Origin of the sequence: Pseudoxanthomonas sacheonensis (genome assembly GCF_010093305.1) — a bacterium.
GTDB lineage: Bacteria > Pseudomonadota > Gammaproteobacteria > Xanthomonadales > Xanthomonadaceae > Pseudoxanthomonas_A > Pseudoxanthomonas_A sacheonensis.
In genome coordinates, this window is record NZ_PDWS01000012.1 from 1 (window position 1) to 57,185 (window position 57,185).

50 protein-coding genes (1 of these 50 running past the window's edge) are annotated in these 57,185 nt (G+C 65.6%); 30 read left to right on the forward strand and 20 right to left on the reverse strand.

Going from position 1 to position 57,185, the window contains the following annotated elements; genetic code table 11:
• Positions 1–196: 196 nt before the first annotated feature.
• From asnB to map, 6 genes are all read right to left on the reverse strand, one after another.
• Positions 197–1,885: an asparagine synthase B gene (gene asnB / locus CSC73_RS11215; protein ID WP_163840522.1), complete on the reverse strand. Its 1,689-nt coding sequence runs from the start codon at positions 1,883–1,885 to the stop codon at positions 197–199.
• A gap of 458 nt (positions 1,886–2,343) precedes the next feature.
• Complete coding sequence (dapE, locus tag CSC73_RS11220) at positions 2,344–3,474, reverse strand: succinyl-diaminopimelate desuccinylase (protein ID WP_163840523.1); 1,131 nt, start codon at positions 3,472–3,474, stop codon at positions 2,344–2,346.
• Positions 3,471–3,830 (reverse strand): Spx/MgsR family RNA polymerase-binding regulatory protein, encoded by a 360-nt coding sequence (locus CSC73_RS11225; RefSeq protein ID WP_163840524.1) that lies wholly within the window; start codon positions 3,828–3,830, stop codon positions 3,471–3,473. Before CSC73_RS11225 ends, dapE begins: the two co-directional genes overlap by 4 nt.
• 150 nt (positions 3,831–3,980) lie before the next feature.
• A complete protein-coding gene (gene dapD / locus CSC73_RS11230; RefSeq protein WP_163840525.1) occupies positions 3,981–4,832 on the reverse strand; it encodes a 2,3,4,5-tetrahydropyridine-2,6-dicarboxylate N-succinyltransferase in 852 nt (283 codons plus the stop codon).
• A gap of 20 nt (positions 4,833–4,852) precedes the next feature.
• On the reverse strand, positions 4,853–7,477 hold the full coding sequence (gene glnD, locus CSC73_RS11235; RefSeq protein WP_163840526.1) for a [protein-PII] uridylyltransferase: 2,625 nt from the start codon (positions 7,475–7,477) through the stop codon (positions 4,853–4,855).
• The gene (gene map, locus CSC73_RS11240) at positions 7,474–8,268 is read right to left on the reverse strand and encodes a type I methionyl aminopeptidase (RefSeq protein WP_163840527.1); all 795 of its coding nucleotides are present in this window, start codon (positions 8,266–8,268) and stop codon (positions 7,474–7,476) included. Before map ends, glnD begins: the two co-directional genes overlap by 4 nt.
• A gap of 444 nt (positions 8,269–8,712) precedes the next feature.
• Here map and CSC73_RS11245 point away from each other — a divergent pair, with 444 nt between their 5' ends.
• From CSC73_RS11245 to tsf, 7 genes are all read left to right on the forward strand, one after another.
• Positions 8,713–9,336 carry a hypothetical protein gene (locus tag CSC73_RS11245; protein ID WP_163840528.1) on the forward strand — a complete coding sequence of 208 codons (624 nt, stop codon included), beginning with the start codon at positions 8,713–8,715 and terminating at the stop codon, positions 9,334–9,336.
• 74 nt (positions 9,337–9,410) lie between these two features.
• Positions 9,411–10,046: a hypothetical protein gene (locus tag CSC73_RS11250; protein ID WP_163840529.1), complete on the forward strand. Its 636-nt coding sequence runs from the start codon at positions 9,411–9,413 to the stop codon at positions 10,044–10,046.
• A complete protein-coding gene (locus tag CSC73_RS11255; protein ID WP_163840530.1) occupies positions 10,043–10,522 on the forward strand; it encodes a hypothetical protein in 480 nt (159 codons plus the stop codon). Before CSC73_RS11250 ends, CSC73_RS11255 begins: the two co-directional genes overlap by 4 nt.
• A complete protein-coding gene (locus tag CSC73_RS11260; RefSeq protein WP_163840531.1) occupies positions 10,522–11,322 on the forward strand; it encodes a COG1470 family protein in 801 nt (266 codons plus the stop codon). The genes CSC73_RS11255 and CSC73_RS11260 overlap by 1 nt, the downstream gene beginning before the upstream one ends.
• Positions 11,319–13,301: a carboxypeptidase-like regulatory domain-containing protein gene (locus CSC73_RS11265; protein ID WP_163840532.1), complete on the forward strand. Its 1,983-nt coding sequence runs from the start codon at positions 11,319–11,321 to the stop codon at positions 13,299–13,301. The genes CSC73_RS11260 and CSC73_RS11265 overlap by 4 nt, the downstream gene beginning before the upstream one ends.
• A gap of 304 nt (positions 13,302–13,605) precedes the next feature.
• Positions 13,606–14,433, forward strand: a complete 828-nt coding sequence (gene rpsB / locus CSC73_RS11270) for a 30S ribosomal protein S2 (protein ID WP_163840533.1) — start codon at positions 13,606–13,608, stop codon at positions 14,431–14,433.
• Positions 14,434–14,593: 160 nt separating this feature from the next.
• Positions 14,594–15,472, forward strand: coding sequence for a translation elongation factor Ts (gene tsf, locus CSC73_RS11275; protein ID WP_163840534.1), 879 nt, complete (start codon positions 14,594–14,596; stop codon positions 15,470–15,472).
• 162 nt (positions 15,473–15,634) lie between these two features.
• Here tsf and CSC73_RS11280 read toward each other — a convergent pair whose 3' ends face one another.
• Positions 15,635–16,330 (reverse strand): AIM24 family protein, encoded by a 696-nt coding sequence (locus CSC73_RS11280; RefSeq protein WP_163840535.1) that lies wholly within the window; start codon positions 16,328–16,330, stop codon positions 15,635–15,637.
• Positions 16,331–16,408: 78 nt separating this feature from the next.
• On the opposite strand from CSC73_RS11280, the gene CSC73_RS11285 reads away from it, so the two are divergent.
• From CSC73_RS11285 to CSC73_RS11380, 20 genes are all read left to right on the forward strand, one after another.
• Positions 16,409–16,765: a cupin domain-containing protein gene (locus CSC73_RS11285; RefSeq protein ID WP_163840536.1), complete on the forward strand. Its 357-nt coding sequence runs from the start codon at positions 16,409–16,411 to the stop codon at positions 16,763–16,765.
• Positions 16,766–16,821: 56 nt separating this feature from the next.
• Complete coding sequence (gene pyrH / locus CSC73_RS11290) at positions 16,822–17,547, forward strand: UMP kinase (protein ID WP_163840537.1); 726 nt, start codon at positions 16,822–16,824, stop codon at positions 17,545–17,547.
• A 223-nt stretch (positions 17,548–17,770) separates the two neighbouring features.
• Complete coding sequence (locus CSC73_RS11295; protein WP_163840538.1) at positions 17,771–18,673, forward strand: cation diffusion facilitator family transporter; 903 nt, start codon at positions 17,771–17,773, stop codon at positions 18,671–18,673.
• Positions 18,674–18,766: 93 nt separating this feature from the next.
• On the forward strand, positions 18,767–19,324 hold the full coding sequence (gene frr / locus CSC73_RS11300) for a ribosome recycling factor (RefSeq protein WP_163840539.1): 558 nt from the start codon (positions 18,767–18,769) through the stop codon (positions 19,322–19,324).
• A gap of 25 nt (positions 19,325–19,349) precedes the next feature.
• On the forward strand, positions 19,350–20,117 hold the full coding sequence (gene uppS, locus CSC73_RS11305) for a polyprenyl diphosphate synthase (protein ID WP_163840624.1): 768 nt from the start codon (positions 19,350–19,352) through the stop codon (positions 20,115–20,117).
• Complete coding sequence (locus tag CSC73_RS11310; protein ID WP_163840540.1) at positions 20,114–20,998, forward strand: phosphatidate cytidylyltransferase; 885 nt, start codon at positions 20,114–20,116, stop codon at positions 20,996–20,998. The genes uppS and CSC73_RS11310 overlap by 4 nt, the downstream gene beginning before the upstream one ends.
• A gap of 1 nt (position 20,999) precedes the next feature.
• Positions 21,000–22,217 (forward strand): 1-deoxy-D-xylulose-5-phosphate reductoisomerase, encoded by a 1,218-nt coding sequence (gene dxr, locus CSC73_RS11315; RefSeq protein WP_163840541.1) that lies wholly within the window; start codon positions 21,000–21,002, stop codon positions 22,215–22,217.
• Positions 22,214–23,575 carry an RIP metalloprotease RseP gene (gene rseP, locus CSC73_RS11320; RefSeq protein WP_163840542.1) on the forward strand — a complete coding sequence of 454 codons (1,362 nt, stop codon included), beginning with the start codon at positions 22,214–22,216 and terminating at the stop codon, positions 23,573–23,575. The genes dxr and rseP overlap by 4 nt, the downstream gene beginning before the upstream one ends.
• A 119-nt stretch (positions 23,576–23,694) precedes the next feature.
• Positions 23,695–26,136 carry an outer membrane protein assembly factor BamA gene (gene bamA, locus CSC73_RS11325; RefSeq protein ID WP_163840543.1) on the forward strand — a complete coding sequence of 814 codons (2,442 nt, stop codon included), beginning with the start codon at positions 23,695–23,697 and terminating at the stop codon, positions 26,134–26,136.
• 107 nt (positions 26,137–26,243) lie between these two features.
• The gene (gene lpxD / locus CSC73_RS11330) at positions 26,244–27,260 is read left to right on the forward strand and encodes a UDP-3-O-(3-hydroxymyristoyl)glucosamine N-acyltransferase (protein ID WP_163840544.1); all 1,017 of its coding nucleotides are present in this window, start codon (positions 26,244–26,246) and stop codon (positions 27,258–27,260) included.
• 2 nt (positions 27,261–27,262) lie between these two features.
• Positions 27,263–27,718 carry a 3-hydroxyacyl-ACP dehydratase FabZ gene (gene fabZ / locus CSC73_RS11335; protein ID WP_163840545.1) on the forward strand — a complete coding sequence of 152 codons (456 nt, stop codon included), beginning with the start codon at positions 27,263–27,265 and terminating at the stop codon, positions 27,716–27,718.
• Between the two features lie 2 nt (positions 27,719–27,720).
• Positions 27,721–28,512 carry an acyl-ACP--UDP-N-acetylglucosamine O-acyltransferase gene (gene lpxA / locus CSC73_RS11340; protein ID WP_163840625.1) on the forward strand — a complete coding sequence of 264 codons (792 nt, stop codon included), beginning with the start codon at positions 27,721–27,723 and terminating at the stop codon, positions 28,510–28,512.
• A complete protein-coding gene (gene lpxB, locus CSC73_RS11345; protein WP_163840546.1) occupies positions 28,509–29,768 on the forward strand; it encodes a lipid-A-disaccharide synthase in 1,260 nt (419 codons plus the stop codon). Before lpxA ends, lpxB begins: the two co-directional genes overlap by 4 nt.
• A complete protein-coding gene (locus tag CSC73_RS11350; RefSeq protein ID WP_163840547.1) occupies positions 29,765–30,415 on the forward strand; it encodes a ribonuclease HII in 651 nt (216 codons plus the stop codon). The genes lpxB and CSC73_RS11350 overlap by 4 nt, the downstream gene beginning before the upstream one ends.
• A gap of 82 nt (positions 30,416–30,497) precedes the next feature.
• A complete protein-coding gene (dnaE, locus tag CSC73_RS11355) occupies positions 30,498–34,133 on the forward strand; it encodes a DNA polymerase III subunit alpha (RefSeq protein WP_163840548.1) in 3,636 nt (1,211 codons plus the stop codon).
• Between the two features lie 257 nt (positions 34,134–34,390).
• A complete protein-coding gene (locus CSC73_RS11360; RefSeq protein WP_163840549.1) occupies positions 34,391–35,350 on the forward strand; it encodes an acetyl-CoA carboxylase carboxyltransferase subunit alpha in 960 nt (319 codons plus the stop codon).
• Between the two features lie 120 nt (positions 35,351–35,470).
• Entirely contained in the window at positions 35,471–36,217 is a 747-nt protein-coding gene (locus tag CSC73_RS11365; RefSeq protein ID WP_163840550.1) for a tetratricopeptide repeat protein, read from the forward strand.
• A gap of 169 nt (positions 36,218–36,386) precedes the next feature.
• Positions 36,387–37,697, forward strand: a complete 1,311-nt coding sequence (gene tilS / locus CSC73_RS11370) for a tRNA lysidine(34) synthetase TilS (RefSeq protein WP_163840551.1) — start codon at positions 36,387–36,389, stop codon at positions 37,695–37,697.
• Between the two features lie 45 nt (positions 37,698–37,742).
• A complete protein-coding gene (locus CSC73_RS11375; protein ID WP_093281312.1) occupies positions 37,743–38,003 on the forward strand; it encodes an exodeoxyribonuclease VII small subunit in 261 nt (86 codons plus the stop codon).
• Positions 37,993–38,871 (forward strand): polyprenyl synthetase family protein, encoded by an 879-nt coding sequence (locus CSC73_RS11380; RefSeq protein WP_163840552.1) that lies wholly within the window; start codon positions 37,993–37,995, stop codon positions 38,869–38,871. Before CSC73_RS11375 ends, CSC73_RS11380 begins: the two co-directional genes overlap by 11 nt.
• 78 nt (positions 38,872–38,949) lie before the next feature.
• Here CSC73_RS11380 and CSC73_RS11385 read toward each other — a convergent pair whose 3' ends face one another.
• The 4 genes from CSC73_RS11385 to pmbA all read right to left on the reverse strand — a co-directional run bounded on the left by CSC73_RS11385 (position 38,950) and on the right by pmbA (position 43,466).
• Positions 38,950–40,080: a DUF1501 domain-containing protein gene (locus CSC73_RS11385; RefSeq protein ID WP_163840553.1), complete on the reverse strand. Its 1,131-nt coding sequence runs from the start codon at positions 40,078–40,080 to the stop codon at positions 38,950–38,952.
• Position 40,081: 1 nt separating this feature from the next.
• Complete coding sequence (locus tag CSC73_RS11390) at positions 40,082–41,497, reverse strand: DUF1800 domain-containing protein (protein ID WP_163840554.1); 1,416 nt, start codon at positions 41,495–41,497, stop codon at positions 40,082–40,084.
• A gap of 139 nt (positions 41,498–41,636) precedes the next feature.
• Complete coding sequence (locus tag CSC73_RS11395) at positions 41,637–42,014, reverse strand: DUF4870 domain-containing protein (RefSeq protein ID WP_163840555.1); 378 nt, start codon at positions 42,012–42,014, stop codon at positions 41,637–41,639.
• Positions 42,015–42,104: 90 nt separating this feature from the next.
• Entirely contained in the window at positions 42,105–43,466 is a 1,362-nt protein-coding gene (pmbA, locus tag CSC73_RS11400) for a metalloprotease PmbA (RefSeq protein ID WP_163840556.1), read from the reverse strand.
• Between the two features lie 35 nt (positions 43,467–43,501).
• On the opposite strand from pmbA, the gene yjgA reads away from it, so the two are divergent.
• The gene (yjgA, locus tag CSC73_RS11405; RefSeq protein ID WP_163840557.1) at positions 43,502–44,050 is read left to right on the forward strand and encodes a ribosome biogenesis factor YjgA; all 549 of its coding nucleotides are present in this window, start codon (positions 43,502–43,504) and stop codon (positions 44,048–44,050) included.
• 197 nt (positions 44,051–44,247) lie between these two features.
• On the opposite strand, the gene tldD is transcribed toward yjgA, so the two are convergent.
• From tldD to CSC73_RS11425, 4 genes are all read right to left on the reverse strand, one after another.
• Positions 44,248–45,693, reverse strand: a complete 1,446-nt coding sequence (tldD, locus tag CSC73_RS11410) for a metalloprotease TldD (RefSeq protein ID WP_163840558.1) — start codon at positions 45,691–45,693, stop codon at positions 44,248–44,250.
• Positions 45,694–45,881: 188 nt separating this feature from the next.
• On the reverse strand, positions 45,882–49,715 hold the full coding sequence (locus CSC73_RS11415) for a YhdP family protein (RefSeq protein ID WP_163840559.1): 3,834 nt from the start codon (positions 49,713–49,715) through the stop codon (positions 45,882–45,884).
• A 93-nt stretch (positions 49,716–49,808) separates the two neighbouring features.
• Positions 49,809–51,296 carry a ribonuclease G gene (rng, locus tag CSC73_RS11420; protein ID WP_093281347.1) on the reverse strand — a complete coding sequence of 496 codons (1,488 nt, stop codon included), beginning with the start codon at positions 51,294–51,296 and terminating at the stop codon, positions 49,809–49,811.
• On the reverse strand, positions 51,296–51,862 hold the full coding sequence (locus CSC73_RS11425; protein ID WP_163840560.1) for a Maf family protein: 567 nt from the start codon (positions 51,860–51,862) through the stop codon (positions 51,296–51,298). The genes rng and CSC73_RS11425 overlap by 1 nt, the downstream gene beginning before the upstream one ends.
• A gap of 160 nt (positions 51,863–52,022) precedes the next feature.
• On the opposite strand from CSC73_RS11425, the gene CSC73_RS11430 reads away from it, so the two are divergent.
• Positions 52,023–52,760, forward strand: coding sequence for an SIMPL domain-containing protein (locus tag CSC73_RS11430; protein WP_163840561.1), 738 nt, complete (start codon positions 52,023–52,025; stop codon positions 52,758–52,760).
• Positions 52,761–53,044: 284 nt separating this feature from the next.
• The gene (locus CSC73_RS11435; protein ID WP_163840562.1) at positions 53,045–53,701 is read left to right on the forward strand and encodes an energy transducer TonB; all 657 of its coding nucleotides are present in this window, start codon (positions 53,045–53,047) and stop codon (positions 53,699–53,701) included.
• A 204-nt stretch (positions 53,702–53,905) separates the two neighbouring features.
• On the opposite strand, the gene rlmH is transcribed toward CSC73_RS11435, so the two are convergent.
• The 5 genes from rlmH to CSC73_RS11460 all read right to left on the reverse strand — a co-directional run.
• The gene (gene rlmH / locus CSC73_RS11440; RefSeq protein ID WP_163840563.1) at positions 53,906–54,376 is read right to left on the reverse strand and encodes a 23S rRNA (pseudouridine(1915)-N(3))-methyltransferase RlmH; all 471 of its coding nucleotides are present in this window, start codon (positions 54,374–54,376) and stop codon (positions 53,906–53,908) included.
• A 21-nt stretch (positions 54,377–54,397) separates the two neighbouring features.
• Positions 54,398–54,814 carry a ribosome silencing factor gene (gene rsfS / locus CSC73_RS11445; protein ID WP_163840564.1) on the reverse strand — a complete coding sequence of 139 codons (417 nt, stop codon included), beginning with the start codon at positions 54,812–54,814 and terminating at the stop codon, positions 54,398–54,400.
• Between the two features lie 30 nt (positions 54,815–54,844).
• Complete coding sequence (gene nadD / locus CSC73_RS11450) at positions 54,845–55,507, reverse strand: nicotinate-nucleotide adenylyltransferase (RefSeq protein ID WP_163840565.1); 663 nt, start codon at positions 55,505–55,507, stop codon at positions 54,845–54,847.
• Between the two features lie 199 nt (positions 55,508–55,706).
• Positions 55,707–56,741, reverse strand: coding sequence for a DNA polymerase III subunit delta (gene holA, locus CSC73_RS11455; RefSeq protein WP_163840566.1), 1,035 nt, complete (start codon positions 56,739–56,741; stop codon positions 55,707–55,709).
• A 5-nt stretch (positions 56,742–56,746) separates the two neighbouring features.
• Positions 56,747–57,185, reverse strand: partial view of an LPS-assembly lipoprotein LptE gene (locus CSC73_RS11460; protein ID WP_093281386.1) — the 3' portion only. 104 nt of this gene lie beyond the right edge of the window; the window shows 439 of its 543 coding nt (coding positions 105–543); the start codon falls outside the window, past its right edge; it ends in the stop codon at positions 56,747–56,749.

Here is a 57,185-nt window from a genome sequence, read left to right on the forward strand (position 1 = left end):
TCGGGAGAGGGGTTGGGGTGAGGGTACGGCGGAGTGGAATTGCTGCAACCGAACGCGGAACTAGAATAGTTCTTCACCACTCTCACTTCGCCCTACCCTCACACCCCAAGGGTGCTTGCTGCGCAGCGTCCGCCGTTCGGGCACCCCGTATCAAGTACGGGGCAGGCTCTTCTCCCGAGAGGAGAAGGAAAGCAAATCACAACGCCGCGTTATGCACCCCCGCAATCGCCCGGCCAGACGGATCGGCCGCGCTAGCGAAACTCGCATCCCACGCGATCGCAGCAGGCGACGAACAGGCGATCGACTTGCCGCCCGGCACGGTTTCCGCGGCTGCCGGACTGGGATAAAACTCCTCGAACAGACTGCGGTAGTAATAAGCCTCCTTGGTCAACGGCGAATTGATCGGGAACCGTTTCGCCGCCGCCGCCAGTTCGCGATCGCTGACTTGCGCTTCGGCATGCGCTTTCAACCCATCGATCCAGCCATAGCCCACGCCGTCGCTGAACTGCTCTTTCTGCCGCCAGAGGATGGAATCGGGTAGATAGCCTTCGAACGCCGCCCGCAGGATTCCTTTCTCCATGCGCTCCGGACCCTTCGAGCTCTTGTCGATCATTTTGTACTTGGCGTCCATCTTCATCGCCACTTCCATGAACTCGACGTCCAGGAACGGCACGCGCGGCTCCACGCCCCAGGCCATCATCGACTTGTTGGCGCGCAGGCAGTCGTAGTTGTAGAGCGCATCGAGTTTGCGCACCAGTTCTTCATGGAACTCGCGCCCGTTCGGCGCCTTGTGGAAATAGAGATAGCCGCCGAAAATTTCGTCCGATCCTTCGCCCGACAGCACCATCTTCACCCCCATCGCCTTGATCCGCCGCGCCAGCAGGTACATGGGCGTGGAAGCGCGAATGGTGGTGACGTCGTAGGTTTCGATATGGCGGATCACCTCCGGCAGCGCATCCAGGCCTTCTTCGAAGGTGTATTCGAAACCATGGTGCACGGTATCCAGCGCCTTGGCGGCGACCTCGGCCGCCGCCAGGTCGGGAGAACCCTTCAAGCCGATGGCGAAAGAATGCAACCGCGGCCACCAGGCTTCCGATTTGTCGTCCTCCTCGATGCGATGGCGCGCGTAGCGCGCAGCCACCGCGGTGACCAGCGACGAATCGAGGCCGCCGGACAGCAGCACGCCGTAGGGCACGTCGGTCATCAGCTGGCGATGCACGGCGCGTTCGAACGCTTCACGCAGTTCCTGCTTGTCCACTTGCACGCCGGCGACCGCGTCGTAGTCCCGCCAGGGGCGTTGGTAGTACTTGACCAGTTCGCCGCTCACGTTGTCGTAATAGTGTCCCGGCGGGAACTGGGCCACATCGGCGCAAAGGCCGCTGATGGCCTTCATTTCCGAAGCCACGCACAGCCGTCCTTCGCGGTCATGGCCCCAGTACAGCGGACAGACCCCCATCGGATCCCGTGCGATCAGTGCGCGCTTGCGCAGCTTGTCCCACAACGCGAAGGCGAAGATGCCGTTGAGCCGGTTGAGGAAGGACACGGGTTCGTCTTCGCGGTACAGCGCATTGATGACTTCGCAGTCCGAACCGGTCAGGAACTCATACGGCTGCTTCAATTCCTTCTTCAGCTCGCGGTGGTTGTAGATCTCGCCGTTCACCGCCAGCGCCAGTTCGCCATCGGCCGAACGCAACGGTTGCGAGCCGCCGGCCGGGTCGACGATGGCCAGGCGCTCGTGCACCAGGATCGCTCCCTCATCGGTATAGACGCCGCTCCAGTCGGGACCGCGATGGCGCTGCCGTTGCGAGAGTTCCAGGGCCTGCCGTCGCAGGCCCTGCAGGTCGTCGCCCGGTTGCAGGCCGAAAATACCGAAGATGGAACACATGGGGAAACTCCTGGGATGAAATTCTAAAGGGGCAAAACGAAAAAACCCGCATCTCGCGATGCGGGTTTCCTGTCGGTTCGGCTTGTTCCTGTTCGCCTAGTCGCAGACCCGCATCGGCCGCGCACGATTATTCGTCCGCGCATTATTGCGGCGGTTGGAATTGGAGCGGGCGGAGGCGGAAGCGCTGGGCATGGATTGAAACTAACCGGTTGAAGAGCGGCTGGCAAGCCCTGATTAGCCCCTCTCCCCTCGGGAGAGGGGTTGGGGTGAGGGTACGGCGGAGTGGAATTGCTGCAACCGAACGCGGAACTAGAATAGTTCTTCACCACTCTCACTTCGCCCTACCCTCACACCCCAAGGGTGCTTGCTGCGCAGCGTCCGCCGTTCGGGCACCCCGTATCAAGTACGGGGCAGGCTCTTCTCCCGACGGGAGAAGGGTTAGAAGCAGCAAAAAAAGGTTACGGCAGCAACAATCTCTCGATCAGTCGCCGGTAAAGCGCAGGCAACGCCTCCAGATCCGCAACCGATACGTTCTCGTCCACCTTGTGGATGCTGGCGTTGACCGGGCCAACCTCGATGCATTGAGCGCCCAGCGGCGCTATGAAGCGCGCGTCCGAGGTGCCTCCCGCGGTGCTTTCTTCGGGAGCGGCACCGGCGAACCCGCCCAATACCTCGCGTGCGACGGCACGCAGTCGGCCTTCTGGCGTATAGAAAGGTTCGCCGCCACGGTGCCAGTGCAACTCGTACTCAAGGCCGTGACGGTCGAGCACAGTGCCGATCTCGGTTTCCAGCTGCGCCGCATTCCAGTGCGGGTTGTAGCGCAGGTTGAACAGCACCTTCGCTTCGCCCGGTATCACGTTGTTGGCGCCGGTGCCGGCATTGAAGTTGGAGATCTGCAGGCTGGTAGGCGGAAAGGTTTCGTATCCTTCGTCCCAACGCCGCGCACCGAGTTCGGCCAGTGCCGGCAGGGCCTGGTGGATCGGATTGCGCGCCTTGTCCGGGTAAGCGACGTGACCCTGGATGCCCTTCACGGTGAGCGTAGCCGACAGCGTGCCGCGCCGGCCGACGCGCAGAAGGTCGCCGAGCTTGCGGGTCGAGGACGGCTCGCCGGTAATGCACCAGTCGATGGACTGGCCGCGCGCGCGGAAGGTGTCGGCTACGCGGCGAACTCCGTCGATCGCATCGCCTTCCTCGTCGGAAGTGACCAGCAGCGCGACCGTGCCCGCGTGTTCCGGATGCGCTGCGACGAACTGCTCCAGCGCGACCACGAACGCGGCCACGCTGCCTTTCATGTCGGCGGCGCCGCGCCCGTACAACACGCCATCGCGGACCGTCGGCTGGAACGGATCGCTGGCCCAATCTTCGACCGGCCCGGACGGCACCACATCCGTGTGGCCAAGCATCACGAGCACCGGCGATCCACTGCCATGCGTGGCCCACAGGTTGTCCACTTCGCCGAAGCGCAGGCGCTCGCAGGCGAAGCCGGCGCGCTGCAGACGCACGGCGATCAGTTCCTGGCAACCTTCATCGCGCGGCGTTACCGAACGGCGGCCGATCAACTCGCTGGTCAGCGCGAGGACATCGCTCATTTCCCGATCCCGAAGCGCTGCTTGAAGCCGTTGTCGCTGAAGCCCTGCGTCATCGTTCCATCGTCCGTCACCACCACGGGGCGGCGGATCAACTGCGGGTATTCCCTCAGCAGCAGCTTCCATTCGGCGTCGGAACCTGGCGTCTTGCGGTTCTCAGGCAATTGCCGCCAGGTGGTCGAGGATTTGTTGATCAACGCGTCCCAGCCGCCGGCCTGCTTAGACCACTCCAGCAAGGTTTCCGGGGTGCGTTTGTCGTCGCGGTAGTCGACGAACGAATACGTCACGCCGAAGCGGTCCAGCCATTTGGTGGCTTTCTTGCAGGTGTCGCAGTTTTTCAGTCCGAATAAGGTAGTCATGAAGCTCCTGCGATTTAGAGCCCCTCTCCCAGTGGGAGAGGGGTTGGGGTGAGGGTGCGGCGAAGTCCATATGGTCCGGATATCACGGGCTCCGCCGCACCCTCATCCGGCGCTCCGCGCCACCTTCTCCCAATGGGAGAAGGGAGGAACCTAGTCCGCCAATCCCCGCAACAACTCATTGATCGAAGTCTTGGACCGCGTCTTCTCATCCACCTGCTTCACGATCACCGCGCAATACAGCGAATGCGACCCGTCCGCCGCTGGCAGCGAACCGGACACCACCACGCTCCCCGGCGGCACATACCCGTAGGAAACTTCACGAGTAGCGCGGTTGTAGATCCGCGTGGACTGGCCCAGGAATACGCCCATGCCGATCACGCTGTGATGGCCGACCACCACGCCCTCCACCACCTCCGAGCGCGCGCCGACGAAGCAATGGTCCTCGATGATGGTGGGCGACGCCTGCAAGGGTTCCAGCACCCCGCCGATGCCGACGCCACCGGACAGATGGCAATGCTTGCCGATCTGCGCGCAGGAGCCCACGGTGGCCCAGGTATCGACCATGGTGCCCTCGCCCACGTTGGCGCCGATGTTGACGAAACTGGGCATCAGCACCACGTCCTTGCCGAAGTACGTGCCGCGGCGCGCTACCGCGCCCGGCACCACGCGCACCCCGGCTTCGCGGAAGCGCGCTTGGTCGTAGCCTGCGAAACGCGATTCGACCTTGTCCCAGAACGGCGCTGGCTGCGAATCGATCACCGCCATGTCGTTGACGCGGAAATACAGCAGCACCGCTTTCTTGAGCCATTCGTTGACTTTCCACTTGCCTCCGTCGCCCGGCTCGGCGACACGGAAACCGCCCGATTCCAAACCGGCGATCGCGCGCTCCACCGCAGGCTTCACGGAAGCTTCTATCTCGCCAGCGGCCAGGTCGGCGCGCCGCTCGAACGCGTCTTCGATGAGGGTTCTCAGTGCTGCGTCATCGTGGATCTGGCTGGTCATCTGGTTCCTGTCTTTGCGATCTAAGGGATGTTTTCGAAACTGGTCCGCAGGGCATCGCGCAAGGCCTGCTGGGTCCGTTCGTCGAGCGGCCGGCCGTTGGCGTCGGTGATCTGGAACAAGTCTTCGGCGCGCTCGCCGAAAGTGGCGATGCGCGCGTCGTGCACGTTGAGCCCCTGCGCGCGCAACACCTGCGCCACATCGGACAGCAGGCCGGGGCGGTCGGGCGCCACCAGACTCAACAAAGTGCGGCGCCCATCGGGTGTGCCGCCGAATTCTATTTTCGGTGCGAAGCGGAAGTGCTTGAGCTGCCGGGGTACCGCGCGGCGGGAGGTGCGCACTTTCTCCAGCGGGCCATCCAGCGCGTCGCCCAGGCCGGCTTCGACTTCGGCGGGATCGGAACTGGCGTAGCTGTCGGCGGGCAGGACTTCGAAGGTATCGAAGATGGTGCCGTGCGGGCCATCGAGCACGCGCGCCTGGTGGATGCCGAAACCCATGCGGTCCAGCGTCGCCAGAATGGCGGCGAACAGGCCGCTGCGGTCGGGCGAATGCACGAAGACTTCCAGCGCATTGCCGTCGTCGGCGATGCGGCGCACGCGCACCCGGGTTTCGCCGGGGGCCACGTTGCGCAACGCGCTGGCCTGCCAGGCGATCTGTTCGGGGCGGAAACGAAGGAAACCCTCTTCCGGCATGATCGCGAACAGCGCGTCGGCGGTAGCCGCGTCGAAGCCCTGCACCGCCATCAGCGCGCGCGCCGATTCGCGCGCCTCTTCCATCCGCGCGTCGGCCGCGATCGGCCGTTCCAGGCCCTCGCGCAATACCCGACGCGCAGCGAAGTACAAATCGGCGAGCAAGCGGTCCTTCCACGCGTTCCACAACTTCGGGCTGGTGCCGGCGATATCCGCGCAGGTCAGCAGATACAGATAATCCAGACGCTCGCGGTCGCCCACCAGCGTGGCGAAACGATGGATCACTTCCGCATCGGAGATATCCTGCTTCTGCGCGGTGATCGACATGCGCAGATGCTGCTCGACCAGCCAGACGACCAGCGCAGTGTCGCCCTCGTTGAGTCGGTGCGCCGCGCAGAATTCGCGCGCGTCCACCGCACCCAGTTCGGAATGATCGCCGCCGCGACCCTTGGCGATATCGTGGAAAAGGCCGGCAATCAGCAGCAGCTCCGGCTTGCGCAAGCGCGGCCACACTTCGTGGGCGATGGAAAAACGTTCGTCGGCCCGGCCCGACGAAAACGCGGCGATGTTGCGCAACACCATCAGCGTGTGCTGATCCACGGTGTAGACATGGAAAAGGTCGAACTGCATCCGCCCCGACACCCGGGAAAATGCCGGAATCCACTGCCCCAGCACGCCGAGCCGGGCCATGCGGGTGAGCGTTTCCACGGCCCGCGGCGCGCGCAGCAAGGCCATGAAACCGGCGCGCTGGGCCGCGGTGGCGACTTCGAACGACGGCAGCCGCGTCAGCGATTCGGCCAGCGCGCGCGCGGTGCGCGAGTGCAGCCCCCTCACTTCCGGATGCGCCGCCCACATGGCGAAAAGCGCGAAGACCTGGGAGATATCGGCCTGCGGCCAGGCCGTGTCGCGCGCAGCCAGGTAACCGCGGCGCAGGGCGAAGGAATCGTCCAAAGGTTCGGGCAGCGCCTCGCCATCGAACTGCTCTTCGAACCGCTGCAGCAGACGGTCGCTGACCCGGCGCACGATGGCCGCGCTGCGGTAGAAGCCCTGCATCATCTTCTCGACGCCCAGGGTTTCCTCGTCGTCGGCGAAGCCCAGGCGTTCGGCCAGGGTCTTCTGGTAATCGAAACGCAGACGCTCTTCCGGACGCCCGGCGACCAGGTGCAGCCCGTAGCGCAGGCGGCCGAGCGCACGGCGCTCGCGCGCGAGCGCGGCCGCTTCGTCGGGACCGACATGGCTCAGGCCGATCAACGGCTCCAGTTCGCGCACGCCGAAAGTGCGCAGCGCCATCCAGCCCAGCGTATGCAGATCGCGCAGGCCGCCGGGCCCATCCTTGAGGTTGGGCTCCAGGTTCTCCGAGGTATCGCCGAAACGCGCATGGCGCAGGCGCAACTCCTCGCGCTTGGCCACGAAGAAATCGCGCGGTGGCCAGACCTGCTGCGGAGAGATCGCCGCCGCCAGCGTCGCCTGCGCCGCTTCGTCGGCGCATAGCGCGCGCCATTCGATCAAGGCGGTGAGCACTGTCTGGTCGGACGCGGCCTCGGTACACTGGCCGGGCGAACGCACCGCATGGCTGACCGGCAAACCGGCGTCCCACAGCATCGCGAAAAAACGCGAAAGCGCAGCGTGCTGCGCTTGCTGGGCGTCGCTGTCGGCCAGTACCAGCAGATCGATATCGGACTGCGGGAAGAGCTCTCCGCGCCCGTAGCCGCCGACCGCGAACAAGGCCAGCGGCGCCTCGGCGGGGATGCAGCGCGACCAGGCGTCCTTCAGAAGATGGTCGGCCGCGCGCGCGCGCAGCGCGACCAGGCGGTCCACTTCTTCGCCTTGGTCGAAACGTTTCGCCAGTTTGGCGTCGGAGCCGTTCAGCGCGGCGCGCGCCTGCGCCGACCAGGCCACATCGCTTTCGCTACCCGGCGGCCGCGCTCCAGTTTCTTTTGCGGCTGCCGTGGTGCTCACAGATCGTTGTCGTCGCCCGGTACCCGGGTCAGGATCTCCACGCCGTCCTCGGTCACCGCTACGGTGTGTTCCCACTGCGCGGAAAGCTTGCGGTCCTTGGTGACCACGGTCCAGCCGTCGGGCAGCAGGCGCGTGTAGCGCGTGCCTTCGTTGATCATCGGCTCGATGGTGAAGGTCATGCCGGGCTTGAGCACCACGCCGTCGCCAGACCGGCCGTAGTGCAGCACCTGCGGCTCGTCGTGATAGACCTTGCCGATGCCATGGCCGCAGTATTCGCGCACCACGCTGAAACGCTGCGACTCGGCGTATTCCTGGATGGCATGGCCGACATCGCCCAGCGTGGCGCCCGGCTTGACCGCGCGTATGCCGCGGAACATCGCCTCACGGGTGGTTTCCACCAGACGCTTGGCCATGACCGAAGGCGTGCCCACGTAGTACATGCGGCTGGTGTCGCCGTGCCAGCCGTCCTTGATCACGGTGACATCGATATTGACGGTGTCGCCGTCCTTCAGCACCTTGCCCTCGCTGGGCATGCCATGGCAGATCACGTTGTTGACCGAGGTGCAGACCGTGAACGGGAACGGGATGCGCCCATGGCCGCCACCGTAGCCGACATTGGCGGGGATGGCGTGCTGCACGTTGACGATATGGTCGTGGCAGACCCGGTCCAGTTCGGCCGTGGTCACGCCCGGTTTCACGTAGGGGGCGACGACCTGGAGCACTTCGGCGGCCAGACGGCCGGCAACGCGCATGTGCTCTAGGTCTTCAGGGGTTTTAAGGGTGATGGCCATAAGTGGATTATCGCCGATTTCGCTTTGCTCCTGAACAAAGCCCCCGCCAGGCAAGGCTCACGGGCCTTCGGGCCCATTGAGCGACGGTCGGCACCGATCTTTCCCGCTACACGCGCTGTAGCGACGGCGTGCGCTCACAAAACCGGGCCGCGAAACGCATTTAAATGACGAACAGCGTCACATTTTGAAAAAATGTGAGACATGGTTCTCGTATCTGTGTGTAAATAATTCACACTAGTTTCCTGCCGGGACGCTGGTCACGGGGGCTGCTGGGGTGATTCAGGGGAGTTGGCATGAGTTCTGCTTACACCCCTCCCGAAGCCGGCATCAGCCTGATTCTAAAGGGATTTAAACCGACGATTGCCTTTCGGGCATCGCCAAGCACTTGTTGAACCTGGCAACCGATTTCAGTTCTTCCCAACTCCCTTTAAGGATCAATCGAACATGCGTATTTCCACCAAGACCCTCTTGGCCGCTGCCGCTCTGGCTGTCATGCCGATGATGGCCAACGCCGAATCCACCTACACCACCGGCACCGGCACTCCGATCACCGCCTCCGCCCGTCTGGACTTCCAGATCACCGTTCCCAAAATCCTGTTCCTGCGCGTCGGTACCGGTGCCGATTTCACTACCAACGCCGCCATCAACCTGATCACCTTCAACGTTCCGGCCGCCAACCTCGGCGATGGCACCCCTGTGGCCGCTACCGCCGGTTCGGGCGACGTCGGCAACGGTACCGTGACCGCCAAGGTAGTGGGCAACAACGGCAACGTCACCTTCACCTCCACCACTCTGGGTGCGCTGGGCAATGGCGCGGGCGACACGATCTCTTATGGGCAGATCGGCACCGCGGTAGCGGCCCTGACCTCGCCGACGGCGCTGCCGCACCCGGCCCTGGTCGACGGCGCCACCAGCACCCTGACCCTGACCCCGGTCACCGGCAAAGTGGTGAATCGCGATGCGCGCTGGACCTACACCTACGCCAACAGCGCCGTCGCGGCGCCGGGCACTTACGGTGGCGTGGGCGTCAACAACGGTCGCGTCACCTACACCGCTTCGATGCCGTAACTGCTGCGTCCGCCAGGTCTGGGGGGAGCCGGCTGTTGGTAACCGGCTCCCTTTTTTTGCTTCCCGAGTCCCGCATGAAACGACGAACTTCAATCTCTGCGGCGCTCTGCTCCCTGGTTCTCGCCGGGGCCGCGCCGACAGCGCATGGCTTCACCGTCAACATCTCCAATGGGCTTACTCCGTCGATCTATCTGCGGGTCGGCAACGGCGTCTATACCGGCACTTTCACCAGCAACGGCACGCCCGGCAACGGCGGCGGCATCAATCTGGTGTCGGTCGCCGTGCCTGCGGCCCAGCTGGGCAACGGCACCGCGTTGGCGATGACCGGCAACGGCACCCAGCCGAACAGCAATTACGACGGTTTCGCGTTCTGCAATGTTCCGGCGGAAATCTACGTGGGCGGCTTCAATCGCGGCGGCTTGCTTGCGGGCGGCACCGGCACTTTGAGCGTGACCGCGCCCGCCAGCCTCACCAACGCCGCTGGCGACAGCATTCCCTTCTCGCAGATCACCTGGACCAGCAGTGGCAACGGCGACACCGGCGCGCAACCGTTCCCGTCAGGCGCATTCACCGGCGGCACCCAGACCCTGGCGAGCTTCCCGGTCAATACCTGGCGCGAAAGCTGCCACTCCTTTTCCTATCGCAACAACAACGTGGTGGCCTCTGGCGTCTACAACGGGCGCGTGACCTACACGCTGACCGTGCCATGAGCCGTCACGCACCGTTCTTCGCAGCCATTGCGGCCGCTGCCGTTGCCGCGGCCTGCATCGCTCCGGCCATGGCGCAGACCTACCGGGTGGACGACAGCGCCAGCCAGGTGCTGGGCGGCACCTTGCGCCTCAAACCGCAGCCTCCGGCAGGGCGAGGCCAATTGGATTCGAACGTCACCGGCGAAATCGCCGTGGCCGTACGCCTGGATGTGTCGCCCTGGAAGGGCCGCCAGGCGCGCATCTATCTGACCGTTCCGCCGCGGCCGGGCGCTGCGATCGCCACCCGCTGGAGCACCCAAGGGCGTCTTCTGCCCGGAGAGCTGCACAGCGGGGAGCGCACTCTGGTCTACACCGGTCCGATTCAGACCGACACCCTGGAAGACACCCTGCGCCTGGCGATCCAGGCCGATGGACGCAAACTCCGCCGCGACGAGCAACTGGCGTTCGCGTTCGAAATCGATTTGGGAACGCCCTGATGCCTACGCAAAGCCGCCTCCGACGGATCTTCATCGCCTTTTGCTGCATGGCGCCCGGTCTGGCCTGGGGACAAGGATTCTCCGCCCTGGTTTCGCCGCCGCGAATCGAAGACAGCGCCAAGCCCGGCGAGACCTACCGCAACGTCATCGAAATCACCAATGTTTCCGACAACCCCGCGCACTACACGGTGAAGACCGCCGACTGGACGCTGCAAGCGGACGACACCGTGCAATTCTCCGAGGCGCTGGCGCCGGGAAGCTGCCGCCCGTGGGTGGGATTGGAAGCGGACGGACTGAACATGGCCGCCAACGGCAAGAAGCGCTACCGCTTCGAAGTGGCGGTGCCGGCCGATGCGCCCAGCGGCGAATGCCGCTTCGCGATCATGATCGAAGGCGACCCGGAAAGCGTGGATGGCGGCGTCGCCATTCCGGTGTCCGGACGCATCGGCGTCATCGTCTATCTCACCCTTGGCGATGCCGCCGCGCAGTTGGCGATCGCCGACCAGAAATTGCAGACGGTCGATGGACGACTGCTGCCGGTGCTGTCGGTACGCAATAACGGCAACGCGCACGCGCGCCTGCAGGGTTTCGTCGACGGCAAGGACCGCAGCGGCAAGACCTACGCCTTCGCCCCCTCCACCCTGCCCATCCTCCCCGGCGAAACCCGCGAAATTCCGCTCACGCCGCAAGGCGACAGCGAGGACGCGCCCGCTCCGACGCTGACCTACCCCGTGCAGCTGAAGGGCCGCCTGGACTGGGGCGGGCAGCATCTGGATATCGAGACGACCCTGTCGCGATGAATCCGCGCAATGGACATCCGCGCCTGGCGCTTGCTCTGTGCATCGCCGGCATTCTGGCGATGCGCACCGCATATGCGCAGGCCGGGGACGCTCCGGCGTACCGCGACCGGATCATCGCGCCGGACAACCTGCAGGAATTGCCGCCGGACGAAGAAGCCGGGCAAGACAGCGGCGGATTGCCGCGGTCTTTTCGCATCGAACTGCTCGCCAGCCGCAATGAGCGTGGCGGCGACCGCTACGACGAGTATGGAATTTCCGCGGGCGGCCATTGGGAAACCGCGGACTGGGGCGCGTTCTCGCTGGACGCCACCTTGTTCGACAGCGACCGCAAGCGTTTCGACGGACTGCAGGGCAGTCAAGGCGGACTGGGAGGCGCGGCCACGCTGTGGCAACGCGATCTGTATTTGAATGGCAGCTGGCGCGTGAACAACGGACTCGGCGTGCTGAACACCCCATCGACCCCGCTGCAACGCAGCCAGTACCGTTTCTACCTGCCCACCGTGGCCTTCGCAGGCGTCAGCAGCGAATGGCAGGACGACCGGCGCGGACTATTGGTGCAAGGCTCCTTCGGCCGAGCCGGCCTGTACAACGGCACCCGCATGGTGGGCTTCGAACTGGCCGACGGCGAGGCGGCTTCGCTGGGCGCGCAATGGCAATGGTCGCCGCAGTGGAGCGGTACCGCATCGTTCCTTGGCACCCATGGCCGTATCGTGCCGGACGACCGCGGCGAAGCGGTGCTCGAACAGGGCGACACCCAGGCCTTGTACGCCGCTACCGCCTGGCAGGGCGAACGCGACAGCGTGCAGCTGAATCTGCTGGCCAGCGACAGCGACATCGGCGACGCTGCGGGTGTATGGATAGACGCCAGCGCGCGGCGCGGACGCTACACGCACAACTACGGCGGATACCGCTTGCAGCCCGACCTGGCCTGGGGCGCGCTGCCGATCAACAACGATATCCAGGGCGGTTATTACCGCATCGCCTATCAGTACGCGCGCTGGATCTGGAACGCCAGCGTGGACCGCATCGAATCCATCTCCGGCGCCGGCTTCGACGGCACTTACGCCACCGGATATGCGCGTTACCAGGCCGACAGCACGCTCGGGTACGGCGCCAGCCTCAATCTGCGCCGTTCCGGCGACACCGCCCATAGCGCGCAGCTGTTCCTGGACAAGAGCACCGCCTGGGGCCAGACCCGCGTGCAAATCGACCAGGCCGGCGCCGACGGCGGCCAGGAAAGCTGGCAGGTCAGCGTGGATCAAGCGCTGCCGTTGCAGCAGGGCACCCGCCTTTCGGCCTCCCTGGCCTACGGCGAACTGCACTACGAAAACCAGGACGAAGCGACCCGCGCCGCCACGCTTTCGCTGTATGGCGGGCGCGACATAAGCGAGCGCCTGTCGATCGACGGCAGCGCGCGCTGGACCCATGGCGACGGCGATGGCGCGGTGCGCGGTACCGATTTCAACCTGGGCGTGAACTGGCGCATGACTCCGCGCTGGTCGGTGAATGCGGCGCTTTACCAGAGCACCGGGTCCCAGCGGTCTCCCTTCATCCTCGATCCGCTGGTCACCGAAACCCCTTTCATCTCGCTGCCCCGCGACCGTTCGGTATTCCTGACTCTGCGTTACGAACGCAGCGCCGGGCGGCCGCAGGCGATGCTGGGCGGCGGCTCCAGCGGGCCCGCCGGCTCGGTGGCCGGCAGCTTGTATCTGGACGAAAACGGCGATGGCGTCCGCGCCGCCTCGGAGCAACCCGCCGCCAACGTCACCGTGCTGCTGGACGGCCGCTACGCGGCGCGCACAGACAGTCTGGGCAACTTCGAATTCCCGCGGGTCGCCGCCGGTGCGCATCGCCTGACCGTGGTACCTGACAACCTGCCGCTGCCCTGGTACATCGACGACGCGGCGACCCAGCGAGTAGTGCAGGTGGTGGTCCGGCAGGCGGCACGGGTGGAGATAGGCGCGCGCAGGCAGCGCTGACCCCAGCGCTGCGCTATTTACCCCGCATGCGGTCTGGTTTGCGCCTGGCGGCTACGGACGGCTATAATTCCGCGGCTTTGTCGGGCCAAACCCGCAAGACCGCCCACGCCGGGCGACACCGGTGAATTCACACCTGCTGCCACAGCCCGTGCCGGGGTGCCTCGCGATTCCTTCGGAATCAAGGGGTTCGGACACGGAAGCCGCAGGGAGGCCCAACCCCGGAACCATCGCCTGTCCGCCTACTGCGGCCGGGCGACCGCCTTTACCAAAGCTGGCGGCCGGTTCCCTATCAGGAGTTACTGCAATGCCCCAAGTCACCATGCGCCAGATGCTGGAAGCCGGCGTCCATTTCGGCCACCAGACCCGTTATTGGAACCCCAAGATGGCGCCGTACATCTTCGGCGCCCGCGGCAAGATCCATATCATCAACCTCGAGAAGACCGTGCCGCTGTTCAGCGACGCGATGAACTTCATCTCCGGCATCGCCCAGAAGCGCGGCACCGTGCTGTTCCTGGGTACCAAGCGCAGCGCGCGCGAGCCGATGAAGGAAGAAGCGCAGCGTTGCGGCCAGCCGTACATGACCCAGCGCTGGCTGGGCGGCACCCTGACCAACTTCGCCACGGTGAAGAAGTCGGTGGCGCGCCTGAAGGAACTGGAAGCCGGCGAAACCGACGGCACCTTCGACAAGCTGGTCAAGCACGAAGTGCTGGGCCTGCGCCGCGAGCGCGAGAAGCTGGAAGCCTCGCTGGGCGGCATCAAGGAAATGAACCGCCTGCCCGACGCGCTGTTCGTGATCGACATCGGCCATGAAGACATCGCCATCAAGGAAGCCAAGAAGCTCGGCATTCCGGTGATCGCCGTGGTCGACAGCAACTACGACCCGGCCCTGGTCGACTACCCGATCCCGGGCAACGACGACGCCATCCGTGCCGTGCAGCTGTACGCACGCGCCGCCGCCGACGCCGTGCTGGAAGGCAAGGCCGCCGCTCCCAATTCGGCCTCCGTGCGCGAGGAAGAGTTCGTGGAGCTGGGCGCCGACGGCAAGCCCGCCAACAAGGCGCCGCGCGGCCGCGCACCGGCCAAGAAGGCCGGCACCAAGGCCGAGTCCGAGAACGGCCAAGCCGCCGAGTAATCGCATTGCCATGCCGCCACGCCATGATGCGTGGTGGCTGCGCCATCCATAAAGGCGGGTTCCGGCCCGCCGCGGTTTCACAACAATGGCCGGCTCCGAACCGGCCGGTTAATTCATAACGGCGGGCCTGGGCCCGCCCTACGCATATCGAGGTAATTCCGTGGAAATCACAGCTTCCCTGGTCAAGGAACTGCGCGAGCGCACCGGCGCCGGCATGATGGAGTGCAAGAAGGCGCTCACCGAAAACGGCGGCGACATCGACGTCTCCGCCGAGTGGCTGCGCAAGCAGGGCCTGGCCAAGGCCGACAAGAAGGCCGACCGCGTCGCCGCCGAAGGCCGCATCGCCGTGGCCCAGACCGACGGCAAGGCCGTGCTGGTCGAAATCAATTCCGAAACCGACTTCGTCGCCAAGGACACCAACTTCCTGTCGTTCGCCGATTCGGTGGCCCAGGCCGCCCTGTCCTCCGGCGCAGCCGATGCCGACGCGTTGAAGGCGGCCAAGGTCGCTTCCGGCGAGACCGTCGAGGAAGCCCGCGCTGCCGCCATCGCCAAGCTGGGCGAGAACATCCTGATCCGCCGTCTGGCCCGTGTGGGCAGCGCCAATAACGTCGCGGCCTATGTGCATGGCGGCAGGATCGGCGTGCTGGTCGAACTGAAAGGCGGAGACGCCGAACTGGCGCGCGGCCTGGCCATGCATGTGGCGGCGATGAATCCGCCTTACGTGAAGGCCAGCGATGTGCCGGCCGACTTCGTGGCCAAGGAAAAGGAAATCGAGCTTGCCAAGATGACCGACAAGGACAAGGCCAAGCCGGCCGACATCCTGGAGAAGATCATCGGCGGCAAGATCGCCAAGATCGTCAACGAAGTCACCCTGTACGGCCAGCCCTACGTGCTGGACACCAACCAGAACGTGGAAGCCGTGCTGAAGGCCGCCGGCGCCGAAGTGGTGGGTTTCCAGCGCCTGGCCGTCGGCGAAGGCATCGAGAAGGTGGTGGAAGACTACGCCGCCGAAGTGATGAAGCAGGCGGGTTTGGCGTAAGCGCCGGCTTCCCGCAGCAAGCAAAAAAGCCGCGGATTCCGCGGCTTTTTGTTGGTGTAGGTCGGGGCTACGCCCCCGACACGATGTTTGCCATAAGTCCATACCGGCCCTGATTTTCGGTTGCGCGCATGACCCTTGTCGGGGACGTAGCCCCGACCTACTTCATTCCTTGGCCTGGAACACCACTTCCTCGTAAGGCTGCACCACCACCCAGCCCTCGCCGGCGAACCTCAGCTGCACGCTTTCGCCCGAGCCGCGGCCCAGCAGCGTGCCCAGGGAAATATCGGTGACGATTTCCGGGGTCAGGCCGCCGGACCAGGCGACGGTGGCGTTGGGATCGGTGAACACCGGGCCGGTCTGGGCGTTGACCGGCAAGGTCAGCGGTTCGTAGTGCGAAGTGATGGCGACGATACCGCTGCCGCTCAGGCGCACGTTGAACAGGCCGCCGGAGAGCATGCCGGCCACCTTGCGCATCATGGTGATCTTGCTTTCGATGCCCGACTCGACCGCCAGCACGTCGTTGCCGTTGACGAAGATCGCTTCGCCGGCCAGGCGCAGCAGGGTGATCTTCTTGCCGGCGTCGGCCAGGTACACGCGGCCCTCGCCTTCCACCTTCATCAGCTGCATGCCTTCGCCACTGACCATTTTCTTCAACAGGTTGCCCAGACCCTGCTCCATGATGCCCTGGCGGGTGAACTTCACGCTGCCCTTGCGCGCCACCATGGACCCGGCCTTGGCCCAGACCATGCCGTTCAGGCGCACCTCGAGCATGTGCGCGCTTTCCAGTTCGAAAGCGTCGCTGCCTACGTCTTTTTCCTTCGACGCGGCCAGGAATTCCTGCAGGGTACGTACACTCATATCCGCTCCTTGATGATGGACGGGCGACGATTCGCCACGATCGACATAATAAGTCCTCCTTGCCCTGGAACCTCGGCCATGTCCGGCATCGTCCGCATTCCGCATCACACCGCCGGCAGCACGCCGGAAGCCGTAGCCGGCGAGCGTCTGGTCGCGGGCGCGCCGATGCAGACGATCGCCAATGCTTACTCCGACGTGGGCAATGCTTTCCATTGCGGCATCTGGGAAGGCGGAGTGGGCGCATGGCGGGTCAGCTACTCCGAGCACGAGTTCTGCCACCTGCTCGACGGCTGCGTGCGACTGCTCGGCGACGACGGCAGCGACGTAATGCTGCGGCCCGGCGACAGCTTCGTGATACCTGCCGGTTTCGAAGGCGTGTGGGAAGTCCTGGAACCAGCACGCAAGCTCTACGCGGTCTACGAACCCCGGGCCTGACGGCTGTTGCGGCCTCGGCTAGAATGTGTGCGTTTACCCCCACGCCAGAGATGCCCATGACCGCTCCGCTCGCCTATCGCCGCATCCTGCTCAAACTTTCCGGCGAGGCGTTGATGGGCGCCGAAGATTACGGCATCGATCCGGCCGTGATCGGGCGCATCGCCCGCGAGATCATCGAGGCGCGCGAAGCCGGCGCCGAAATCGGCCTGGTGATCGGCGGCGGCAACATCTTCCGCGGCGCCGGTCTGGCCGCCAGCGGCATGGACCGGGTCACCGGCGACCAGATGGGCATGCTGGCCACGGTGATCAACGCGCTGGCCATGCAGGACGCGCTGGAAAAGCTTGGCGCGCGCGTGCGCGTCATGAGCGCGCTGAAGATCAACGACGTATGCGAGGACTACATCCGCCGCCGCGCCGTGCGCCATCTGGAGAAGGGCCGCATCGCCATCTTCGCCGCCGGTACCGGCAATCCTTTCTTCACCACCGATTCGGGCGCGGCCTTGCGCGCGATCGAGATCGGCGCGGACCTCCTGCTGAAAGCGACCAAGGTGGACGGCGTGTACGACCGCGACCCGGGCAAGTTCCCCGATGCCGTGCGTTTCGACCAGCTGACCTACGACGAAGTCCTGAGCCGCGACCTGCAGGTCATGGATACCGCCGCCTTCGCCCTGTGCCGCGACAGCGACGTGCCGCTGCGCATTTACGACCTGTCGGTGCCGGGCAACCTGATGCGCATACTGCGTGGCGAGAACATCGGCACGCTGGTGAAAGGACGCAGCTGAGGCTGCGAGCTAGCGAGATTTTGCTTCGCCCCCTTTGAAGCGCTTTTCAACAGCCGAATGGCTGGTCAAAAGGGGGCTACGGGGGATTTGCTCTTGATCTTGCTCTAAGGCGAGCAACAGCAAAAGCAAATCCCCCTCGATCCCCCTTTTTCAAAGGAGGAAGGCACCGGCCGATTCCTGATGTAATTGTGTCCGCCAAGCTGCATTAGCCAGGCTATCGCACATGGCACACACCCACTCCCATGGTTCCGCTACGCACGCCTTCGGCTGGGCCATCGTGGTCAATCTGGCCTATACGGCCCTGGAAGCCGGCTATGGTTTCCATACCAACTCGCTGGCCCTGCTCTCCGATGCCCTGCACAACCTGGGCGACGTGCTGGGGCTGGGTCTGGCCTGGGCGGCCGCCAAACTGGCGCAACGTCCGCCCACCCAAAGCCACACCTATGGATGGCGTCGCGCCACGCTGTTGTCGCCGCTGGCCAATTCCATCCTACTGATGGGGTTTGCCGGGGCCCTGGGCTGGGAAGCCATCCGGCGTTTCAGCGCACCGCCCTCCATCCCGGCCATGCCGGTGATGGTGGTCGCAGGGATAGGGATCTTCGTGAATCTGGGCGCGGCGTGGCTGCTGCGCGGCGGGCATGGGCACGACTTGAACAAGCGCGGCGCATTCCTGCATCTGTTAGCCGACGCTGCGGTCTCGCTGGCGGCGGTATTGGCGGGCGCGGGCATGCTGGCGTTTGGGTGGGCTTGGCTGGACCCCGCCATTGCCCTGCTGGTGGGCGTGGTGATCGCGGTCGGTACCTTCGGCCTGCTGCGCGACAGCTTCAACGCGGCCATGGATGCGGTACCCGCCCACATCGATCAGTCGGAAGTGCAAGCCTTCCTTTCGTCCCAACCCGGGGTGGAAGCGGTCCATCACTTGCACATCTGGCCGCTGGGCGCCAACGAGATCGCCCTCACCGCGCACCTGGTGCGTCCGGAAGACCAGGACCACGATGCTTTCATCGACGCCACCACGCATGCGCTGGACCACCGCTTCGGCATCAACCACGCCACCTTGCAGATCGAACGCGGCATGGCCTGCGGGCACGACCTGCACGATGCCGCGCCGCATCATTCGCATTGATCGCGGCAGGCCGGCCGTCCTGGAACCCCAACCGGTCCAGCAGGCAAACCCCGTATAATCAGGGGTTCGTAGAAACTGCTATGGAATCCGGCGATGCTCAACGAAATCAAGAAAGACGCCCAGGCGCGCATGGCCAAGAGCATCGAGGCGCTGCGTCACGACCTGACCAAGCTGCGTACCGGCCGCGCCACCACCGCGCTGGTCGATCATCTGAAGGTCAACTACTACGGCTCGGACATGCCGCTGACCCAGGTCGCCAGCGTGACGGTGACCGATGCGCGTTCGCTCACGATCAGCCCGTGGGAAAAGCAGATGGTCTCGGCGGTGGAAAAAGCGATCCTGGCTTCGGACCTGGGCCTGACCCCCAATACCGCCGGCACGGTGATCCGCATCAATATTCCCGCGCTGACCGAAGAACGCCGCCGCGAGCTGTCCAAGCACGTGCATGGCGAAGGCGAAAACTCCAAGATCGCCATCCGCAACATCCGTCGCGACGCCAACCAGCAGGTCAAGGACCTGTTGAAGGAAAAGGAAATCACCGAGGACGAGGAACGTCAGACCCAGGACGAGATCCAGAAACTCACCGACAAGGCGATCAAGGACGTCGATGACGTGGTGAAGGCGAAAGAGCAGGAACTGATGTCCGTCTGACGCAGTCGCATACCCGATGACTGCCATGCCGCCCGCATCCACCCCCGTCCCTGCCGCCGTGCCGCGACACCTCGCCGTCATCATGGACGGCAACGGGCGCTGGGCCGAGCGCCGCCGGCGTCCGCGCATCATCGGCCATCGCGCCGGCGCGCGCGCAGTCAACGTGTGCATCGATTTCTGCCTCGAGCGAGGCATACGCGCGCTGACCCTGTTCGCCTTCTCCAGCGAGAACTGGGGGCGTCCGCAGGAAGAAGTAGGCGCGCTGATGAAGCTTTTCATGAATGCGCTGGACCGCGAAGTGGAGGAGCTGGACCGCCGCGGCGTGCGCGTGCGTTTCATCGGCGAGCGCGAGCGCTTTTCGCCGGGCATCCGCGAACGCATGGACGCCGCCGAAAACCAGACCCGCGGAAACCAGCGACTCGACCTGGTCATCGCCGCCAGCTACGGCGGACGCCAGGACATAGCCGCCGCCGCGCGCGCGCTGGCCGCCGACGTCTCCGCAGGCCTGCTGCGCGTGGAGGACATCGACGAAGCGGCGGTCGCATCGAGAATGGCGCTGGCCGACCTGCCGCCGCCCGATCTTTTCATCCGTACCGGCGGCGATCACCGCATCAGCAATTTCCTGCTGTGGCAGCTGGCCTATACGGAACTGTGGTTCACCGAACTTCTCTGGCCGGAACTGGACGCCGCCACCCTGCAATCGGCCATCGACGATTACGCGCGCCGCGAGCGCCGTTTCGGACTGACCAGCGCACAGGTGGCCGACGCCACCACGGAGCAATCACCCGCATGACCAGAACCCGAATCATCGCCGCGCTGGTCATGGCGCCCGTCGCGATCGCCGCGATCCTGCTCCTGCCCACGCAATGGTTGTCCGCAGCCGTGGCGCTGGTGTTTTTGATCGGGCTGTGGGAATGGTTCAAGCTGGCGGAAATCGACGATACGTTGTCGCGCACGCTGCTGCTGATAGCGAACCTGATGCTGATGGTGCTGCTGCTGTGGGCTTCGCGCACCGGTTCCGGGCTTTCGCCTGCGCTTTTCCAGATCGTCGTCCTGGCCGGCGTCGTCTGGTGGTTCCTGTCGCTGCTGTGGCTGCGGTTCTTCAACTTCGCCTCCGACCATGAGACCTACGCCCGGGTCTTCAAGCTGGCCGCCGGCACGCTTGCCGTGATTCCCGCCTGGTGCGCGCTTTGCCTGATCCACTCCGACAACTTCCAGACGCCCGCCGCCGACAGCGTAGACAACCTGATGGGCCATCTCTGGCTTCTTGCGGCGCTGGTCATCGTGTGGGCCGCCGATAGCGGCGCCTATTTCGCCGGCCGCCATTTCGGCGGCAGGCTGTTCGGAAACCGCAAACTCGCGCCGCGCATCAGCCCCAACAAGACCATCGAAGGCCTGTTGGGAGGATTGCTGGCGGGCGTCGCGGCGGGGCTTCTGTTCGCGGCATTCGCCGGGCTGACCCCGCCCCAGGTTCCGGCCTTTATCGTGGTGGCCGTCGTCACGGTATTGTTCTCGGTAGTGGGCGACCTGTTCGAAAGCCTGCTCAAGCGCCACGTCGGCGCGAAGGATTCGGGCACTCTGATTCCCGGTCACGGCGGCTTCCTGGATCGCCTGGACGGCGTGCTGGCGGCTTTGCCGATCTTCGCGCTGGGTAAAGAACTGTTCGGCTTCTGACATGACCTCTGCGCGCGCCATCGCGGTACTCGGAGCCACCGGCTCGATCGGCGCCTCGGCGCTGGACGTGATCGCGCGCCATCCCGACCGGTTGCGGGCTTCGGTGCTCAGCGCCGGTACGCAGGTAGATGCACTGATTGCGCTTTGCGTGTCCCATCGCCCCGCCCACGCGGTGATCGCCGACCCATCGCGTTTCGCTGCGCTGCGCGACGGCTTGCGCGAGGCCGGGCTGGACACTCAGGCGCATGCCGGGGACGCAGCGCTGGAGGCCCTGGTTTCGGGCGATGCATGCGACACGGTCATCGCCGCGATCGTGGGTGCCGCCGGCCTGGGCTCCACCCTGGCCGCCGCACGCGCCGGCAAGCGCCTGCTGCTGGCCAACAAGGAATCGCTGGTGCTGGCCGGGGAGCTGCTCATGGCCGCGGCGAACAGCGCAAATGCCGAGATCATCCCGATAGACAGCGAGCACAACGCCGTCTTCCAGTGCCTGCGTTCACGCCAGACTCAGGGCGATGTGCGGCGCATTGTGCTCACCGCTTCGGGTGGGCCGTTCCGGGGCCGCAGCCGGGATTCGCTGGCCTCGGTCACGCGCGAGCAGGCCATCGCCCACCCCAAATGGTCGATGGGCCCCAAGATCTCGGTCGATTCGGCCACGCTGATGAACAAGGGCCTGGAACTGATCGAAGCCCACCATCTGTTCGACATGCCCGGCGAAAAGCTGGGCGTACTGGTGCATCCGCAAAGCCTGGTGCATTCGCTGGTGGAATTCGTCGATGGCTCGACACTGGCTCAACTGGGACTACCCGACATGCGCACCTCGCTGGCGGTAGGCCTGGGCTGGCCGCAGCGGATCGAATCGGGCGTGGCCGGATTGGATCTGCTGGCCCAGGGCCGGCTCGATTTCGAAGCGCCCGACACCGACGCCTTCCCCTGCCTGCGCCTGGCCTGGCAGGCGCTGGAAGCCGGCGGCAGCGCGCCCGCGGTGCTGAACGCCGCCAACGAGGTCGCTGTTTCAGCCTTTCTTCAGGGCCGAATCGGTTTCCTAGCCATTCCCGCGCTGGTCGAGGAGACTCTCGCCCGATTGCCCGCAGCCCCGGCCGAGTCGCTGGAAGCGCTGCTGGCGACCGACGCGCAGGCGCGACGCCTCGCCGAACACGCCCTCACGCAGCATGCCGTCTCACAACTAGCGCAATCACAAGGCCACAAGCTCCCCGCATGAGTGACATCGTTGGCTCAATCTGGTGGATGGTCGTGGCCTTGGGCGTCCTGGTGACGTTCCACGAATTCGGCCATTACTGGGTAGCCAAGCGCTGCGGCGTGAAGGTGCTGCGCTTTTCGGTGGGTTTCGGCAAGCCGCTGTGGTCGCGCCGCGACCGCCATGGGACCGAGTTCGCCATAGCCGCCATCCCATTGGGCGGCTACGTGAAGATGCTGGACGAGGCCGAGGGCGACGTCCCCGCCGCCGACCTGCCGCAGGCCTTCAACCGCAAGCCTGTGCTGCAACGCATCGCCATCGTCGCGGCGGGGCCCATCGCCAACCTGGTGCTGTGCGTGGCGCTGCTGTGGGCCATGTTCGTGATCGGGCGGCAGGATTACAGCGCCACGGTAGGTCAGGCGCGCGGTCTGGCCGCCAAGGCCGGTTTCGTGGCCGGCGACAGGATCCAGGCGGTCGATGGCCAGACCATCAACACCTGGGGCGACGCCCTGCAGGCCATGACCACGGCGGCGATGGACCGCCATGACCCGCAGATCGTGGTTTCCGACCGGATGGGAGTCGAGCACACCCGCAGCCTTTCGCTTACGGATTTGCCGCCCGGCTTCGACCAGGAGAATGTGGCCGGGCTTGCCGGCTTCGCCTGGCAGCACCAATTGGCCCCGGCCCTGGTCGAAAAGACCCAGCCCGGCTCGCCTGCCTCCAAGGTGCTGGTCGCCGGCGACCGGATCACTGCTGTCGATGGCGATCCGGTCCGCAGCTTCGGAGATATCTCGCCGCTGGTGCAGAAGCTGGGAGCACGGGGCGGCGCCGCCATGATCGAGGTCGAGCGGAACGGCGAACGCCTGGCGCTCGACATCCAGCCGGTCTGGTGGCGCGACCCGGACTCGGGCAAGGAATATTGGACCCTGGGCATCGCGCCCCCGGCCCAGCTACAGCCCGCAGCCTACGACGCCAAACAGCAATTCGGCCCGCTGGCTGCGATCCCGGCGGCGTTCAGGGAAACCGGCAAGCTGGCTTCCGGTTCGCTGGGCATGATTCGCCGCATGCTGACTGGGCAGGCCTCGATCAAGAACATTTCCGGCCCCATCACCATCGCCCAGGTAGCCAATGCGACGGCCAAGCGCGGCGTCGACTGGTTCCTGTATTTCCTGGCTTTGCTGTCGCTCAGCCTGGCCATCATCAACCTGATGCCGATCCCGGTCTTGGACGGCGGGCACCTGCTGTATTACCTTATAGAGTTGGTCAAAGGCAGTCCGCTTAGCGAGCGCGCCATGGCCACCGGGCAATACGTGGGTCTGGCCATGCTGGCCAGCCTGATGGGTCTGGCGTTCTACAACGACATTTTCCGTCTGGTGACCTGATGGCCCTGCTTTCCCGGATATTCCCGGCTCGCTCCCACCCAATTTCCCCGCCGGCCCAATTTCGGCAAACCCCTGCGCTCTTGCAGGCAACAGCAGCACCCACCCAATCGGATGTGATGATGACGCGACTCCCCACCCGCCGCCTGCTCGCCCTCGCCCTGGCCTCGGCCATCGCATTGCCGGCCTGGGCGCAGACGACGGAATTCGGCCTGCCGGCGACCGCCAGTGCGGACGCCTTCACCGCCAGCGACATCCGCATCGACGGCCTGCAGCGCATTTCGGCCGGCACCGTGCTGACCTATCTGCCGATCGAACGCGGCGACACGGTCGATTCCACCAAGATCGGCGAAGCGATCCGCGCGCTGTACCGCACCGGCTTCTTCGAAGACGTCAAACTCGATCGCCAGGGCGACATCCTGGTGATCACCGTGGCTGAGCGCCCGGCGATCAACAAGCTGACCCTGAGCGGCAACAAGGACATCAAGACCGAAGACCTGACCAAGGGCCTGCAGGACATCGGTCTGGCCGAAGGCGAAACCTTCGACCGCCTGGCCCTGGACCGCGTCACCCAGGAGCTGACCAAGCAGTACAACAACCGCGGCAAGTACAACGTCGAAATCAATCCGACGGTGACCAAGCTTGACCGCAACCGCGTGGACATCACCATCAACGTCAAGGAAGGCAAGGCCGCCAAGATCCGCCACGTCAACCTGGTGGGCACCGAGAAGTTCGAGAACAAGGACATCCTGGACGGCTGGGAATCCAAGGAAAGCAACTGGCTGTCCTGGTACCGCCGCGACGACCAGTACTCGCGGGAAAAGCTCTCCGGCGACATCGAGAAGCTGAACTCCTACTACCTGGACCGCGGCTACGTGGACTTCTCGCTGGACTCCACCCAGGTGGCGATCAGTCCCGACAAGCAGAACATGTACATCACCGCCGGGATCACCGAAGGCGAGCAGTATAAGGTGTCCGACGTGAAGGTCACCGGCGACACCATCCTGCCGGTGGAGGACATCGAGCGGCTGGTGCTGGTGAAGAAGGACCAGGTGTTCTCGCGCGCGGTCCTGGAATACACCTCCGACGCCATCACCTCCACCCTGGGCAACATCGGCTACGCCTTCTCGCAGGTCAACCCGATCCCCACCGTGGACCGCGAGAACCGCACCGTGGCCATCAACCTGCAGGTCGTGCCCGGCCCGCGGGTGAACGTGCGCCGCATCGTGTTCAAGGGCAATAGCCGTTCGGCCGACGAAGTGCTGCGCCGCGAGATGCGCCAGTTCGAAGGCAGCTGGTATTCGCAGGCGGCCATCGACCGTTCCAAGATCCGCCTGCAGCGCCTTGGCTATTTCGAAACCGTGGACGTGGAAACCCCGCCGGTGCCCGGCAGCAACGATGAAGTGGACGTGGTCTTCAACGTCAAGGAAACCACTTCGGGCAGCTTCGTGTTCGGCCTGGGCTACTCGCAGCTGTCCGGCCTCACCACCTCGATCCAGCTGTCGCAGAACAACTTCCTCGGCGGCGGCAACCGGGTCTCGGTGGAAGCGCAACGCAGCGACTACCTGCAGCGTTATTCGTTCTCGTTCGTCAACCCGTTCTTCACCGACGAAGGCATGTCGCTGGGCTACAACCTGTGGTGGCGCGAGTTCGATTACTCCAGCTTCAATACCGCGCAGTACTCGACCACCAGCGCCGCCGCACAAGGCGTGCTGGGCCTGCCGATCACCGAAAACGACACCGTCTCGCTGCTGTTCGGCATCGACACCAACGAAATCCTGACCTTCCGCGGCTCCACGCCCGAATCGATCATCGACTACATCGATGCCGTCGGAACGCGCACGTTCCACGCCTGGCGTACCGAACTGGGCTGGGCGCGCGACACGCGCAACGACTACTTCATGCCGACCCGCGGCACCTACCAGCGCGTCTCCACCGAGATCACCCTGCCCGGCTCCACGGTCGAGTACTTCAAGCTCAACTACGAGTTCTCCAAGTACTGGCCGCTCAGCCAATCGCTGGTGCTCAATACGCGTGCCGAAGTGGGATACGGCGACAGCTACGGCAACGATTTTTCGCGGCGCCTATGCCGGGTCAATCCCAGCGATCCACAAACCAAGGCTGCGTCGGAGTGCGCGCCTGGCACTGTCGAGGCTGGCGTGCTTACCGCCACGGGCCTGCCCTTCTTCGAGAACTTCTACGCCGGCGGCGTACGCTCGGTGCGCGGCTTCCGCGACAACACCCTGGGCCCCCGCTCGGAGGAGATCGGCGGCGTCCGCGGACAGCCGCTGGGCGGGTCGCTGAAGACCACCGGTTCGCTGGAAATGTATTTTCCGAAACTGTTCGATTCCAAGGCCGCGCGCGTTTCGGCGTTCGTGGATTTCGGCAACGTCTACGCCGATACCGACAGCTTCGACGCGGGCGAACTGCGCGCCTCCACCGGCATCTCGCTGCTGTGGCGCGCGCCGGTCGGGCCGATCTCGATCAGCTACGCGTTCCCGCTGCGCAAGGAAGACGAAGACGAGGTCGAACGCCTGCAGTTCACCTTCGGCGGCGCGTTCTGAGGATCGCCGCGCAGGCGCCATGCTCCCTCAATGATGTCCCCTCAAGGCCCGGGCAACCCCGGGCCTTTCTTCTACGCGGCAGCGCCCAAGACGTTAAACTGCGCCCAGTGGACACTTTCAGCATCACCGCCGACGAGATCGCCGAACGCTACGCCCTGGTGCTGCGCGGCGACGGAAGCCTGCGCATAAGCGGCGTGGGCACCCTTTCCGGCGCGGGCGAAGGCCAACTGACCTTCCTGGCCAATCCGCGTTACCGCAATCAATTGCCGGCCAGCGGCGCCTCCGTCGTGGTGCTGCGCGAGCAAGACGCCGCGGAAGCCCCCGGCACCGTGCTGATCGCCCGCGATCCGTACACCACCTTCGCCAAGATCGCCGCTCTGTTCGACCGGCAACCTGTTCGCGATCCCGGTATCCATCCTTCGGCGGTGATCGACCCTGCTGCGCGCATCGCCGACGGCGTGCATATCGGTCCTTTCGTCACGATCGGGGCCAACAGCCTCGTCGGCGAGGGTTGCGTGATCGGGCCGGGCTGCGTGATCGGCGAAGATTGCGAGATCGGCGCAGGCAGCGAGCTGATCGCGCGGGTGACCCTGGTGACCCGGGTGCGCCTGGGACGGCGGGTGCGCATCCACCCCGGCGCGGTGCTGGGCGCGGACGGTTTCGGCCTGGCCATGGACGCCGGCCACTGGATCAAAGTACCGCAGCTGGGCGGCGTGACGGTCGGCGACGACTGCGAGATCGGCGCCAATACCTGCATCGACCGCGGCGCGCTGGGCGACACCGTGCTGGAAGAGGACGTGCGCCTGGACAACCAGATCCAGATCGGACACAACGTGCACATCGGTGCGCATACGGCGATGGCCGGCTGCAGCGCGGCGGCCGGCAGCGCCAGGATCGGCCGCTACTGCCTGATCGGCGGCGGCGCGGGCGTTCTTGGCCATCTGGAAATATGCGACAAGGTGACCATCACCGCGATGTCGCTGGTGACCCATTCGATCCGCGAACCCGGCGAGTATTCCTCGGGCACGCCGCTGACCGACAACCGCAGCTGGCGGAAGAACGCCGCACGCTTCAAGCAACTCGACGCCCTGGCACGCCGCCTGCCGGCTACCGACAAGGAGTAACCATGAGCCAACATTTTCCGCTGCCCCTCGATGCCGCAGGCATCCAGAAACTGCTGCCGCATCGCTATCCATTCCTGCTGGTGGACCGGGTGGTGGAGATGGAGCGCGACAAGCGCATCCTGGCCTACAAGAACGTGACCCAGAACGAGCCTTTCTTCACCGGCCACTTTCCGGGCAAGCCGATCATGCCCGGCGTGCTCATCATCGAGGCGCTGGCCCAGGCCGGCGGACTGCTTACCCAGCTTTCGCACGACGGGCAGACCGCGGGCCGCATGTTCTACATGGTCAAGGTGGACAACGCGCGCTTCAAGAGAATGGTGGTGCCTGGCGATCGCCTGGATCTGGACGTCACCCTCAAGCGCCTGATCAAGAACATGGCGCTGTACGAAGGCATCGCCCGGGTGGATGGCCAGGAAGTTGCCTCGGCCGAAGTGCTGTGCGCCGAGGACCGGGGCTGACCATGGCCGCCGGCGAGACGCTCATCCACCCCAGCGCATCGGTCGATCCGGCCGCCAGGCTGGGCGCGAACGTGCGCGTGGGCCCGTTCACCAGCATCGGCGCGGACGTCGAGATCGGCGAAGGCTGTGTGATCGGCGGGCATTGCAGCATCACCGGCCCTACCCGGATCGGCCGCGACAACCGCATCATCGGCCATGCCGCGATCGGCGGCGACCCGCAGGACAAGAAATTCAAGGGCGAGCGCACCGAGCTGGTCATCGGCGACCGCAACATCATCCGCGAATTCGTCACCATCAACCGCGGCACCGGCGACGGCGGCGGCCTCACCCGCGTCGGCGACGACAATTGGCTGCTCGCTTATACGCATGTCGCGCACGACTGCCGCATCGGCGACTTCTGCGTGTTCTCCAACAACTCCACCCTGGCCGGCCATGTGCAGATCGGCGACTGGGTGATCATGAGCGGCTTCGCCGGCGTGCATCAGTTCTGCCGCATCGGCGCGCATGCGTTCCTCGGCATGGGCGTGCTGGTCAGCGGCGACGTGCCCCCCTACACCATGGTGGCGACCGAGGCCCAGGGCCGCCCGCGCGGCATCAACAGCGAAGGCCTCAAACGCCGGGGTTTCGATGCCGACCGCATCAGCGCCATCAAACGCGCTTACCGCACCCTGTACGTCGCCGGCCTGCCGTTGGCCGAAGCAAAGCAGCAACTGGCCGAACAGGCGCGCGACAGCGCCGACGTGCGCGCGTTGTTGGATTTCATCGAAAGCGGCGAACGGCCACTGTTGCGATGAGCGGCTGGCGGCACGGCGCGGCAACCGGCAGCGACGAAGCGGCGCCGACGCTGTCGGACTTGGCCGCACACCCGGGAATGCTGCAGGCCGGCGAGCGCACAAAACGCATTGCGCTGGTCGCTGGCGAGGCTTCGGGCGATGCATTGGGTGCGGGCCTGACCGCAGAGCTGCGCAAGCGCTTCCCCGAAGCGGAATTCGCCGGCATCGGCGGCAAGGCGATGCGCCAGAGCGGCTGCGAAACCTGGTACGACTCGGGCGAGCTGGCGGTGATGGGCCTGTCCGAAGTCCTCGGCCATCTGCCACGCCTGCTGAAGCTGCGCCGCGAATTCCGCGAGCGCGTGCTCGCATGGAAGCCGGACGTCTTCATCGGCATCGATGCCCCCGACTTCAACCTGGGCGTGGAGCGCTGGCTCAAGCGTCGCGACGTTCGCACCGTGCATTACGTGAGCCCTTCGGTATGGGCTTGGCGCGAGAAACGCGCGCAGAAAATCGGAGCCAGCGCGGACATGGTCCTTTGCCTGTTCCCGATGGAGCCGCCGATCTACGCCCGGCACGGCATCGATGCGCGTTTCGTGGGCCATCCGATGGCCGACGAGATGCCGCTGGAACCGGACCAGGCCACCGCACGCGCCGCGCTGGGCCTGCATGCCTACACGCCGGTCCTGGCGGTACTGCCTGGCAGCCGGCTGGGAGAAATCGGGCGGCTCGGCAAGATTTTCCTGGAAGCGGCGCGGATGATTTCCGAATCCGTTCCCTACTTGCAGATCGTGGTGCCCGCGGCGAATTCCGCCTGCGCGGACGCGCTGCGGCCGTTGATCGCCGAAACCGGATTCGCCGCGCCGCCGATGCTCACCGATGGCCGCGCACGCGAGGCGATGGTGGCGGCAGACGTGGTGCTGCTGGCGTCGGGCACCGCCACGCTCGAGGCGATGCTGGCCAAGCGCGCGATGGTGGTCGGCTACAAGGTGGCGCCGCTGACCTACCGCATCGTCAAAGCGTTCGGCATGTTGAAAGTCGAGCGCTACGCGCTTCCCAACGTGCTGGCCGGCAGCGATGTGGCGCCGGAACTGATGCAGGACGAATGCACGCCGGAGAATCTGGCCGCGGCCGTGCTGAACCAGTTCCAGCATCCGGAAATCACCGGCGCGCTGCAACCGCGTTACCGCGAGTTGCATGAGACGTTGCGCCAGGATGCGTCGGCAAGCGCGGCCGATGCGATAGCCAGTCTGCTGCGCGGTGCGGGATCTTCGTCATGAGCCAGCATCCGCTGCTGTTTCCCGCTTCCAATGCCGTCGAGCGTCCGCTGTTGGTAGCCGGCGTGGACGAAGCCGGTCGCGGACCGCTGGCCGGGCCGGTCGCGGTCGCTGCGGTGGTGTTCGACCCTGCGCGTCCGCGCATCAACGGACTGGACGATTCCAAGCAGCTCAATGCTGCGCGCCGCGAAGTGCTGTACTCGCGCATCGTCGAACGCGCACTGGCCTGGCACGTGGTGCTGGTGGAAGTCGAGGAAATCGACCGCATCAACATCTACCAGGCGACGATGCTGGGCATGCGCCTGGCCGTGGAAGGCGTGGCCCATGTCGCCGGACTTGCGCGCATCGACGGCAATGCGTTGCCGAAGGGCCTTCCCTGCCGCGCGGAAACCCTGATAGGAGGAGACCGCCTGGATCGCGCGATCATGGCCGCTTCCATCGTGGCCAAGGTCACCCGCGACCGGCTCATGAAGCAGTTGCATGAGCAGCATCCGCAATACGGATTCGACGTGCACAAGGGCTATTCGACGCCCTCCCATCTGGCCGCGCTGGCTCAGCACGGCCCCTGCCCGCACCATCGCCGCAGTTTCGCCCCGGTTCGACGCGCATTGGGCGAGGAAACACCGGCAGGGGCCGAAGTCCTGACCTGAGGGATTCCGGAGCGTGCTTGGCGGGCGTTCGGGCCTGTCAAGCCTTGTTCCACTACACCCCTCCCGCTACCCTGCTAGCGGTATGTCCTCCCGCTTCATCCACCTCCACCTGCACACCGAATTCTCGCTCGCGGATTCGACCATCCGCGTGCCCGAAAAGCCGGACGAGGCGCGCCCGGACAAGGCCAAACGGCCCAATCTGCTGAGCCGCGCAGTGGAAATGAGGCTGCCGGCGCTGGCGGTGACCGACCGCAACAACCTGTTCGCGCTGGTCAAGTTCTACAAAGCCGCCGAGTCGGTGGGCATCAAGCCCATCGCCGGCGCCGATCTGAGCATCGTCGACGGCAAGGAAAGCCCCTGGCAGCTGACCTTGCTGTGCCGCGACCATACCGGTTACCTGTCGCTGTCGCGCCTGCTGACGCGCGCCTGGATGGAAGGCCATCACACCGACGGCGTGGCCATCGCGCCGGAATGGCTGCGCGAGGATTGCGAAGGCCTGTTCGCCATCGCCGGCCGCCACAGCTACGCCGGACGGCTGGCCGCGGGCGGACGCCACGAACACGCCGAGCAGCACCTGGCCGACCTGCAACGCAGCTTCGGCGAAAACCTGCATCTTGAAATCACCCGCACCCAGCGCGAAGGCGAAGACGCGTTCAACGCCTTCGCCCTGCATGCCGCCGCCGCGCGCGGACTTCCGGTCATCGCCAGCAACGATGTGCGGTTTCTGGACCGCGAAGGCTACGATGCGCACGAAGCGCGCGTATGCATTTCCACCGGCCGCGTGCTGGACGATCCCAAGCGGCCGCGCGAGTACAGCCCCGAGCAATATCTGAAATCGCCGGACGAGATGGCCGCGTTGTTCGCGGACGTACCCGATGCGATCGACAACACCTATGCGCTGGCGCAGCGCTGCAATCTGGAACTGACGCTGGGCCAATACGCCTTGCCGGCATATCCGGTGCCCAGCGACGAAACCCTGGACAGCTGGATCCGCAGCCAGTCGCATGCCGGCCTGGAGGAGCGCCTGCGCAGGAATCCGCTGGCCGAAGGGCACACCGCCGACGACTACCGCGCGCGCCTGGACCTGGAAGTCGACGTCATCGTGCGCATGGGATTTCCCGGCTACTTCCTGATCGTTGCCGACTTCATCAACTGGGCCAAGCAGCACGGCATCCCGGTCGGTCCCGGCCGCGGCTCCGGCGCCGGTTCATTGGTGGCCTGGGCGCTCGGCATCACCGATCTGGATCCGCTGCCCTACGGCCTGCTGTTCGAGCGCTTCCTCAACCCCGAACGCGTGTCGATGCCCGACTTCGACATCGACTTCTGCATGGACCGCCGCGACGAAGTCATCGACTACGTCGCGCGCAAATACGGCCGCGACCGGGTCAGCCAGATCATCACCTACGGCACCATGGCAGCCAAGGCGGTGGTGCGCGACACCGGCCGCGTGCTGGGTTTCCCGTACGGTCTGGTGGACGGTATCGCCAAGCTCATTCCCAATATCCTGGGCGTGACCTTGAAGGACGCGATGGGCGAAGGCGACAGCAGCATGGTGTCGCAGGAACTGATCGACCGTTACCGCGACGAAGACGACGTGCGCGACCTGATGGATCTGGCGCGGCAACTGGAAGACCTGACCCGCAACGCCGGCAAGCACGCCGGCGGCGTGGTGATCGCGCCTTCGCCGCTGTCGGACTTCTGCCCGCTGTTCGCCGAACACGACGTCGAGGGACGCGGCAAGTCGCCGGTGACCCAGTTCGACAAGGACGACGTGGAAGCGGTGGGCCTGGTGAAGTTCGACTTCCTGGGCCTGCGCACGCTGACCATCATCGATTGGGCGGTGAAGGCGATCAACCGCCGGGATTGGGGAATGGGGATTGGGGATTCGCAAGAGCAAAAGCAAAAGCGGGAATCCGCTCTTGCTTCTACGAATCCCGAATCCCCAATCCCCAATCCCGGCCCCATCGACATCTCCGCGATTCCGCTCGACGACGCGGCCACTTACGAACGCGTGTTCTCCACCGGCGATACCGGCGCGGTGTTCCAGTTCGAATCGCGCGGCATGCGCGAGTTGCTCAAGCGCGCCAAGCCAGACCGTTTCGAAGATCTGATCGCCCTGGTCTCGCTGTACCGCCCGGGCCCGATGGACCTGATTCCGTCCTTCATCGAGCGCAAGCATGGGCGCGAGCCGGTGGAGTATCCGGATGCGCGCGTGGAGCCCGTGCTGCGCGACACCTACGGCATCATGGTGTACCAGGAACAGGTCATGCAGATGGCGCAGATCGTCGGCGGCTATTCGCTGGGCGGCGCCGACCTGCTGCGCCGCGCGATGGGCAAGAAGAATCCGGCGGAAATGGCCAAGCACCGCGAGATCTTCCGCGAAGGCGCCGGCAATAACAGTATCGACGCGCGCAAGGCCGATTCCATCTTCGACCTGATGGAGAAGTTCGCCGGCTACGGCTTCAACAAGTCGCACGCCGCCGCCTACGCGCTGGTGTCCTACCAGACCGCGTGGCTGAAGACGCACTACCCGGCCGAGTTCATGGCCGCGGTGCTGTCTTCGGACATGGACAACACCGACAAGGTGGTGGGCTTCCTGGACGAATGCCGCACGCTGAAGCTCGAAGTGCTGCCGCCGGAAGTCAACGCTTCGGAGTACATGTTCGTGGCCACCGACGCGCGCACCGTGCGCTACGGACTGGGCGCGATCAAGGGCGTGGGGCGTGGCGCTTGCGAGGCAATTTCCGCCGAACGCGCAAGCGGCGGCGCTTTCCGCGACTTGCTGGATTTCTGCAAGCGCGTGGATTCGTCCAAACTCAATCGCCGCGCACTGGAAGCGCTGGTCAATGCGGGCGCGCTGGACGCGCTGGGCAAGAATCGCGCTTCGCTGATGCTGCAGCTTCCGGAGGTGGTGAAAGCCACCGACCAGTTGGCCAGGGAGCGCGACGCCGGCCAGGTTTCCCTGTTCGGCGGCGGCGACGCGGCGCCTGCGCTGGAAGTGCTGCTGACCGAAGTGGACGAATGGCCGCTGTCGCAGAAGCTGGCGGGCGAACGCGAGACCCTGGGCCACTACCTGAGCGGACATCCGCTGGATCCGTATCGCGACGACCTGCGCGCACTGGTCGGCACCGACCTGGGCGAGCTGGATAAGCTGTGGAGCGGCGCGCCGCAGGCCGAGAAGAAAGGCTGGCGTCCGGAAGTGGGCGTAGTCATCGCCGGGCAGGTGGTCGCCTTGCGCCGCAAGGGCGACAGCCAGGTGTTCGTGCAGCTGGAGGACGGGCGCGGGCGCATCGAGTGCAGCGTGTTCGCCGAGGCCTACACCCAGATGGCACCGCTGCTGACCCGCGACCGCATCCTGATCGTGCAGGGCGGCCTGCGCGAGGACGAGTTCAGCGGCGGCTTCAGCCTGCGCGTGCGCCAGTGCTGGGACTACGCGCAACTCTGCTCAAGCCATGCCCAGCGCCTGTCGCTGCGGCTGGACATGCGCGTGCCCGGTCTTTGGGACCGCATCGACGCCCTGCTCGCCAAACACCGCCCGGGAGCCACCCCCCTGCGCCTGGACCTGCTGCTGAAATCCGGCGAACGCGGCGTGGCCGGCGTGCTGGATTTGAACGGTCCCAAGTCGGTGCGCGTGGACACGGAGCTGCTGGATGCGCTGAGGGCGCATCCGGGGGTGCGGACGGTCAAGGTCGCTATCTCAAGGCCTTGGGCGAATTAGGCTTTTTAGGCTTTTCCTTCTCCCCCTGGGAGAAGGTGCCCGGAGGGCGGATGAGGGAATGGATTGTCAGCTTGTAGTGGAAGGTTGATTTGCAATTCATTGCCATTCCCTTATCCGTCGCTTCGCGCCACCCCGTATCAAGTACGGGGCAGGCTTTCTCCCGGGGGGAGAAGGAAAAGCCGCCGCCCTACCCACCCGTACGGGTTCCTCGCCCCGCTTCGGCTAAACTCCCCTCCTTTCCGGTCCGCAGTCCGTAAATGAACCCGAATTACCTGGATTTCGAACAGCCCATCGCCGACCTGGAATCCAAGATCCAGGACTTGCGCAGCGCCAGCACCGGCCCGGCGGTCAACGTCGACGCCGAAGTGCACGCCTTGCAGGACAAACTCCGCGTGCGCACCGCCCAGATCTTCCGGGACCTCACTCCCTGGCAGGTCTCGCAGCTGGCCCGGCATCCGGCGCGACCGTACACGCTGGACTACATCCGCGTGTTCTGCGACGAGTTCCAGGAACTGGCCGGCGACCGCGCCTACGCCGACGACGCCGCGATCGTCGGCGGCCTGGGCCGCATCGATGGCCGTAGCGTGGTCATCATCGGCCACCAGAAAGGCCGCGACACCAAGAGCAAGATCGCGCGCAATTTCGGCATGCCGCGTCCCGAGGGCTACCGCAAGGCGCTGCGCCTGATGAAGCTGGCCGAGCGCTTCAAGCTGCCGCTGCTGACCTTCATCGACACTCCTGGCGCCTACCCCGGCGTGGGCGCGGAAGAGCGCGGCCAGTCCGAGGCCATTGCCCGCAACCTCATGGAGATGGCCGAACTGCGCGTGCCCATCGTCTGCACGGTGATCGGCGAAGGCGGATCGGGCGGCGCATTGGCCATCGGCGTCGGCGACCGTACGCTGATGCTGGAATACGGCACCTATTCTGTGATCTCGCCGGAAGGTTGCGCGTCGATCCTGTGGAAATCCGCCGACAAGGCCAAGGATGCCGCAGAACAACTTGGCATCACCGCCAAGCGCCTGCTCTCGCTGGGCCTGGTGGACAAGGTGGTGCGCGAACCCATCGGCGGCGCGCACCGCAACCCACGGCAGATGGCCACGCGTCTGAAGGCCGTGTTGCTCAACGAGCTGGATGCGTTGGAACAATTGCCGATGGACGAGTTGCTGAAGCAGCGGTACCAGCGGTTGCGCGGTTACGGGGCTTACGAAGCCGCATAGCGCTTCTCGGTTCTTGTAGGAGCGACGCGAGTCGCGAAGCCGCGGAGAATCGAGTTGTCGTGAGCTTCGCGACTCGCGTCGCTCCTACAAATCTTCATCGCATATAAAAATCGACTCGCCATGAGCCCCATCCTCCTCCTTTCCATCGTTCTCCAAATCGCCTGCTGCGTGCACGTGGTCCGCACCGGCCGGCCGATGTACTGGATCTTCATCCTGCTGGTGTTCTCGTATATCGCGGTGGCGATCTATTTCTTCGCCGAGATCCTGCCCGGAATGCGCAACGATCCAGGCGCCCGGCGCGTGGTGCGCAAGGTCGCCGCGAAGATCGATCCCGAACGCGAGAAACGCCACGCCAGCCGCCAGTTCGGACTTTCCGACACGCAGGCCAACCGGCGTCGCCTGGCCGAGGAAAGCCTGGCGAGCGGCGACTTCCAGCAGGCGGCCGAGCTTTACCAAGGGGCGCTCAAGGGTCTGTACGAAACCGATCCGGAGACGATGCTGGGACTGGCCAAAGCGCAGTTCGGGCTGGGCCAGCCACAACAGGCGCGGCAGACGCTGGATGCATTGATCGCGGCCAATCCCAATTACCGATCAAAGGACGGGCATCTGCTTTACGCGCGTACCGTGGAAGCCAGCGGCGACATGCCTGCCGCGCTGCATGAGTACGAAAATGTGGTGCAGGGATATCCGGGCGAAGAAGCCCGGGCGCGCTACGGATCGCTGCTGGTGCGCAGCGGCGACACCGGCAAGGCGAAGGAAATCTTCAACGAGATACTGACCCGCTCCGCCGCTGCGCCCAAGTACTATCAACGCGAGCAGCGCGAGTGGATCGATGCGGCCAAACGCGAGTTGGCGGCGCTGAACTGATCGTTCGCGCGTCTCCATGGCTCTGTAGGAGCGACGCGAGTCGCGAAGCTCTGAACGCCGGAATCGTCATCGGCTTCGCGACTCGCGTCGCTCCTACAGACTCCTGCGTCTCCCGGGTGCGGGCTGGCGGACCCGAGCATGCCGTGGACGCAACGGCTAGGATGCGTACATGACCGCTGCCGATCCCGCCATCGTTCTGTACCGCGCCTTGCATCGAGAGAGGCCTGCGCCCTTGCTGGTGGGGCTCAGCGGCGGGCTGGATTCCACCGTACTGCTGCATGCGCTGTCGGAAGACCCGCAGGTCCGCGCACAAGGCCTGCGCGCCGTGCACGTGCACCACGGCCTGCAACCGCTGGCCGAGGACTGGGCCAACCATTGCGCCGGATTCTGCGGTTCGATTGGCGTACCGTTGACGATCCTCAAGGTCGTCGTGGACCGCGACAGCGGCGAAGGATTGGAGGCCGCGGCACGCAAGGCGCGGTACGCGGCATTCGAAAGCGTACTGAGGGAAGGCGAAACGCTGGTCACCGCCCATCATCGCGACGACCAGGCCGAAACCTTTCTGCTACGCGCGCTGCGCGGATCCGGGCCGGATGGATTGGCGGCGATGCGGCCATGGCGGAAATTCGCTGCGGGAAAACACTGGCGCCCCCTGCTGGACACGCCACGAAGCGGACTGCTCGCTTACGCGAACCAGCACGGCCTGGCCTGGCTGGAAGACCCCAGCAATGAAGACCTCCATCACGACCGCAATTTCCTGCGCCAGCGCATCCTGCCATTGCTGCGCGAACGCTGGCCGCAGGCCGATGCCGCTTTCACGCGCAGCGCGGTGTTGAGCGCCGATGCTGTCGAACTCTTACAGCGCGAGGACGTCCTGGCGCTGGCGATGGCTCGCACCGCCGATCCATGTGCGCTTTCGGTACCGGCGCTGCTGGAACTGCCGGCGACGCGGCGCGCACGCGTGCTGCGGCGATGGATCGAAGAACTCGGCCTTCCGCCACTGCCAGGCGAAGGCGTCGCGCAGATCGAAACCGATTTGCTGCCGGCGCGAGCCGACGCCCAGGCCCGCTTCCAATGGCGCGATGCGGTGATCGAACGCTGGCGCGACCTGTTGCATGCGCAATGGCGGCGCGAGCCGTTGCCGGCCGAATGGAACGCAGAATGGAGCGGGCGCGAGCCGCTGCCGCTGCCGGGCGGAGATCTGCTCCACCTGCAGGGCGCGGAAGCGTTCCCCTCTCCCCTGCGCGTGTTCGCGCGCCAGGGTGGTGAGCGCATCGCCCTGCCCGGCCGCGAGCATTCGCATGCGCTCAAGAACGTGCTGCAGGAACTCGGCGTACCGCCCTGGGAGCGCGAGGTCCTGCCCTTGCTCTCCAACGGCGCGGGCGAGTTGGTGGCGATCGCGGACTTGGCTTATTCCGCCGGTTTCGACGCATGGCTGCGCGAGGCGGGCGCGCGCCTGCTTTGGGCGCGCCAGGCATGAACGGCCTGCATTGACCTATTCCCCCCGCATCCCCAAACTTGCCCCATGCCACGCAAACCCGCCCCCGATGCTTCCCCCGTCGCCCATTTCGAGCAGTCGCTGGACGAACTGGAGCTGCTGGTCGAGAAGATGGAACAGGGCGAGATGAGCCTGGAAGAGTCGCTGGCCGCCTACGAGCGCGGCGTGGGCCTGTACCGGCGTTGCCAGGCGGCATTGGAACAGGCCGAGCTGCGCGTGCGCCTGCTCAGCGATCCGGAACAGCCCGATGCGGCCGAACCCTTTGCGCCGCTGCCCGATGGAAACTGAAGCCCCGTTCCTGCGCTGGGCCCAACGCGTCGAAACCGCACTCGGCAACGCCCTGCCCTCGGCCTCGATCCCGCCGCAACGCTTGCATGCGGCCATGCGCCACGCGGTGCTCGGCGGCGGCAAGCGCATACGCCCCCTGCTGGTCTACGCCACGGGCGCGGTGTTCGGCACCGACGAGCGCTGGCTGGATGCGCCCGCGGCGGCGGTGGAGCTGATCCACGCCTATTCGCTGGTGCACGACGACCTGCCGGCGATGGACGACGACGCCTTGCGGCGCGGCCGGCCTACCGTGCATGTCGCCTTCGACGAAGCCACCGCGATCCTTGCCGGCGATGCGCTGCAATCGCTGGCTTTCGAGGTGCTGGCAGAAGCGCCGGTCGCGTCCGAATTGCGCGTGTCCTGGCTGCGTGCATTGGGCTTGGCCGCGGGCGCCGGCGGCATGTGCGGCGGCCAGGCGCTGGATATCGACGCCACCGGCCAGGTGCAGACGCTCGCGGATCTGGAGCGCATGCACCGTCTCAAGACCGGCGCGCTGATCCGGGCCTCGGTGCGCATGGGGGCGATGGGCGGCAGCATCGACGAAGGCACGCTCAAGCTGCTGGATACCTTCGCCGATGCGCTGGGTCTGGCCTTCCAAGTGCGCGACGACATCCTGGACGTGGAATCGAATTCCAAGCAGCTAGGCAAGACCGTGGGCAAGGATGCGGCGCAGGCCAAGTCCACTTATCCGGCCCTGCTGGGCATGGACGGCGCGAAAGCCAAGCTGGTCGAGCTGGACAGGGTCATGCACGATGCGCTGTCCCCTTTCCGCGAACGCGCCACCGCGCTGTGGGCGCTGGGCAAGCTCGCCATCCACCGTACCCACTAAGACAGCATCCTTGTAGGAGCGGGCCCTGCCCGCGACCGGGCGTTACCGGTAACGCTCCGTCGCGGGCAGGGCCCGCTCCTACAAGAGCAGCCCTTCGATCGCGCGCACGTCGCGGCTATCGGGAAACACCTTCGTCTCCAGCGCCGATTCCGGTATGCGCAAATGCGAAGCCAGGACGCCTTTTAGCAGCGCGCGCGTGTCGCTGGTAGCGCGCAGATCGCGGCCCTCGTTCAAGGCCCCTTGCGCCAATCCCGGCCAATCGCCGGCGATGCGTCCGCCCTTCACCGCGCCGCCGGCGAGCAACGCAATGCCGCCGGTGCCGTGATCGGTGCCGCCGGTACCGTTCGCGGCCGCGGTGCGGCCGAATTCGCTGAGCACGATCACGACGGTTCTGTTCCAGAGAGGCGTCATGCCATCGTGGAAGGCACGCAGCCCCGCATCCAGTTCCTTGAGCTTGCGCGCCAACACAGCGGCCTGGTTGCTGTGCGTGTCCCAGCCCGAATCCTCGACGAAGGCGATGCGCGGTCCGCTCGCCTTGGCCATGAAACCGGCCGCCGAAGCCATTGCCTGCGGCAGGCGCCCGCCTTTGCCGCCGCTCATCTCCATGTCCTGGCTTTCGACCGCGCGCGCGAAAGAGCCGGCGAGTTTCGGATCGGCCGCGTACAAGGTCTGCAACCGCTGCAGCAGCACCGGATTGACTTCCTCTGGCAAGGGCGGCGACCAGGTGGTCGCATCGCCCGGCCCGCGCATGATCAACGGCATCACCGTGGTGAGCGACAAGGCTTCGCTACCGGCCATGGCCGAGACGCAGCGATTGAGCCAGCCGGTGGAGATGCCGCCCGGCCGCGCGGTGCCGTTTTCCAGACAGTCCTGGGCTTCGAAGTGGGAACGCTGGCGATACGGAGGAGCGATCGCGACCACCGGCAGCAATTGCTTGCGGCCGTAGAGTTCGTGGGCGAAGGAAAGCGATGGGTGCAGCGAGAAATCCGCATCCAATGCGCGCGCATCGGCAGGCGCCAGGTTGCCGCGCAGACGCGCATAGGCAGGGTCGTTGCGCGGCACCACCACGTGCATCCCGTCCACGCCGCCGCGCAACAGTACTACCAGCATGCGGGTGTCGTTCGCAGCCGCCATGCCCAGACCCGGCCACAAAGTCAGGCTGGTCAATGCGCCTGCGGCGCCGATGAAACCGCGTCGGGTCAGGCTCATGTCAAGTCCTCCATTGGAAAGCGGGGCTGGCGATCAGCAGCGCCAGCCCATCGCGCGGCGATTCGGCGCGCCGCAATGCCGTCATGGTCTCGCCATCCAGACTGCCGGCGAACAGGTTCCGTGCCACTGCCAGCGGATCGGCGCGTTCGGCAGGCGCCGCGTCGGCGATGCTGCTGGCCGCTTGCACCCGCTTCCACAGCGCGTCCGGTCCGCTCCATTGCGCGGCGTCGTCGGCGAAACCCGCCGGCGATCGCGGCGTGAACGGAGGCTGCCCCATGCGCGTGAGCAATCCCATCGACATGCGCGGATTGTCCGTCGGCGGCATGTCCAGGGCGCGCAGCGCCGATACCAGGAAGTCATCGGGCGTCTTGAACTTCCGCGCTGCTGGCGACCACGCCTGCGGGCTTTCTATCAAAGCGCGATACACCGTAGGCAGATCTCCCTCGCTGCGCTGCCATGCGTTAGCCAAGCGGTCCACGAGTGCGACGGGCGGATCGTCGCTGACGAAATGGCGCGCCAGCTTGTAAGCCAGATGGCGTGCGGTCGCCGGATGCAGGGACAGATCCGACAGGATCGCGCGGCCTTGCGTTTCTCCGCTTTCGGGATAACGCTTCCCCAGCAGCTCGCGCGTGCCTTCTTCGTGCGCTGCCGTGCGGAAGACGAAAGAAGAACGCGGCGTGCCGCGCTTCCAGTCCTGCGGCAGGGGCACGCCCCATCCGGTGATCGCGCGCGCCAGCTCGGTGACGTCGCCCTGGGTGTAGCCGCCGTCCACGCCCAGGGTATGCAATTCCAGAATTTCCCGCGCCAGGTTTTCGTTCAGACCCGGCTCGCGTTTCGGTTTGCCGTTTGCTTGCTTCGCGGCGCGTTTGCGCATGCGCTCGGCATACCTGGAATCGGTGCCGACCGAACGCACGTTGTCCAGGTAACGCAGCATGCCGGGATGCGTTTCCACCGCCAGCAGCAGATCGGAAAAGCTGCCCAGCACGTTGGGACGGATCGCCTCGCGCTCCATCGGCGCGGCGTACAGCGCGGCCTGGCGCTTGTCCACGGAAATGGCGAAATGGTTGGACCAGAACCGCACCAGGCGCTCGACGAAACCGTTCTCGCTGGCGACGGCGACCTGGTAGCGGCGTCCCAGCTCCTTCATCAGGGACTGGCGGTACAACTGGCCGATCTTCATCTGCTTGGCCTGGGCGTTTTCGCCCGACCGCTTGCTTTGGCGGCGCTGCTCCAGGTATTCGGTTTCGCGGCGCAGGTAATCCAGGCTGGAAGGCAGGCCCGAGAAAGCGGCCCGCGAGGCGTCGCTGCGCAGCTGCGCATCCAGCCAGGCGCGGGCGTCGCCGATACCTGCGAGCTCTCCTGGCCTGGCCCCCAGGCCGAAACGGTTGACGGCGCTGACGGCTTCCGTTGAAGGCATGTGCTGGCTCCGCGACGGGGTGAACAACAGGACTAACGCGCCACTGCGCTCTGCGTTGACGAAGAATCCCTTTCCCGCGCCCCCATAACGACGAAGGCCCGGACTAGCCGGGCCTTCGTACGGAAACGGGGTTTCCGGATTACTTGATCAGGCGCAGCGCGAACGGATAGCGATAGGCTTCGCCCTTGTTGGCGGCCAGGCCGCCGATGATGCTGAAGACGATACAGGCGATCCAGGCGATCAGATTGATCAATGCGCCGATCAGGATCACCGAAAGGATAATGCCGATCACGTATACGATCAGCAGGGTGATCTGGAAATTGAGCGCTTCCTTTGACTGGTCGGTCAGCCAGGATTTTTCCGGCTTGTCCTTGTTGATCAGCCAGATGATCAACGGAACGATGAAACCGGCGATGATGCCGGACAGGTGCGTCAGCAGTCCGATGGTCCTGTCTTCCTGCGGTGCGCTGCCCGAGGGCGCCGGCGGTGGTGCGGTCACGTTATCGAATTCACTCATTTCTTGTTCCCTTTAGAATGGTGGATAGTGGTGCTGCAGGCTAACCGGGGCGACACTACAGCCGCACGACACCCCATGTCCAGAAAAACGTCAATCGCCGCCGGCGACGGTCATCCTGCCCACCAGGATCGAACCGCAGCCGATGTGGGACCGCGGGTCCACATCGCGGCCCACCGCTTCGATGCCCGCGAATACGTCCTTCAAGTTGCCGGCGATGGTGATGCCATCCACGGGATAGGCGATGGCGCCGTTTTCCACCCAGAATCCGGCGGCGCCACGCGAGTAGTCGCCTGTGACCGGGTTCACACCCTGCCCCATCAGCTCGGTGACAAGCAGTCCGTTGTGCAGGCCGCCCACCATTTCCTCGAAACCGCCCGCATTGGCGGCGACCTCGAGGTTATGCACGCCTCCCGCATTGGCCGTGGTCTGCAGGCCCAGCTTGCGGGCCGAATAGCTGCCCAGCACATAGCGCTGCAGTACTCCCTGGCTCACCAGCGGCGCTTGGCGGGTCGCCACGCCTTCGGCATCGAAGGCCGCCGAGCGCAGGCCGCCGCGCAGCAGCGGCAGCTCCTCGATGGCGAACCAGTCGGGAAATATCCGCTTGCCGGCATGGTCCAGCAGGAAACTGGCGCGCCGGTACAAGGCCCCGCCGGAAACCGCACCCAACAGATGCCCGATCAGCGAACGCGCCACTTCGGCGGCGAACAGCACCGGGTACTGGCCGGTGGCCACCGAGCGCGGCGACAGACGCGCCAGCGTGCGTTCGGCCGCATGACGGCCTATCGCAACCGGCGCTTCCAACCCTTCGCGCGACAGGGCGCTGCTGTACCAGCCGTCGCGCTGCATGTCTTCGCCTTGTCCGGCGATCAATGCGCAGCCGATGGAGTGCTGGGTGCTGCGGTCGCGGCCGAAGAATCCGTGCGAATTGGCGTAGACGGAAATGCTTTCGCCGCTGCCGACCGAGGTTCCGTCCGAATTTGCGATGCGCGGATCGAACTCGCGTCCCGCCGATTCGCAGGCCAGGGCCAGGTCGATGGCGTGGTCGGCCTCCAGCGCCCAGGGATGCCAGGCGCCCAGATCCGGGAAGTCGGTGGCCATCAGCTCCGCATCGGCCAGGCCGGCGGCTTCGTCGTGCTCGGTGTAGCGCGCAATGGCGCAGGCCTGCGCCACGGTGGCGTCCAGGCTTTCCTCGCGCAGATCGGCGGTGCTGGCGCTGCCCTTGCGCTGGCCGAAATACACGGTGACACCAATGCTGCGGTCGCGGGTGGATTCCACGGTTTCCACCGCGCCCATGCGCACGTTGACGTTGAGGCCACGGTCCTCGCTGCAGCTGACTTCGGCCTGGCTGGCGCCCAAGGCCCGGGCGCGGTCCAGCAGGCGCCCGGAAAGACTCTCCAGCGCGTCCAGGCGCTGCAGGCTGTCGTCGGCGGAAAAATCGGCGATTGCGTTCAATGGCTTATCCTGTAACAAAGTTCTGGAGAGCGGAAATGCGTGGAATCGACCCGGAAACCGGGGAATACCTGGGGCCCAGCCGCAGCGAGCAGCGGCGCGAGGCGCTGGACATCCGCAGCCTGGGAGAAAAACTGGTTGCGCTGGCTCCGGCCCATTTGGCGAAGTTGCCGATACCCGAAGGCTTGCTGGAACATATCTACGAGACCCAACGCATCACTTCGCACATCGCGCACAAGCGGCAGTTGCAGTTCCTGGCCAAACAGATGCGGCGGGAAAGCGACGAGACCCTGGATGCGATCCGCGATGCGATGGAAGTGGGCGGCGACGCCAAGCGACGCGAGACGGCGATCCTGCACACGGTGGAAACCTGGCGTTCGCGCCTGCTGGAAGACGGCGACGCGGCCCTCGCCGAGCTGTTGTCCGAGTTTCCGTCTGCCGACCGCCAGCACCTGCGCCAGTTGGTCCGCAACGCGGGCGAAGAACGCAAGAAGAACAAGCCGCCGCATGCGTATCGCGAACTGTTCCGCGAGTTGCGCGAGCTGCTGGCGGACAACGAAGACACCTCCGACGAGGACGAGCTTTAGCCCCTCTCCTTTCGGGAGAGGGGTTGGGGTGAGGGTACGGCGCAGACGCGATGGCGCAGATTGCGATTTTCGGACAGCGTTCGCAACACAGTTCGTTGTTGGGCTCATGTGCAACGACAAAACGCCTCTTCGCCGCACCCTCATCCGTCGCTGCGCGCCACCTTCTCCCGAAGGGAGAAGGGAAGAGCAAAGACTGATCACGCCCGCGTCCCGCCCACAGTAATACCTTCGATCAGCAACGAAGGCTGCCCCACGCCCACCGGCACGCTCTGCCCATCCTTGCCACACACGCCCACGCCGGCGTCGAGCGCCAGATCGTGGCCGATCATCTTCACCTTCTGCATGGTTTCCGGACCATTGCCGATCAAGGTAGCGCCCTTCACCGGCGCGGTGACCTTTCCGTCTTCGATCAAATAAGCCTCGGTGGCCGAAAACACGTACTTGCCGCTGGTGATATCGACCTGGCCGCCACCGAAATTCACCGCATACAACCCCTTCTTCACCGAGCGGATCATCTCCTGCGGGTCGTGCTGGCCCGCCAGCATGTAGGTATTGGTCATGCGCGGCATCGGCAGGTGCGCAAAGGATTCGCGGCGGCCGTTGCCGGTGGGCGCAACGCCCATCAGGCGCGCGTTGAGCGTGTCCTGCATGTAGCCGACCAGCACGCCGTCTTCGATCAGCGTCGTGCAATTGGTCTGCGTGCCTTCGTCGTCGATATTCAACGAGCCGCGGCGGCCCGGCAGGGTGCCGTCATCGACGATGGTGACGCCCGGCGAGGCGACGCGCTGGCCCATGCGGCCGGCATACGTCGAGGTACCCTTGCGGTTGAAGTCGCCTTCCAAGCCGTGGCCCACGGCTTCGTGCAGCAACACGCCCGGCCAGCCGGAACCCAGCACCACCGGCATCATCCCGGCCGGCGCGTCCACGGCTTCCAGATTCACCAGCGCCTGGCGCAGCGCTTCGCGCGCGAACCGTTCCGGCTTGCCGTCGCCGAACAACTCCGCATACGAGTAGCGTCCGCCGAAGCCGGCATAGCCGGATTCGCGGCGCCCATTCTGCTCCACGATCACCTGGATGTTCATGCGCACCAGCGGGCGCACGTCGGCGGCCAACACGCCGTCGCTGCGCGCGACCAGCACTGTGTCCACGCCGCCGGCCAGACTTACCGTCACCTGCTGCACGCGCGGATCGGCGGCGCGCAGCAGTTTATCGACGATGCGCAGGGTCTCCACTTTGGCGTCGTTGTCGAGCGCGTCGATGGGATCGTCGCTGGAGTAGAGCGAATGGCCACCGCCGCGCACCAGCGCATGCGGCGGATGCGAACTGCCGTCGCGGGCGATGGCGCGCGCCGAACCGGCCGCGCTCAACAGCGCCTGCGGATTGATGTCGTCGGAATAGGCGAAGCCGGTCTTCTCGCCGGAAATCGCGCGCACGCCCACGCCCTGGTCGATGGAATGCGCGCCGTCCTTGACGATGCCGTCCTCCACCGTCCAGCTCTCGCGCCGGGAATGCTGGAAATACAGATCGCCGAAATCGATACCGGGACCGAGCAGGGTGCCGAAGGCGCGATGCAGGCCTTGCTGGTCGAGGCCGGCGGGGAGGAGGAGACGGGTTTCGGCTAGAGCCAGCGAGGAGTTGGTCATAGAGGTTTAGTTTGGGGTCGAATGGAATAAAGGCAAGCTAGGCTTTTCCTTCTCCCTCCGGGAGAAGGTGGCGCGAAGCGACGGATGAGGGAAGGAGAACAACTCGCCAGTATGTTTCGTTACAAGCTGACTTTTCATTCCCTCATCCGCCCTACGGGCGCCTTCTCCCGGCGGGAGAAGGAAAGATCTCAAAGCGCCCCAGCCGCATTGACCTTCCCGGCCGCCTGGACTCGCGACTGCTCGCGCCCGATGACCTCCACCTTGGGGTCTTTCCAAGGCCCGGTCACGCGATAGGTCTTGGCGCCGATTTCGCCCAGCGGTTTCTTCAATACGGCATTGGCGGCCGCGCCGATCGCCGCGCCCAACGGGCCGCCCGCCACCGCGCCCACCACGGTCAGCAGATTGCCCGATTTGGGCAGCACTTCGATGGTCTGGTCGAAACGCTGCGCGCGCAAGTCGGTGCTGCCGCGGATATTGATCTGCGCGGCCGGGCCGTCCATCACCATGTCTTCGCTGCGCGCTACGCCGGCGCCGAAACGCACGTTGCCGTCGATGCGGTTGAAGGCGAAGCCCTTGGAGAAGAAATCGCGGAAGTCCAGCATCATCCGCCGCGGAAGCTGGGTCAGGCTGAGCAACCCCAGCACCCGTCCGGCGCCGGGTTCGACTTCGAGCAGCTGACCATTGCGCGCGGCTATGTGCAGATTGCCCTGCATGGTCGACAACGAAAACGCAGCCGGGCTGCCCGACCAGTTCGCGTCGAACTTCACCTTGCCCGAACCGCCGCCCAGCCGGCCCTTGATTCCCAGATCGTCCAGCAGACCGCCCAGGTCCTGGCTGTCGATATCGGCGGTCAGCTGCGTGCGCGCGGCCGCGCCGCGTCCCAGCCAGTCGCCCTGGATGTCGATTTTCTGCTTGGGCGACCGCAACGCCAGCTGCTGCACGCGCATGCCGGCCGCGGTTTGCTGCGTGCGCAGTTGCGCGCTGCCCAGTCGGGCATCGCCGAAGCGCAGATCGTCGATATCCAGACTCTGCGGGGGAACGGAGGCGGGATCGAAGGGATCGCTGACGGCCGCCGCATTGGCAGCACCGGGTTTGCCCGGCGTCGCCGAACGCCAATACAGACGCGCGAACTTGCCTGTGATCGTCGCGCCCTTTGCGTCGGGCACCTGCACCGATCCTGCCAATGCCGGACCAGCCAGCGTTACCGCCAGCCCATTGCCGGAGGGTACGACTTGCAGACGCGTGTTCGGGAACGCAGAGCCCAACAGCAACAAGCGGTCGGCGGTGACGTCTATCCTGCGCAGAGGCATGCCGTTGCCGTCGCCGCTACCGCTCTCGGCCAGCGCGATCCATTCGATCGCATCCAGGGCGGCGGTCCGGCCGCTGGCGATCAGGCCTGAAGCAGGCGCCGCCTCAGTCACCGCGTTGCTGCCCAGAACCACGCGCACGCCGCTCTGCCGGCCATCGCCGCGCGCGCGCAGGGCCAGCAGTTTTCCGAAGGCCACATCGATATTGCCCGCGCCCATCGGCATCGAAGTCTGCACAGTGGTCGGCAGCGCCAGGAAAGCCGGCTTGTCCAGCGGCGCGGGCAGCTTGAGCGTGGTGCCCACCAGATCCGAACGCAGGCTCAACCTGCTGGGCGTGCTGGATGCCGCGCCCTTCGGCACGGTCACCCCGACCGTCCATTGCGAACGCCCTTCCACGTAAGGCCTGAGCCAAGCGATCTCGGGGGCGCGGTCCAGCAGCTCCGATGCCGACAGGTTTGCCGACAGCTCGGCCTCGAAAGCATGCTGCCTGTCGCGGACGCCGCTGCCGGCGCGCAGGGAAAGCTGGCCGGGCTGGGCCGCGCCCGATTGCGTTTTCTGGCTGACCGCGAGCTTCTCGGCAGTGAAGCCGTCGTCATCGAAATCGGCGGTGCCGCGTACATTCTCGAAGGCCAGGTTCCAGCGCTTTTCGGTCAGGCGCGCACCGGACAATTCGACCGTACCGCGGGTTCTCCTTGCCGCCTTGCTCTGCGCATGCAGGGGCAGCAGCATCTCGTAGGTGGCGCGCGCCGGACCGCTGGCGGTCAGGTTGGCCAACGTGTCGCCGTACTTCTTCTGCAACGGCGATTGCCGCAACATCGCCAGCATCTGCGCCGCGTCGGAACCGCCGCGCGCCTCCACCGACAACTCCGATTTGGAGAACTCGGGAATGCCGGCCTTGAACCGGTCTATGCGCACGCCCGCCAGCGCACCCTGGCCCTCGATGGAGAAGCCATTGCCGATGAAGGCGATGTCCGCGCTCACCTGATCCATCGCCGGCCAATCGGGCTGGAACTTGAACTGCCCGCCCTCGATCCGCGCCACCGCCTCGAAGCGTCCGTTGTTGCGGGTGAAAGGCCAGTCGTCGAGATCGCCGGAGACGATCGCACGCCCGTTGCGCACCTTGCCGCCGACCAGCGCGCGATTGAGCCAGTCCACCGCGGCCTTGGACATCTTGTCGTGTATCCAGAATCCCTTGGCGGCGAACACCGGCGTTTCGTCGATATCGGCCGCGATGTCGATCCATGGCCGCGTTCCATCGCCCTGGAACCACAAACCGCCACGCGCCTGCGCGCCGAAATCCTTGCCCCGGATCCGCAACGCCGAAGTACCCAACCGCCAACCCGCGCCTTCGCGCCAGCCCGCCAGGGAACCCTCCAGCTTCACTTCATGGACGACACCGAAACCGGTGGGCCAGTCGAAGCGGAAGGCGGTCCTGGGATCCAGCTTCAATGCGAAACCCTGTTCGTCGCCGACGAATTCTCCCGCCAATCCGTTGAGGCCGGGCGAATGGCCCACTGCCAGGAAACTTATCCCCTCCAGCCGTCCTTGCGCGCGCATGCCCGCTGCGCGGCTTCCGGTCAGCGCCACCCGGGCCAGGCGTGCGCCGGGTCTGGCCTGCGACAGCCATTGGCGCAGGCTGGGATCGATGCGATCGCTCAACCCCATCAGCGAGAACAGCGGCGCGGCATCGATCTGATCGGCCAATAGGGCGTACTCACGACCGCCCGCGAGCACCAGCCCATCCAGTCTTTGCGGCGCCTGCTCATCGCCCACCAACAGTTGCGGCGCATCGAAGCGCCAGCCGTTACGGGCGAGACGCCAGCGCACCCGTCCTTCCACCCGATCGAAACGCACGCGCGGCACACTGCCGTTGCGCGGCAGGGCGGCGCCACGCAGACCTACGTCCCGCAGCTTCAATTCCGAAGTGGCCAGAACCACGCGCCGCTTCCGCAATTCGACCCAACCCTGCACGCGTCCCGCGCCGGATTCGGCGCTCACGCCCGCATAGCGCAGCAGAGAAGCCCACTGCGCCATATCCACCGCTTGCGCATCCAGATAGGCGCGGCCATCGCCGCTGCCGCGATCGAAGTCGAACGCGACCTGCACCGGCGCGCCTTCCTTGCGTATCCATGCGCGGGTGCCGACGCGCACGCGGCCGCCGTCCACGCGCAAACGCAGATCGATCTTCGGCAATTGCAGATCCCAGCCCAGCGCTGGCGCCAACACCGACAGCTTGCCGTCGATCACCTGCAACTCGCCCAGACCTTCGAGATTCTTCAACGGATCGCCGACGGTTTTCTGTCCAGGCAATCCGAGCGCCGACCAGGTGCCGTCGTCGGCGCGCTGCAGGGTCAGCGACAATCCTCGCAGGCGCAGTTCGGTGAAGGAACGCCCCGGCAGCAGGCCCGCATACATCGACACCAGCACCTCCGCTTCGCCGATGCGCACTACCTCATCGCCTTCGCCCAGCCGCAGGCCGTCCAGCCGCAGCAAGGGGCCGCGACGCGTCCATTCGGTGGTCACATGGTCGAACGCCACCGGCCGGCCCGCGCGCGCGCTCAGCCATGCCGCGATCTTCTGCGGATGCCTTTCCGCAAGCGGCAGCACCTGGCTGGCGATGCCCAGCACCAGCGCCATGCACACCAGCGTGCCGGCCGCGACGTACCAGACGCCACGACGGGCCATGCGTAAACGACGGCGCAGCGGAGTAGGCATCAGCGCGCCTCGCGCGCCGGGAATAGGGAATAGGGAATAGGGAATGGGAAAGGCGCGACCCCATTCTCCATTCCCCATTCCCCATTCACAGTCCTAAAGCAGCACCACATCGAACTGCTCCTGCAGGTATTGCTCATCGGCCTGGAAGCGGATCGACTTGCCCAGGAATTCCTCCAGCTCCGCCACCGCCGGCGACTCCTCTTCGGTGATGCGCGCAACCACTTTGGGAGAGGCGATCACCAGCAGCCGCGCCGCTTCGAACTGGCGCACGGCGCGGGTGATCTCGCGGAAGATTTCGTAGGTGACGGTTTCGGCCGTCTTCACCGTACCGCGCCCGCCGCATTCATGGCAGGACTCGGACAGCTGGCGCTCCAGGCTTTCGATGGTGCGCTTGCGCGTCATCTCCACCAGGCCCAGCGGCGAGAACTCGTACACCGTGGTCTTGGCGTGGTCGCGCGACAGCGCCTTCTCCAGCGTGCGCAGCACCTGGCGGCGATGCTCCGGATCGTCCATGTCGATGAAGTCGATGATGATGATCCCGCCCAGGTTGCGCAGGCGCAGCTGCCGCGCCACCGATTGCGCGGCCTCCAGGTTGGTGCGGTAGACGGTTTCCTCCAGGTTCCGCTGGCCCAGGAAGGAACCGGTGTTGACGTCGATGGTGGTCATCGCCTCGGTCTGGTCGATCACCAGGTAGCCGCCGGATTTCAGCGGCACCTGCTTCTCCAGCGCGCGGCCGATCTCGTCTTCCACCCCGTACAGGTCGAAGATGGGGCGCTCGCCGGCGTAGTGCTCGATGCGTTCGGCCAATACCGGCATGTATTTCGCGGCGAAGGCCTGCAGGCGGTCGCAGGTTTCGCGCGAGTCCACCTTCACTTTCTCCACATCGCGGCGCATCAGATCGCGCACCGCGCGCAGCGGCAGGGTCAAGTCCTCGTAGATGCAGGCGCCCATCGCTGCTTCGCGGCTGCGCTGCTCCACCAGTGCCCAGACCCGCGACAGATAGGCGATGTCCTCGGCCAGCGCCTCCTGCGTCTGGCCCTCGGCATTGGTGCGCACGATGTAACCATGCCCGCCATGGGCGGCCGCCAACTCGCCTACCAGCGTCTTCAGGCGCAGGCGTTCGGCTTCGTCTTCGATGCGCGCGGAAACGCCAATCACTTTCGACTGCGGCAGCAGCACCATGTAGCGCGAAGGGATGCTGATCTGGGTGGTCAGGCGCGCTCCCTTGCTGCCGATGGGATCCTTGACCACCTGCACCACGATGTCCTGGCCGTCGCGCAGAAGCTCCACGATGGGCGTGGCGGTGGCCGGCGCCGGCGACACCTCGACTTCGTCGCCGCTGGTGGCCGGCACCGCGCGGACGACGTCGTTGGCGTGCAGGAAAGCGGCGCGGTCCAGGCCCACCTCGACGAACGCGGCCTGCATGCCGGGCATCACCCGCTGCACCTTGCCCTTGTAGATGTTGCCGACCACACCGCGGCGCCAACCGCGCTCGATGTGCAGTTCCTGCAGCATGCCGTTCTCGACCACGGCCACGCGGGTCTCGCGCGGGGTGACGTTGACCAGTATTTCCTCGGACATCACTGCACCCCGAACGACTTCAACAACCGCGACGTCTCGAACAGGGGCAAACCCATCACCCCCGAGTAGCTGCCGGACAGATGGCGCACGAACCGCTCGGCCGCGCCCTGGATGCCGTAGGCGCCGGCCTTGCCCTCGGCCTGGCCGGTAGCGACATAGGCGGCGATTTCGTCTTCCCCCAGTTCGGCGAAGGATACTTCCGATACCGATACCGCCTGCGCCTCGCGGCTGGCGCTGACCAGCGAAACCGCCGTCACCGCCAGATGGGTGCGCCCGGAAAGGCGGCGCAGCATGGCGGCCGCATCGGCGGCATCGCGCGGTTTGCCGAACACTTCGTCGTCCAGGATCACCTCGGTGTCGGCCCCCAGCACCAGGGCATCAGGTACCGACATGACCGTCAGCAGGCCGGCGCCGGCCTTCTCCCGGGCGACGCGGCGCACGTATTCCTCGGCCGGCTCGTTGGGCTGGCGGTGTTCGGGGATATCCAGATCCAGAACGCCGAAATCCACCCCCAGACGGGCCAGCAGCTCTGCCCGGCGGGGCGATTTCGATGCGAGATACAACATAGGGGCAGGATACCCTGCGCATGCTGACTGAATGGCCGCTCAAGCAAGCGGGCCGAACGGAACCCCGACACGGCTCACAACGCGTTCATGCTTACCCGAACACCCTAGCCCGCGCTTTTGCATGGCTCAGGCAACAACCGCATACCTCAAGGAGAACCCAATGCGCATCCGTTCGTTACGCCCCCTGCTGCTCGCCCTGTCCCTCGCCCTCGGAGCCACCACCATGACCGCCCATGCCCAGAACGCCGCCGGCTACGCAGTCCCCACCGACGGCACCCTGCTCTCGGTCTCGGCCAATGCCGAAGCCTCGCGCGTGCCGGACGTGGCCACCATTTCCGCCGGTGTGGTGACCCAGGCGGTGGACGGCAACGCCGCCATGCGCCAGAACGCCGAGCAGATGGCCAAGGTCATGGCCGCCATCAAGGCGGCGGGCATCGCCGAAAAAGACATCCAGACCAGCGGCATCAACCTCAGCCCGCAGTACCGCTATGTGGAGAACGAGGCGCCGAAGATCACCGGCTTCCAGGCCAGCAATACGGTCAACCTGAAAGTGCGCGACATCGCCAAGCTGGGCAAGGTGCTGGACGCACTGGCCGCACAGGGCAGCAACCAGATCAACGGCCCCAGCTTCGAGATCGACCAACCCGAACCGGTCTACGACGAGGCCCGCCTGGCGGCGCTGAAGAAGGCCCAGGCCCGCGCCGAAACCTATGCCAAGTCGCTGGACCTGAAGGTACGCCGCATCGTCAGCATTTCCGAAGGCGGCGGCGGCAACTTCCGTCCGGTGCCGATGATGGCGATGGCCAAGAGCATGGACCGTGCCGAATCGACCGCGGTTTCGCCGGGCGAGACCACCCTGTCGGTCAATCTGGACGTGGTGTTCGAATTGGGCAAGTGAATCCTGCCGCCCATCGGACCTTGAAACGGCGCCTTGCGGCGCCGTTTTTCGTAGGTCGGGGCTACGCCCCCGACGCGCGAGCTGCCGGGATTCCGGGATTCAAAGAAGGGGTTTCCAATTCCCAAGCGTCGGGGGCGTAGCCCCGACCTACGTCTATGGTCTAAGTCCTCTTGTCAGCCGCCCGAAGCCGGCGCATTGTCGGGTTGCGGCACGGCAGACCGGTTTAACCCCACGGCCCGTGTCCAGGCGTTGTTCCTCTCGCATACCCAATATGGAGGTGGATCATGGTTCGCACACTGCCGGTCGATTCCGAAACCCGTCCCGAACTGCCGCGCATCCTGGCGATCGCCTTCGCGATCGCCGTGCATGTATTGGCGCTCTTGTTGCTGTTGATCCCGATGGCGACGCCTGTTCTGGTGCCGCTTGCCGATGACAGACCCGATGTTTCCATCATCAAGCGGGAAAAGCAGGTCATCGAAAAGAAGGAAGTCGAAGTCGTACCCAAGCGCGAAGTGCAGTCACCCACCACCAAGCCGCAAGAAATAACGAAGCCCCAGGTGGATCCGCCCGAGATAGTGGACGGCGGCACTGTGTTCACGAACAACACCGGCACCTTGGACCCGGGCCCTGTCGTAGTTCCTGGCCCCGTGGAAACGGGTCCGGTCAACGTGGGCAGCTTGTCTTACGTGAGGGCACCCCCGCCCGCTTATCCGCGGGCCGAAATCCGCAATGGCGTTGGCGGCACTGTCCTCCTGCGCGTCCTGGTGGATGTGGATGGCCGGCCATTGGAAGTGGTGGTCCTCGACAGCAGCGGCAACCGCAACCTGGATCGCGCCGCGCGGGAAAACGTGCTGAAGAACTGGCTGTTCCAGCCGGCCATGCGCGATGGCCAGCCGGTCCAGGCCTACGGCAAGGTGCCGGTGGTGTTTTCGGTGCAATGAGTGGGTCGGGGCTGACCGTATAAAGAAAGATCTTCACCGTCATCCCAGCGAACGCTGGGATCCATTTTGACTTTGCTCTTGCTGTTGTGCCTGACCAGTGAAAGCCAAAATCAAGATGGATCCCAGCTTGCGCTGGGATGACGTCCGTTCGGTGGAAAGTCGTTCGGGCGAAGTGCGCAACAGGGCGGCGCAAGACTGCAGCGCTCAAGCCCGGTGGTAAGGATGATTGGCCAGCATCGCCGCAGCTCGATACAGCTGTTCGGCGACCAACAGCCGTGCCAGCATGTGCGGCAAGGTCAGCGGACCCAGCGACCAGGTTTCATTGGCGGCCGACAGCACATCCGCCGCATGTCCTTCGGGCCCGCCGATCAGGAACACCAGGTCGCGGCCTTGCCCACGCCAATGCTCCATGCGCTGGGCGAGTTGTTCGGAAGAATGCGCCTTGCCGGTGACTTCCAGTGCGACGACGTGTGAATTCCTGGGTATCGCGGCCAAGACCCGCCGCCCTTCGTCGTCGATCGCACGCTGCGCATCGCGGCCCTTGCCGCGCAAGCCGGGTTCGATTTCGATCAGATCCAGTGGCAGCCAGTGCGAAAGCCGCTTCTGGTATTCGGCAAACCCCTGCGCCACCCAAGCGGGCGCGCGTTCGCCGGTGGCGATCAGGCGCGCCTTCATCGCATGGTCCGCGTCGCGCGCTTAGCGCCGCTCGTAGTCCGCGGTTTCATGGTCGTCCGGCGGATTGTCGCCGACCGTCCACAGGCGCTCCAGCGCATAGAACTCGCGCACGCGCGGCAGCATGACGTGCACGATGACGTCGCCCAGGTCCACCAGCACCCATTCGGCTTCACGTTCGCCTTCCACGCCCAGCGGCATCACGTCCAGCTTCTTGGCGAACTTGACGACTTCATCGGCACTGGATTTGACGTGGCGGGTGGAGGTGCCCGAGGCGATCACCAGGTAGTCGGCGACGCTGGACTTGCCGCGCACGTCGATCTCGACGACATCCTTGGCCTTGAGTTCCTGGAGCGCCGCGTGCACGTTGGCTAGCAATACGGGGACCGACGGCGGCGGGTTGGGAAGACGGGTCTTGATGACTTGTGCTTGGCTGGACAAAGGCTTGGAAGCTCTTGGGGTTGGCGCGAATTATAGCGGACTGGGTCCGGGGGCCGGCTGTGAATACAGGCCGTTGCGGGCGATGAAACCCGCCACCGCAGGCGGTACCAGCCCTTGCCAGGGCTCGCCGTGGGCGATCCGGCGACGAATATCGCTGGCCGACTCGGGATGCAGCGGCTGGTTCAACAGGAACAACCGGCCGGCCGGCGTGGTTTTGAGGGTCTGGGGCGAATCCGTCCAGCGCCCCGCCACCGCCGCCGTCAGCTCCGGGGACAGTTCGCCGTCCAATGGGCTGCCCGGGCGCGGCGCCACCACGAAATGGGCGAAACCGAACAACGCCTCCCATTCACGCCAGGTCGGCAGGCCGACGAAACTGTCGGCGCCGACCAGCAGGGCGATGGGCATGCCCGGGCCGAATTCCGCCCGCAATCCGCGCAGGGTATCGATGCTGTAGGAGCGGCCCTGGCGTTGCAGCTCGCGCCGGTCGACCAGCAGCCCCGGCTCATCGGCTACCGCCAGATCCAGCATTTCCGCGCGTTGTCCCGCATCGGCGCCGGGCGGCGCGCGATGCGGCGGATCGGCCGCGGGCATCAGCCGCACCCGGCAGCCGAGTTCGTCGCGCGCGGCGCGCGCTATGGCGACATGGCCGTTATGGACGGGGTCGAAGGTGCCGCCGTAGAAGAGTTTCAGCATTGGTTATGCAGTGATTTCCGAAGTCAGCGTGGCCGGGAAACTGCGAATCCTTCCGTCGTCATCCCAGCGAAAGCTGGGATCCATCTTGATCTTGGCTCTCACCGAGAGACTTCAGAGCAAAAGCAAAGTCAAAATGGATCCCACCTTTCGCTGGGATGACGATCGTAGAGGCTACTGAACGTGTCTTCGCGGCGACCACTCACGCCACCAGCAGCCGCACCGCCCTGGCTTCGGCGATGGCCAGCAGCAGCCGTTCCAGCGCCACCCAGGCGTCGCCGTCGGCACGGCCCTTGGCGATGCGGTCGATGCGCGAAGCCTCGGCGGCGAAGCGATCCCAGCGGGCGGGATTGGGATGGCGCTGCAGCGCGCGCTTGAACGGCGCCTGCTTGGTCTCCCAGATTCCCTGCGTTTTCATTTCCGAGGCCAGATTGGCGCCGCGCGCCTGCGCACGCGCCAGCGCGGCGGTGCGCAGCAGCTCCTTGACCACCATGGGCATCAGCCCGGCGACCACCTCGCCTTCGGCACGCAGCCCCGCGATCATGCGCGACACCTGCGGCCCCTGCCCGCCCAATACGGCGTCGGTCAGGCGGAATACGTCGTAACGCGCGGCATCGGCGACCAGCGATTCCATCTTTTCCGCATCCAGGGTATCGCCGTCGGCCAGCAGGGCCAGCTTGTCTATTTCCTGCGCGGCGGCCAGCAGGTTGCCTTCCACGCGCTCGACCAGGATCTGCACCGCATCGCGGTCGGCGCGCAGGCCCTTGGCGCGCAACCGGCTTTCGACCCAGCCGGCCAGCTCGTGCGGCTTGATCGCCCAGGCGATGGCGAGCGCTCCTATTTTGGAGATGGCATCGGTCCACTTGCCGTGATGGGCCTTGCTCCACTCGCCGGCCGTGATCAGCAGCACCACATCTGGCGGCGGGTTCGCGCAGAACGCGGCGATGGCTTCGGCGCCGTCCTTGCCGGGCTTGCCGGTGGGCAGGCGCACTTCCACCAGACGGCGCGCGCTGAACAGGCTGGGTGCGTTGAACGTGGCTTCCAGCGTGGCCCAATCGAAATCGCGACCGTCGGCATCGAAGACCTCGCGCTCGCCTATGCCCTGGGCGCGCGCCTGCCGGCGCACCGCATCGGCCGCCTCCAGCACGCGCAGCATTTCCGGACCGGCGATCAGGTAGACCGGATGCAGCGCGGCGTCATCGGGCAGCGCGGCCAGCCGTTCCGGGGTCAGTTCCATCAGGCTTAAGGCGCGGGTTTCCGGCCCTGCGCACCGCCCTGGATCACGCCGTCGACGCGGCGCAGGATCGAGGCGGCCATCTCGCGGCGCAGCTCGTCGGCCAGGATTTCGCGTTCGGTTGTGGTGCCGGTGACGTTTTCAGGGGGCGCGACATAATCGCGGGACAGCTCGACCACCTGCTGGGGCACCAATTCGGAGCCGTCTGCGCGGCGGAACACGAATACCGCGGCGTAGCGCAGGCTGAATTCCTGCGCCCGGCCGCGGTCGTCCATGGCGATGGGCAGATCGCCCCAACGCTCGGAAAGGATTTCCAGGCTCGCTACATTGGTGGCGTCGGCTTCGGCGGCCACCGCTCCGGCGTGCCTCAGCCCGGTGGCTACGGCTTCGGCCAGCGGACTGTACTGCGTGGTCGAGGTGACCCGCACCGGCCCCAGATCGGCCGGC

Excerpts from the sequence above, each read along its gene's own strand:
- holA (WP_163840566.1), bottom strand. The coding sequence starts at position 56,741 with ATGGAACTGACCCCGGAACGGCTGGCCGCGCTGCCCGATGACGCCGCG.
- CSC73_RS11415 (WP_163840559.1), bottom strand. The coding sequence starts at position 49,715 with ATGCCTACTCCGCTGCGCCGTCGTTTACGCATGGCCCGTCGTGGCGTC.
- CSC73_RS11260 (WP_163840531.1), top strand. The coding sequence starts at position 10,522 with ATGCCTACGCAAAGCCGCCTCCGACGGATCTTCATCGCCTTTTGCTGC.
- uppS (WP_163840624.1), top strand. The coding sequence starts at position 19,350 with ATGCCGCCCGCATCCACCCCCGTCCCTGCCGCCGTGCCGCGACACCTC.
- CSC73_RS11310 (WP_163840540.1), top strand. The coding sequence starts at position 20,114 with ATGACCAGAACCCGAATCATCGCCGCGCTGGTCATGGCGCCCGTCGCG.
- map (WP_163840527.1), bottom strand. The coding sequence starts at position 8,268 with ATGGCCATCACCCTTAAAACCCCTGAAGACCTAGAGCACATGCGCGTT.
- CSC73_RS11225 (WP_163840524.1), bottom strand. The coding sequence starts at position 3,830 with ATGACTACCTTATTCGGACTGAAAAACTGCGACACCTGCAAGAAAGCC.
- dapD (WP_163840525.1), bottom strand. The coding sequence starts at position 4,832 with ATGACCAGCCAGATCCACGATGACGCAGCACTGAGAACCCTCATCGAA.
- tldD (WP_163840558.1), bottom strand. The coding sequence starts at position 45,693 with ATGACCAACTCCTCGCTGGCTCTAGCCGAAACCCGTCTCCTCCTCCCC.
- CSC73_RS11380 (WP_163840552.1), top strand. The coding sequence starts at position 37,993 with ATGGAAACTGAAGCCCCGTTCCTGCGCTGGGCCCAACGCGTCGAAACC.
- CSC73_RS11255 (WP_163840530.1), top strand. The coding sequence starts at position 10,043 with ATGAGCCGTCACGCACCGTTCTTCGCAGCCATTGCGGCCGCTGCCGTT.
- yjgA (WP_163840557.1), top strand. The coding sequence starts at position 43,502 with ATGCGTGGAATCGACCCGGAAACCGGGGAATACCTGGGGCCCAGCCGC.
- dxr (WP_163840541.1), top strand. The coding sequence starts at position 21,000 with ATGACCTCTGCGCGCGCCATCGCGGTACTCGGAGCCACCGGCTCGATC.
- CSC73_RS11375 (WP_093281312.1), top strand. The coding sequence starts at position 37,743 with ATGCCACGCAAACCCGCCCCCGATGCTTCCCCCGTCGCCCATTTCGAG.
- dnaE (WP_163840548.1), top strand. The coding sequence starts at position 30,498 with ATGTCCTCCCGCTTCATCCACCTCCACCTGCACACCGAATTCTCGCTC.
- CSC73_RS11435 (WP_163840562.1), top strand. The coding sequence starts at position 53,045 with ATGGTTCGCACACTGCCGGTCGATTCCGAAACCCGTCCCGAACTGCCG.
- pyrH (WP_163840537.1), top strand. The coding sequence starts at position 16,822 with ATGACCGCTCCGCTCGCCTATCGCCGCATCCTGCTCAAACTTTCCGGC.
- CSC73_RS11295 (WP_163840538.1), top strand. The coding sequence starts at position 17,771 with ATGGCACACACCCACTCCCATGGTTCCGCTACGCACGCCTTCGGCTGG.
- CSC73_RS11285 (WP_163840536.1), top strand. The coding sequence starts at position 16,409 with ATGTCCGGCATCGTCCGCATTCCGCATCACACCGCCGGCAGCACGCCG.
- frr (WP_163840539.1), top strand. The coding sequence starts at position 18,767 with ATGCTCAACGAAATCAAGAAAGACGCCCAGGCGCGCATGGCCAAGAGC.
- CSC73_RS11390 (WP_163840554.1), bottom strand. The coding sequence starts at position 41,497 with ATGCCTTCAACGGAAGCCGTCAGCGCCGTCAACCGTTTCGGCCTGGGG.
- rlmH (WP_163840563.1), bottom strand. The coding sequence starts at position 54,376 with ATGAAGGCGCGCCTGATCGCCACCGGCGAACGCGCGCCCGCTTGGGTG.
- rpsB (WP_163840533.1), top strand. The coding sequence starts at position 13,606 with ATGCCCCAAGTCACCATGCGCCAGATGCTGGAAGCCGGCGTCCATTTC.
- tilS (WP_163840551.1), top strand. The coding sequence starts at position 36,387 with ATGACCGCTGCCGATCCCGCCATCGTTCTGTACCGCGCCTTGCATCGA.
- asnB (WP_163840522.1), bottom strand. The coding sequence starts at position 1,885 with ATGTGTTCCATCTTCGGTATTTTCGGCCTGCAACCGGGCGACGACCTG.
- CSC73_RS11425 (WP_163840560.1), bottom strand. The coding sequence starts at position 51,862 with ATGTTGTATCTCGCATCGAAATCGCCCCGCCGGGCAGAGCTGCTGGCC.
- CSC73_RS11245 (WP_163840528.1), top strand. The coding sequence starts at position 8,713 with ATGCGTATTTCCACCAAGACCCTCTTGGCCGCTGCCGCTCTGGCTGTC.
- CSC73_RS11350 (WP_163840547.1), top strand. The coding sequence starts at position 29,765 with ATGAGCCAGCATCCGCTGCTGTTTCCCGCTTCCAATGCCGTCGAGCGT.
- CSC73_RS11360 (WP_163840549.1), top strand. The coding sequence starts at position 34,391 with ATGAACCCGAATTACCTGGATTTCGAACAGCCCATCGCCGACCTGGAA.
- rng (WP_093281347.1), bottom strand. The coding sequence starts at position 51,296 with ATGTCCGAGGAAATACTGGTCAACGTCACCCCGCGCGAGACCCGCGTG.
- lpxB (WP_163840546.1), top strand. The coding sequence starts at position 28,509 with ATGAGCGGCTGGCGGCACGGCGCGGCAACCGGCAGCGACGAAGCGGCG.
- dapE (WP_163840523.1), bottom strand. The coding sequence starts at position 3,474 with ATGAGCGATGTCCTCGCGCTGACCAGCGAGTTGATCGGCCGCCGTTCG.
- CSC73_RS11265 (WP_163840532.1), top strand. The coding sequence starts at position 11,319 with ATGAATCCGCGCAATGGACATCCGCGCCTGGCGCTTGCTCTGTGCATC.
- CSC73_RS11430 (WP_163840561.1), top strand. The coding sequence starts at position 52,023 with ATGCGCATCCGTTCGTTACGCCCCCTGCTGCTCGCCCTGTCCCTCGCC.
- CSC73_RS11280 (WP_163840535.1), bottom strand. The coding sequence starts at position 16,330 with ATGAGTGTACGTACCCTGCAGGAATTCCTGGCCGCGTCGAAGGAAAAA.
- CSC73_RS11250 (WP_163840529.1), top strand. The coding sequence starts at position 9,411 with ATGAAACGACGAACTTCAATCTCTGCGGCGCTCTGCTCCCTGGTTCTC.
- rseP (WP_163840542.1), top strand. The coding sequence starts at position 22,214 with ATGAGTGACATCGTTGGCTCAATCTGGTGGATGGTCGTGGCCTTGGGC.
- CSC73_RS11395 (WP_163840555.1), bottom strand. The coding sequence starts at position 42,014 with ATGAGTGAATTCGATAACGTGACCGCACCACCGCCGGCGCCCTCGGGC.
- lpxA (WP_163840625.1), top strand. The coding sequence starts at position 27,721 with ATGGCCGCCGGCGAGACGCTCATCCACCCCAGCGCATCGGTCGATCCG.
- nadD (WP_163840565.1), bottom strand. The coding sequence starts at position 55,507 with ATGCTGAAACTCTTCTACGGCGGCACCTTCGACCCCGTCCATAACGGC.
- CSC73_RS11365 (WP_163840550.1), top strand. The coding sequence starts at position 35,471 with ATGAGCCCCATCCTCCTCCTTTCCATCGTTCTCCAAATCGCCTGCTGC.
- CSC73_RS11385 (WP_163840553.1), bottom strand. The coding sequence starts at position 40,080 with ATGAGCCTGACCCGACGCGGTTTCATCGGCGCCGCAGGCGCATTGACC.
- fabZ (WP_163840545.1), top strand. The coding sequence starts at position 27,263 with ATGAGCCAACATTTTCCGCTGCCCCTCGATGCCGCAGGCATCCAGAAA.
- bamA (WP_163840543.1), top strand. The coding sequence starts at position 23,695 with ATGACGCGACTCCCCACCCGCCGCCTGCTCGCCCTCGCCCTGGCCTCG.